This window comes from Streptomyces sp. NPDC029159 (assembly GCF_055564055.1).
In genome coordinates this window covers 1-55,643 of record NZ_JBVHWT010000014.1, presented here as the reverse complement: position 1 = coordinate 55,643, position 55,643 = coordinate 1, and the positions used below count along the sequence as shown (strand labels likewise).

General features: G+C 73.4%; 49 protein-coding genes, 3 tRNA genes and 1 pseudogene (1 of these 53 running past the window's edge). 27 read left to right on the top strand and 26 right to left on the bottom strand.

The features are described from left to right. On the bottom strand, nt 1-2,449 hold the 5' portion of the coding sequence (gene nirB / locus ACZ4U4_RS24365) for a nitrite reductase large subunit NirB (protein ID WP_467878051.1). Its footprint begins 179 nt before the window's first position; only the first 2,449 of its 2,628 coding nucleotides appear in the window; its start codon is at nt 2,447-2,449; its stop codon lies off the left edge, out of view. Between the two features lie 232 nt (nt 2,450-2,681). Between nirB and ACZ4U4_RS24360 the strand changes: the two genes are divergently transcribed. Then, nucleotides 2,682-3,470: a sulfite exporter TauE/SafE family protein gene (locus ACZ4U4_RS24360; protein WP_467878049.1), complete on the top strand. Its 789-nt coding sequence runs from the start codon at nt 2,682-2,684 to the stop codon at nt 3,468-3,470. A 103-nt stretch (nt 3,471-3,573) separates the two neighbouring features. On the opposite strand, the gene ACZ4U4_RS24355 is transcribed toward ACZ4U4_RS24360, so the two are convergent. Continuing rightward, complete coding sequence (locus ACZ4U4_RS24355) at nt 3,574-3,954, bottom strand: cupin domain-containing protein (protein ID WP_467878046.1); 381 nt, start codon at nt 3,952-3,954, stop codon at nt 3,574-3,576. A gap of 606 nt (nt 3,955-4,560) precedes the next feature. Here ACZ4U4_RS24355 and cutA point away from each other — a divergent pair. Both cutA and ACZ4U4_RS24345 read left to right on the top strand, forming a co-directional pair. Beyond that, nucleotides 4,561-4,854 carry a divalent-cation tolerance protein CutA gene (cutA, locus tag ACZ4U4_RS24350; RefSeq protein ID WP_467878341.1) on the top strand — a complete coding sequence of 98 codons (294 nt, stop codon included), beginning with the start codon at nt 4,561-4,563 and terminating at the stop codon, nt 4,852-4,854. A gap of 1 nt (nt 4,855) precedes the next feature. Then, nucleotides 4,856-5,896 (top strand): trypsin-like serine peptidase, encoded by a 1,041-nt coding sequence (locus tag ACZ4U4_RS24345; protein WP_467878044.1) that lies wholly within the window; start codon nt 4,856-4,858, stop codon nt 5,894-5,896. 91 nt (nt 5,897-5,987) lie between these two features. Here ACZ4U4_RS24345 and ACZ4U4_RS24340 read toward each other — a convergent pair whose 3' ends face one another. After that, nucleotides 5,988-6,668, bottom strand: coding sequence for a SanA/YdcF family protein (locus ACZ4U4_RS24340; protein ID WP_467878042.1), 681 nt, complete (start codon nt 6,666-6,668; stop codon nt 5,988-5,990). 196 nt (nt 6,669-6,864) lie between these two features. Here ACZ4U4_RS24340 and ACZ4U4_RS24335 point away from each other — a divergent pair, with 196 nt between their 5' ends. The 7 genes from ACZ4U4_RS24335 to ACZ4U4_RS24305 all read left to right on the top strand — a co-directional run bounded on the left by ACZ4U4_RS24335 (nt 6,865) and on the right by ACZ4U4_RS24305 (nt 16,353). Next, nucleotides 6,865-7,875, top strand: coding sequence for an adenosine deaminase (locus ACZ4U4_RS24335; protein WP_467878040.1), 1,011 nt, complete (start codon nt 6,865-6,867; stop codon nt 7,873-7,875). Nucleotides 7,876-8,017: 142 nt separating this feature from the next. Then, a complete protein-coding gene (locus tag ACZ4U4_RS24330; RefSeq protein WP_467878038.1) occupies nt 8,018-8,905 on the top strand; it encodes a sirohydrochlorin chelatase in 888 nt (295 codons plus the stop codon). Further along, nucleotides 8,902-10,278 (top strand): deoxyguanosinetriphosphate triphosphohydrolase, encoded by a 1,377-nt coding sequence (locus ACZ4U4_RS24325; RefSeq protein WP_467878035.1) that lies wholly within the window; start codon nt 8,902-8,904, stop codon nt 10,276-10,278. Before ACZ4U4_RS24330 ends, ACZ4U4_RS24325 begins: the two co-directional genes overlap by 4 nt. A gap of 262 nt (nt 10,279-10,540) precedes the next feature. After that, nucleotides 10,541-11,803 (top strand): NAD(P)/FAD-dependent oxidoreductase, encoded by a 1,263-nt coding sequence (locus ACZ4U4_RS24320; RefSeq protein WP_467878033.1) that lies wholly within the window; start codon nt 10,541-10,543, stop codon nt 11,801-11,803. 9 nt (nt 11,804-11,812) lie between these two features. After that, on the top strand, nt 11,813-12,835 hold the full coding sequence (locus ACZ4U4_RS24315) for a pyridoxal-phosphate dependent enzyme (RefSeq protein WP_467878030.1): 1,023 nt from the start codon (nt 11,813-11,815) through the stop codon (nt 12,833-12,835). 48 nt (nt 12,836-12,883) lie between these two features. Further along, nucleotides 12,884-14,785: a DNA primase gene (gene dnaG, locus ACZ4U4_RS24310; RefSeq protein WP_467878027.1), complete on the top strand. Its 1,902-nt coding sequence runs from the start codon at nt 12,884-12,886 to the stop codon at nt 14,783-14,785. A 248-nt stretch (nt 14,786-15,033) separates the two neighbouring features. Next, nucleotides 15,034-16,353 (top strand): RNA polymerase sigma factor, encoded by a 1,320-nt coding sequence (locus tag ACZ4U4_RS24305; protein ID WP_467878025.1) that lies wholly within the window; start codon nt 15,034-15,036, stop codon nt 16,351-16,353. Nucleotides 16,354-16,357: 4 nt separating this feature from the next. On the opposite strand, the gene ACZ4U4_RS24300 is transcribed toward ACZ4U4_RS24305, so the two are convergent. Further along, nucleotides 16,358-17,842, bottom strand: coding sequence for an FGGY family carbohydrate kinase (locus tag ACZ4U4_RS24300; RefSeq protein ID WP_467878023.1), 1,485 nt, complete (start codon nt 17,840-17,842; stop codon nt 16,358-16,360). An 81-nt stretch (nt 17,843-17,923) separates the two neighbouring features. Further along, a complete protein-coding gene (locus ACZ4U4_RS24295) occupies nt 17,924-18,223 on the bottom strand; it encodes a YtxH domain-containing protein (protein WP_467878021.1) in 300 nt (99 codons plus the stop codon). A 260-nt stretch (nt 18,224-18,483) separates the two neighbouring features. On the opposite strand from ACZ4U4_RS24295, the gene ACZ4U4_RS24290 reads away from it, so the two are divergent. The 3 genes from ACZ4U4_RS24290 (at nt 18,484) to ACZ4U4_RS24280 (ending at nt 18,887) form a co-directional block, all read left to right on the top strand. Then, a tRNA-Asn gene (locus tag ACZ4U4_RS24290) sits at nt 18,484-18,556 on the top strand. 5 nt (nt 18,557-18,561) lie between these two features. Beyond that, nucleotides 18,562-18,634 (top strand) — tRNA-Asn (locus tag ACZ4U4_RS24285). A 179-nt stretch (nt 18,635-18,813) separates the two neighbouring features. Next, a tRNA-Ile gene (locus ACZ4U4_RS24280) sits at nt 18,814-18,887 on the top strand. 94 nt (nt 18,888-18,981) lie between these two features. Here ACZ4U4_RS24280 and ACZ4U4_RS24275 read toward each other — a convergent pair. Continuing rightward, entirely contained in the window at nt 18,982-19,554 is a 573-nt protein-coding gene (locus ACZ4U4_RS24275) for a VOC family protein (RefSeq protein ID WP_467878019.1), read from the bottom strand. Nucleotides 19,555-19,862: 308 nt separating this feature from the next. Between ACZ4U4_RS24275 and trxA the strand changes: the two genes are divergently transcribed. Together trxA and ACZ4U4_RS24265 are read left to right on the top strand one after the other, a co-directional pair. Then, the gene (gene trxA / locus ACZ4U4_RS24270; RefSeq protein WP_467878338.1) at nt 19,863-20,288 is read left to right on the top strand and encodes a thioredoxin; all 426 of its coding nucleotides are present in this window, start codon (nt 19,863-19,865) and stop codon (nt 20,286-20,288) included. Next, entirely contained in the window at nt 20,285-20,875 is a 591-nt protein-coding gene (locus ACZ4U4_RS24265; RefSeq protein WP_467878017.1) for a histidine phosphatase family protein, read from the top strand. Before trxA ends, ACZ4U4_RS24265 begins: the two co-directional genes overlap by 4 nt. Nucleotides 20,876-20,904: 29 nt before the next feature. Here ACZ4U4_RS24265 and ACZ4U4_RS24260 read toward each other — a convergent pair whose 3' ends face one another. The 4 genes from ACZ4U4_RS24260 to ACZ4U4_RS24245 form a co-directional block, all read right to left on the bottom strand. Beyond that, complete coding sequence (locus ACZ4U4_RS24260; RefSeq protein WP_467878015.1) at nt 20,905-21,936, bottom strand: rod shape-determining protein; 1,032 nt, start codon at nt 21,934-21,936, stop codon at nt 20,905-20,907. A 148-nt stretch (nt 21,937-22,084) separates the two neighbouring features. Then, entirely contained in the window at nt 22,085-22,681 is a 597-nt protein-coding gene (locus ACZ4U4_RS24255) for a hypothetical protein (RefSeq protein ID WP_467878013.1), read from the bottom strand. Between the two features lie 107 nt (nt 22,682-22,788). Next, the gene (locus ACZ4U4_RS24250; protein ID WP_467878010.1) at nt 22,789-23,442 is read right to left on the bottom strand and encodes a mycothiol-dependent nitroreductase Rv2466c family protein; all 654 of its coding nucleotides are present in this window, start codon (nt 23,440-23,442) and stop codon (nt 22,789-22,791) included. Nucleotides 23,443-23,555: 113 nt separating this feature from the next. Beyond that, nucleotides 23,556-23,987 (bottom strand): MarR family winged helix-turn-helix transcriptional regulator, encoded by a 432-nt coding sequence (locus ACZ4U4_RS24245; protein WP_467878008.1) that lies wholly within the window; start codon nt 23,985-23,987, stop codon nt 23,556-23,558. An 87-nt stretch (nt 23,988-24,074) separates the two neighbouring features. Here ACZ4U4_RS24245 and ACZ4U4_RS24240 point away from each other — a divergent pair, with 87 nt between their 5' ends. From ACZ4U4_RS24240 to ACZ4U4_RS24215, 6 genes and pseudogenes are all read left to right on the top strand, one after another. Next, on the top strand, nt 24,075-25,094 hold the full coding sequence (locus tag ACZ4U4_RS24240) for an NADP-dependent oxidoreductase (RefSeq protein ID WP_467878005.1): 1,020 nt from the start codon (nt 24,075-24,077) through the stop codon (nt 25,092-25,094). A 272-nt stretch (nt 25,095-25,366) separates the two neighbouring features. Beyond that, entirely contained in the window at nt 25,367-25,795 is a 429-nt protein-coding gene (locus tag ACZ4U4_RS24235; RefSeq protein WP_467878002.1) for an organic hydroperoxide resistance protein, read from the top strand. 557 nt (nt 25,796-26,352) lie between these two features. After that, the gene (locus tag ACZ4U4_RS24230) at nt 26,353-27,387 is read left to right on the top strand and encodes a LacI family DNA-binding transcriptional regulator (RefSeq protein WP_467878000.1); all 1,035 of its coding nucleotides are present in this window, start codon (nt 26,353-26,355) and stop codon (nt 27,385-27,387) included. 261 nt (nt 27,388-27,648) lie between these two features. Further along, nucleotides 27,649-29,337: a sugar ABC transporter ATP-binding protein gene (locus ACZ4U4_RS24225; protein ID WP_467877998.1), complete on the top strand. Its 1,689-nt coding sequence runs from the start codon at nt 27,649-27,651 to the stop codon at nt 29,335-29,337. Next, a pseudogene (locus tag ACZ4U4_RS24220) lies at nt 29,330-31,323 on the top strand (ABC transporter permease/substrate-binding protein). Before ACZ4U4_RS24225 ends, ACZ4U4_RS24220 begins: the two are co-directional and overlap by 8 nt. A 136-nt stretch (nt 31,324-31,459) precedes the next feature. Further along, nucleotides 31,460-32,386, top strand: a complete 927-nt coding sequence (locus tag ACZ4U4_RS24215) for a ribokinase (protein WP_467877996.1) — start codon at nt 31,460-31,462, stop codon at nt 32,384-32,386. A 112-nt stretch (nt 32,387-32,498) separates the two neighbouring features. Here the strand turns inward: ACZ4U4_RS24215 and ACZ4U4_RS24210 are convergent, their stop codons facing one another. From ACZ4U4_RS24210 to ACZ4U4_RS24195, 4 genes are all read right to left on the bottom strand, one after another. Continuing rightward, nucleotides 32,499-33,443, bottom strand: coding sequence for an ornithine cyclodeaminase family protein (locus tag ACZ4U4_RS24210; protein ID WP_467877994.1), 945 nt, complete (start codon nt 33,441-33,443; stop codon nt 32,499-32,501). After that, nucleotides 33,436-34,833, bottom strand: coding sequence for a nitrilase-related carbon-nitrogen hydrolase (locus tag ACZ4U4_RS24205; protein WP_467877993.1), 1,398 nt, complete (start codon nt 34,831-34,833; stop codon nt 33,436-33,438). The genes ACZ4U4_RS24210 and ACZ4U4_RS24205 overlap by 8 nt, the downstream gene beginning before the upstream one ends. A gap of 124 nt (nt 34,834-34,957) precedes the next feature. Continuing rightward, on the bottom strand, nt 34,958-35,605 hold the full coding sequence (locus ACZ4U4_RS24200; RefSeq protein ID WP_467877992.1) for a DUF4097 family beta strand repeat-containing protein: 648 nt from the start codon (nt 35,603-35,605) through the stop codon (nt 34,958-34,960). 161 nt (nt 35,606-35,766) lie between these two features. Beyond that, a complete protein-coding gene (locus tag ACZ4U4_RS24195) occupies nt 35,767-36,699 on the bottom strand; it encodes an SGNH/GDSL hydrolase family protein (protein WP_467878335.1) in 933 nt (310 codons plus the stop codon). Nucleotides 36,700-37,086: 387 nt separating this feature from the next. Between ACZ4U4_RS24195 and ACZ4U4_RS24190 the strand changes: the two genes are divergently transcribed. Together ACZ4U4_RS24190 and ACZ4U4_RS24185 are read left to right on the top strand one after the other, a co-directional pair. Then, nucleotides 37,087-37,581, top strand: coding sequence for a DUF3145 domain-containing protein (locus tag ACZ4U4_RS24190; protein ID WP_391642730.1), 495 nt, complete (start codon nt 37,087-37,089; stop codon nt 37,579-37,581). A 52-nt stretch (nt 37,582-37,633) separates the two neighbouring features. Next, complete coding sequence (locus ACZ4U4_RS24185) at nt 37,634-38,509, top strand: NAD(P)-dependent oxidoreductase (RefSeq protein WP_467877990.1); 876 nt, start codon at nt 37,634-37,636, stop codon at nt 38,507-38,509. A 70-nt stretch (nt 38,510-38,579) separates the two neighbouring features. Here ACZ4U4_RS24185 and ACZ4U4_RS24180 read toward each other — a convergent pair whose 3' ends face one another. The 5 genes from ACZ4U4_RS24180 to ACZ4U4_RS24160 all read right to left on the bottom strand — a co-directional run bounded on the left by ACZ4U4_RS24180 (nt 38,580) and on the right by ACZ4U4_RS24160 (nt 43,557). Then, nucleotides 38,580-39,845, bottom strand: a complete 1,266-nt coding sequence (locus ACZ4U4_RS24180; protein ID WP_467877989.1) for a beta-ketoacyl-[acyl-carrier-protein] synthase family protein — start codon at nt 39,843-39,845, stop codon at nt 38,580-38,582. A 75-nt stretch (nt 39,846-39,920) separates the two neighbouring features. Beyond that, complete coding sequence (locus tag ACZ4U4_RS24175; protein WP_467877988.1) at nt 39,921-40,169, bottom strand: acyl carrier protein; 249 nt, start codon at nt 40,167-40,169, stop codon at nt 39,921-39,923. Nucleotides 40,170-40,268: 99 nt separating this feature from the next. Further along, nucleotides 40,269-41,315: a beta-ketoacyl-ACP synthase 3 gene (locus ACZ4U4_RS24170; RefSeq protein ID WP_467877986.1), complete on the bottom strand. Its 1,047-nt coding sequence runs from the start codon at nt 41,313-41,315 to the stop codon at nt 40,269-40,271. Beyond that, nucleotides 41,312-42,283: an ACP S-malonyltransferase gene (locus ACZ4U4_RS24165; RefSeq protein WP_467877983.1), complete on the bottom strand. Its 972-nt coding sequence runs from the start codon at nt 42,281-42,283 to the stop codon at nt 41,312-41,314. The genes ACZ4U4_RS24170 and ACZ4U4_RS24165 overlap by 4 nt, the downstream gene beginning before the upstream one ends. 89 nt (nt 42,284-42,372) lie before the next feature. Next, nucleotides 42,373-43,557, bottom strand: a complete 1,185-nt coding sequence (locus tag ACZ4U4_RS24160; protein WP_467877980.1) for a PucR family transcriptional regulator — start codon at nt 43,555-43,557, stop codon at nt 42,373-42,375. A 57-nt stretch (nt 43,558-43,614) separates the two neighbouring features. Between ACZ4U4_RS24160 and ACZ4U4_RS24155 the strand changes: the two genes are divergently transcribed. Then, entirely contained in the window at nt 43,615-44,286 is a 672-nt protein-coding gene (locus ACZ4U4_RS24155) for a pirin family protein (protein WP_467877978.1), read from the top strand. Nucleotides 44,287-44,423: 137 nt separating this feature from the next. Here ACZ4U4_RS24155 and ACZ4U4_RS24150 read toward each other — a convergent pair whose 3' ends face one another. Next, nucleotides 44,424-45,251 (bottom strand): serine hydrolase domain-containing protein, encoded by an 828-nt coding sequence (locus ACZ4U4_RS24150; RefSeq protein ID WP_467877976.1) that lies wholly within the window; start codon nt 45,249-45,251, stop codon nt 44,424-44,426. A 250-nt stretch (nt 45,252-45,501) separates the two neighbouring features. Between ACZ4U4_RS24150 and ACZ4U4_RS24145 the strand changes: the two genes are divergently transcribed. Both ACZ4U4_RS24145 and ACZ4U4_RS24140 read left to right on the top strand, forming a co-directional pair. Beyond that, on the top strand, nt 45,502-46,023 hold the full coding sequence (locus ACZ4U4_RS24145) for a MerR family transcriptional regulator (protein WP_467877973.1): 522 nt from the start codon (nt 45,502-45,504) through the stop codon (nt 46,021-46,023). A gap of 6 nt (nt 46,024-46,029) precedes the next feature. Further along, nucleotides 46,030-47,046, top strand: a complete 1,017-nt coding sequence (locus tag ACZ4U4_RS24140; protein ID WP_467877970.1) for an aldo/keto reductase — start codon at nt 46,030-46,032, stop codon at nt 47,044-47,046. 132 nt (nt 47,047-47,178) lie between these two features. Here ACZ4U4_RS24140 and ACZ4U4_RS24135 read toward each other — a convergent pair whose 3' ends face one another. The 6 genes from ACZ4U4_RS24135 to ACZ4U4_RS24110 all read right to left on the bottom strand — a co-directional run bounded on the left by ACZ4U4_RS24135 (nt 47,179) and on the right by ACZ4U4_RS24110 (nt 53,804). Continuing rightward, nucleotides 47,179-48,342, bottom strand: a complete 1,164-nt coding sequence (locus ACZ4U4_RS24135) for an alpha/beta hydrolase (protein WP_467877967.1) — start codon at nt 48,340-48,342, stop codon at nt 47,179-47,181. 230 nt (nt 48,343-48,572) lie between these two features. Further along, entirely contained in the window at nt 48,573-49,253 is a 681-nt protein-coding gene (locus ACZ4U4_RS24130) for a response regulator (RefSeq protein WP_467877964.1), read from the bottom strand. After that, on the bottom strand, nt 49,250-50,605 hold the full coding sequence (locus ACZ4U4_RS24125; RefSeq protein ID WP_467877962.1) for a sensor histidine kinase: 1,356 nt from the start codon (nt 50,603-50,605) through the stop codon (nt 49,250-49,252). Before ACZ4U4_RS24125 ends, ACZ4U4_RS24130 begins: the two co-directional genes overlap by 4 nt. A gap of 112 nt (nt 50,606-50,717) precedes the next feature. Continuing rightward, nucleotides 50,718-51,596 (bottom strand): DUF4429 domain-containing protein, encoded by an 879-nt coding sequence (locus ACZ4U4_RS24120; RefSeq protein WP_467877959.1) that lies wholly within the window; start codon nt 51,594-51,596, stop codon nt 50,718-50,720. Nucleotides 51,597-51,687: 91 nt separating this feature from the next. After that, the gene (locus tag ACZ4U4_RS24115) at nt 51,688-52,911 is read right to left on the bottom strand and encodes an alpha/beta hydrolase (RefSeq protein ID WP_467877957.1); all 1,224 of its coding nucleotides are present in this window, start codon (nt 52,909-52,911) and stop codon (nt 51,688-51,690) included. A gap of 233 nt (nt 52,912-53,144) precedes the next feature. Further along, a complete protein-coding gene (locus ACZ4U4_RS24110) occupies nt 53,145-53,804 on the bottom strand; it encodes a TetR family transcriptional regulator (protein ID WP_467877955.1) in 660 nt (219 codons plus the stop codon). A 117-nt stretch (nt 53,805-53,921) separates the two neighbouring features. On the opposite strand from ACZ4U4_RS24110, the gene ACZ4U4_RS24105 reads away from it, so the two are divergent. After that, complete coding sequence (locus tag ACZ4U4_RS24105) at nt 53,922-55,523, top strand: MFS transporter (RefSeq protein WP_467877953.1); 1,602 nt, start codon at nt 53,922-53,924, stop codon at nt 55,521-55,523. Nucleotides 55,524-55,643 lie beyond the last annotated feature (120 nt).

Genomic DNA, 55,643 nt, shown 5'->3' with positions numbered 1-55,643 from the left:
CCCACTCGTCCTGGTAGTGGGCGACATGCGCCGCCATCAGGGACTCCAGCTCCGCGCAGAGCCCCAGGGAGTCGTGCACCACCACGTCCCGTACGTGGTCGAGCCCGCCCTCGATCCGCTCCAGCCACGCCGCGGTGCGCTCCAGGCGGTCGGCGGTGCGGATGTAGAACATCAGGAACCGGTCGATGAGCCGCACCAGTTCGGCGTCGGACAGGTCCTGCGCCAGCAGATCGGCGTGGCGGGGCGTGGCGCCGCCGTTGCCGCCCACGTAGAGGTTCCAGCCGCCCGCGGTGGCGATGACGCCGAAGTCCTTGCCGCGCGCCTCGGCGCACTCGCGGGCGCACCCGGAGACCGCCGATTTCAGCTTGTGCGGCGCGCGCAGCCCCCGGTAGCGCAGCTCCAGCGCGATCGCCATCCGTACGGAGTCCTGCACGCCGTAGCGGCACCAGGTCCGCCCCACACAGGACTTCACCGTCCGCAGCGCCTTGCCGTACGCGTGCCCCGACTCGAAACCGGCGGCCACCAGCCGCGCCCAGATCCGCGGCAGCTGCTCGACGCGGGCGCCCAGCAGATCGATCCGCTGCCCGCCGGTGATCTTCGTGTAGAGCCCGAACTCGCGGGCCACCTCCCCGATGACGATCAGCTTCTCCGGGGTGATCTCGCCGCCGGGGATCCGCGGCACGACCGAGTACGAGCCGTTGCGCTGGAGGTTGGCCAGATGGTGGTCGTTGGTGTCCTGGAGCGCCGCCTGCTCGCCGTCGAGGACGTACCCGTCGGCGCCGACCGAGGGCGCCAGCGACGCGATGACCGAACCGATCACCGGCTTGCAGATCTCGCACCCCTCACCGCCCCGCGCCTCCGGTCGCCCGTACGACTCCAGCAGCGCGGCGTACGACGGCAGCCGCAGCGTCCGGACGATCTCGTACAGCTCCGCGCGGGTGTGCGGGAAGCAGCCGCAGAGACCGGGGTCGACGACGGTGCCGGTCGCGGCGAGTTCGTCGTGGACGACGGCGGTCAGGGTCCGCACACAACTGCCGCACCCGGTACCGGCCCTGGTGCAGCCCTTCACCTCGGGGACGGAGGTGCAGCCGTGCGTGGTGACGGCCGCGCGGACGGTGCCCTTGGTGACGTTGTGGCAGCTGCACAGCACCGCGTCGTCGGGCAGCGCCCCCGGGCCGAGCGTCGCGGCGCCCGTCCCGGTGGGCACCACCAGCTCCTCGGGCGCCACCGGGGGCACCGACCCGGTCAGCGGCCGCAGCGTGCCGTACGCCTCGGCGTCGCCGACCAGCACCCCGCCCAGCAACTCCCCGCCGGCGCCCACCACCAGCTTCTTGTAGATCCCGGCGCGGGCGTCCGCGTAGACGATGTCCAAGCTGCCCTCCGTGGTGCCGTGCGCATCGCCGAACGACGCCACGTCCACGCCGAGCAGCTTCAGCTTGGTGGACCGGTCCGCCCCGGTGAACTCCGGTGCGTCCCGCCCGGCTATCGCCGCCGCCGCGGTGCGGGCCATCTCGTACCCGGGCGCCACCAGGCCGTACACCAGACCGTCGGCGGTCTGCGCGCACTCGCCGATCGCGTAGACCGCCGGGTCGGCGGTGCGGCAGCGGGTGTCGACGACGATCCCGCCGCGCTCGCCCACGGGCAGCCCGCAGTCGCGCGCCAGTTGGTCGCGCGGCCGCACGCCCGCCGAGAACACCACGAGGTCCGCCGGTATCCGGCTGCCGTCCGACAGCTCCAGTGCGCCGACCGCCCCGGAGGCGTCGGCGACGATCTCCTTCCCGGCGACCCCGGTGTGGACGTGCAGCCCCTGCCCCTCGACGGTGCGGCGCAGCGCCCGCCCGCCGCCCTCGTCCACCTGGAGGGACATCAGCCGGGGCCCGAACTCCACGATGTGGGTGCGCAGCCCGAGCCCCTTGAGCGCACCGGCCGCCTCCAGGCCCAGCAGCCCGCCGCCGATCACCGCACCGGTGCGCGCACCGCCCGCGTGCTCCTCGATGGCGAGCAGATCCTCGACGGTGCGGTAGACGAAGCACCCGGCGCTCTCCCGCCCGGGGACCGGCGGGACGAACGGGTACGAGCCGGTGGCCAGCACCAGCGTGTCGTAGCGGACGGTGCGGCCGGAGCGGGTGGTGACGGTGCGGGCCCGGCGGTCGACGGCGGTCGCCGGGTCGTCCAGGTGCAGCTCGATGGCGTGCCGGGCGAGGAACTCCGGGTCGGTCAGGGTGAGGTCCTCGGCGCTGCGACCGGCGAAGTACGAGGTCAGCTGGACGCGGTCGTACGCGGGGCGGGGCTCCTCGGCCAGCACCACGACCCGGGTCCGCCCGGTGACGCCCCGCTCCGCCAACTCCTCCAGGAACCGCTGGCCGACCATGCCGTGCCCGATGAGCACGAGGGTCGGGCGGTGCGCCGGAGGCGCTGCGGCAGAAGGGCGGGCGGTGGCTGCGGCCATAGCGGTGCCTCCATCACGGGGGAGCGGGGAACGGGGAGTCGGGCGTCGGGCGACGGCGGAACGGAACGGGCGGCGTTCAGCGTCCGCCGCCGCTGTTACCCGCAGGGGTCCTGCCTGTTTCCCGGACGGAACGCTGCACTCAGCGGGTGGGGCACGGAGGTGTGAGGGGCGGCCCCCTACGGGCGGTGGCCGGGGCCGCGGGGGCAGGACCCGGCGTCCGTAAGATCACCCGGTGCCCGCTGACATATCCCTCACCGTCCTGTCCCTGCTCTGCCTGGCGGCGCTCGCCGCGGGCTGGATCGATGCCGTGGTGGGCGGCGGCGGGCTGCTGCTGCTCCCCGCGCTGCTGGTCGGCCTGCCGCACACACCCGTCGTCCAGGTCCTGGCCACCAACAAGTCCGCCGCCGTCGTCGGCACCACCGCCGCCGCCGTGACCTACGGCCGCAAGACCCCGGTCGACCTGCGGACGGCGCTGCGGATCGGGCTCGCCGCCCTCGCCGGATCGCTCGGCGGCGCCTTCTTCGCCGCCGGGATCAACAGCGCGGTACTCCGGCCGCTGATCATGGTGATCCTCCTCGGCGTGCTCGCCTTCGTCCTCCTCCGCCCGTCCTTCGGCACCGCGCCCGCCCCGTCCGGCCCGGTCACCCGGCGCCGGATGGCGGCGGCGATCCTCGTGGCGGGCCTCGGCATCGGCTTCTACGACGGGCTGATCGGGCCCGGCACCGGCGCGTTCCTGATCGTCGCGCTCTCCGCCGTGCTCCGCATGGACCTGGTGGCCGCCTCCGCCACCGCCAAGATCGTCAACGTCTGCACCAACGTGGGCGCGCTCGGCGTCTTCGCCTTCCAGGGCGCCATCCTGTGGCAACTCGGCGCGACCCTCGCCCTGTTCAACCTCGCCGGCGGCACGCTGGGCGCCCGGATGGCGCTCAAGCGGGGCACCGGATTCGTCCGCGGCGTCCTGGTGGTCGTGGTCGTCGCCCTCCTGTGCAAGCTGGCGTACGACCAGTGGTACGGGGCCTGAGCCGCCTAGGGCGTGTCCGTGAAGTCCCGCCGTCCGCCCGGAGGGCGTCGCAAGCCAGGCGGGACTGTGCGGACACGCCCTGGCCCCGGTCACCTCCGGCGCGTCACCCCTGGGCCGTGGCCGAGCCCGCCGGGGCGGTACGGGGCGTCTCCGGTACGGCGGTGACGGCGGTGAGCAGCACCGCGGAGTCCTCGACGGCGTGCAGCGCATGGCGTTCCTGGGGGATGCGGACGATCTGCCCGGCGACCAGTTCGCGGTTGCCGCCCGGGGCGGTGAGCCGGACCCGGCCGTGCAGCACCTCCAGGCTGGCCGCGGGCGGTGCGTTGTGCTCCTCCAGCGCGCAGCCGGCCAGCAGCGCGATCACGGTCTGCCGCAGCGGCCCGTCGTGCAGGAACAGATGGGCGCTGCGGCCGTGCGCCGAGGCGCGGGCGTCGTCGAGCCGATCGCGGACGAGGGCCTTGAGGTCGTTGACGTCGCTGTCCATGCCGTGCCCTGCCCTTTCCGCCGCCCGCCGGCCTGCCGACCACCGGTGCGCCCGGCCGTCCCGCCGCTCGCTCCGCCGGGCCGCCTGCCGGATGCACCGGGCTCTGTCGCGCCCCGCGGGGCGGGCCGTGTGCCGTCCCTCCCGTTCCATCGTGGCCGCTGGTACGCCGTGCGCAAGCCGGGCCGGAGGATGACGCAGGCGGGCCGGGCGGGGGAGCCGCGACCGGGTCGGGCCCAGCTGCGACCGGACCCGTACGGGGCGCCCCGGAGGGGCCCGGACGCGCCCCGGCGCCCGGCCCGGCCTCACGCGCTCCCGGGCGGCGCCCGCACCGGGCCGCACGCCCCGCGCCCTCCCGCGACGGCCGGGGCAGGCGGGCACGGCCACCCGCCTCGCCCGTGCCCCCGTTCCGTCCCCGGTGATCGTCCGCGTCCGTACCATGCCGTCCGGAGATCAACTGGGCCTCCCCGCCCGGGGATCGTCCCGCCCTGAACCGTTCCGACCGGGAATCACCCCGGCCCGCCCGACCCGCAAAGGTGCGCACCCGTGACCGACCCGTACGAGACCCCGGCACCCGCCGAGGGGCCGGCCCGCTGTCTGACCGTGCTGATGACCACCGACGACGAGGCGAAGGCGCAGGAGCTGGCGCGCGGGGCGATCGAGGCGCGGGTGGCGGCGTGCGCGCAGGTCAGCGCCCCGGTGACCGCCGTCTACCGCTGGGCGGGCGCCGTGGAGACCAGCCGCGAGGTGCAGGTGCTCTTCAAGACCACCGAGGACCGCTACGACGCGCTGGGGGCCCACATCCGGGCGGTGCACGACTACGACACCCCCGAGATCATCGCGACGCCCGTGGTGCGCGGCGCGGCGGACTATCTGGACTGGATCGCTGAGGAGACCCGCTGACATGCGACGACACGGCAGGAAGCACCGCGGGAAGGCCGTGGCGGCCGCCCTCGGCGCCGGCCTCGGCCTGACCGCCTGGCTGACCACCGCCACCGTCAGCCAGGCCGGAACCGCCCCCGACGACCGCCCCCGGGGCCACGCGGCACCCGGCGCCCCCGGGGCCGCCACCCCCACCCCGTCCGCCACCGGCGACGGCCCGAAGCCCAAGATCAGCATCACCTCCGCCGCCGCCTCCTGGACGGCCGAGGCGGCCGCCGACTTCTGGACGCCCGCCAAGATGGCCGCGGCGATGCCCCACGGCGATGCGCCGGGCCGCCCGACGGCGCTGACCTCGACCACCACCCCGGCCGCGGCGTCCGTGCCCACCGCCCGGCACTTCAACGGCATCCCGTCCGTCGGCGTCCTCTTCTCCGTCGACAAGGACGCCCACGCCCACTACTGCACCGCGAGCGTCGTCAGCAGCCCGCGCCGCAACCTCCTGCTCACCGCGGGCCACTGCAACCCCGGTACGCGCGCCGCGTTCGTCCCCAGGTACCGCTCCGGGGCGACCACCCAGCCGTACGGGGTGTGGGCGATCACCAAGTCGTTCCTGTACCCCGGGCACGGCACCACCGGCTCCGCCTCCGACCTGGACTTCGCGTTCGCCACCGTCGCCCCCGACCGGCGCGGCCGTCCCATCGAATCGCTCACCGGGGGCAACACCCTCACCCCGACCCCCGGTTACACCAACGACGTCACCGTCATCGGCTACCCCAGCGTCCGCAACGACCCCAAGGACCGCGCCATCCGCTGCGAGACCGGCACCAAGCGGCTCGACGGATACCGCCAACTGCAGATGCAGTGCAACGGGTTCCACGGCGGCACCTCGGGCAGCCCCTGGCTGACCCACTTCGACGAGCGCACCAGGACCGGCCGCGTCATCGGCAACATCGGCGGCCTCAACGGCGGCGGCCCCGACGGCCCCCACGCCGACCGCACCTCCTACAGCCCCTACTACGGCGCGGAGATCCTCGGCCTCTACCTCCGGGCGATCAGCGGCTGACCCCGCGGCCCCGGGGCACCCGGCTGCGTGTCCGCCCCCGGGGCGGCCGCCCGGCCGCGTGCCCCGGGGCGCTCCGGGCCCGCCCCGGCGCTTACTTCAACGCCGCCGTCAGCCCCGGCTCGTGCGGCCCCAGGAACCGCGGATCGGGCCGCAGGGCCGCGTCGGCCGCCGCCTTGCCCGCCGCGGCGATCTCCCGTACCCCGCCGTACACCCAGGTCACATCGTGCGGGGCGGCCACGCCCACGCCGTACGCGTCGATCCCGGCGGCGGTGCACAGCGCCAGCGCCCGCCGGATGTGGAAGCCCTGGCTCACCAGGACGGCCCGCCGTACGCCGAAGATCCGGTGCGCCCGGCTGCACGAGTCCCAGGTGTCGAACCCGGCGTGGTCCCCGACGATCCGCCGCCCCGGAACGCCGCGCTGCACCAGATAGCGGCGCATCGCGTCCGGCTCGTCGTAGTCGGTCCGCCCGTGGTCACCGGTGACCAGGACCGCCCGGACGGTGCCGCGCCGGTAGAGCCGGACGGCCGCGTCCAGCCGGTCCGCCAGATAGGGCGACGGTTCGCCGTCCCACAGGCCCGCCCCGAACACCACCGCCACGGGGGCGCGCGGCACCTCGTCGAGCGCCCGCACCCGCGGCCCCGCCGAGACGTTCAGCCAGGTCGCCGGAGCGAGCGCCAGGACCGTCAGCGCCACCACGACCTGGTAGCCGCGCCGTTGCCCCCGCCGGGTCCGCGGCAACCGCCACGCCCTCCACCCACTCGGCCCCCGCATCCCGACTCCTCCGCTCCCCGGGGCCGGCACCGGCCCACGTCACCGGCAGCGACGCACCCCGCCCCGGCACGGTTGCAGCGGCCCCGCCCGGAGACGACGGCCGCCCCGGCCCACCGCTCACCACGTCCCGCCCCGCGGTTAACCTGGGCCGATCCGCCGACCGACCACCGATCCGTACCGCAGAACAGGTGTGACCGTGCCCTCCTCCTCGCCCACCGCCCCCGCCCCGCTCCCCAAGGCCGAACTGCATCTGCACATCGAGGGCACCCTGGAGCCCGAACTGGCCTTCACCCTCGCCGAGCGGAACGGCGTCACCCTGCCGTACGCCACCCGCGAGGAGCTGCGCAGCGCCTACTCCTTCAGCGACCTCCAGTCGTTCCTGAACCTCTACTACGCGCTGATGGCCGTGCTGCGCACCGAGGACGACTTCCACGACCTCGCCGACGACTACCTCACCCGCGCCCGCGCGCAGGGCGTCCGGCACGCCGAGATCTTCTTCGACCCGCAGGCCCACACCGCCCGCGGCGTCTCCCTCGCCACCGTGATCAACGGCCTGGCCCGCGCGCTCGACGCCGCTCCCGAGCGCCACGGCATCACCACCCGCCTGATCATGTGCTTCCTCCGTGACGAGAGCGCCGAATCGGCCCTCACCACCTTCGAGGCGGCCCGCCCGCACCTCGACCGCATCACCGCCGTGGGCCTCGACTCCGCCGAGGTCGGCCACCCGCCGTCGAAGTTCCGCGAGGTCTACGAACTGGCCCGCGAGGCCGGGCTCAAGTGCGTCGCGCACGCCGGTGAGGAGGGCCCGCCCGCGTACGTCTGGGAGGCGCTGGACATCCTCGGCGTGGACCGCGTCGACCACGGTGTGCGCAGCATGGAGGACGAGCGGCTGGTGGCCCGTCTCGCCGCCGAGCAGATGCCGCTGACGGTCTGCCCGCTCTCCAACGTCCGGCTGCGCGTCATCGACGACCTCGCCGACCACCCGCTGCCCGCCATGCTCGACGCCGGACTGCTGGTGACCGTCAACTCCGACGACCCTGCCTACTTCGGCGGCTACGCCGACGACAACTTCACCGCCGTCCGCGACGCCCTCCACCTGGACGACGCGACCCTGCGCACCCTGGCCCGCAACTCCTTCCGCGCCGCCTTCCTGGACGAGGCGACCCGGGAGAAGTACCTCCAGGAGGTCGACGCGCACCAGGGGTAGCGTCCCGGGCCCGGCCGCCGACCCGCGGACCGGGCCCGCGGCCCCGCCCTCTCACGCCCCCTCCCGGCCCGCGGCGCTCCCGGTTACCGCGCGTTCCCCACCGGGAAACACCCCGGAAACGCCCGCTCGGGACCCTCGCCCCATGACGGCGTCCCGCTCCCGCACCCCGCTCCGCCCGCCCGGCCCCGCCCCGTACGGGGCGGGCCCCGGCGGCGGGCGGCCGGGCCGGGGCGGGCCCGCGCTCGTCGCCGTCGCCCACGGGAGCCGCGATCCGCGCGCCCTGCCCGCCGTCCGCGCGCTGCTGGCGCGGGTGCGGGCGCTCCGCCCCGGGCTGCCGGTCCGCCTGGGCCACCTCGGGCTCGACCGGCCGCTGCTCGCCGACACCCTCACCGGGCTGCACGGCGGCGCCGTCCTCGTCCCGCTGCTCTTCGGCCACGGCCACCACGTCACCCACGACCTGCCCGCGGCCCTCGCCGCCGCCCCGCACCTGGACGGCCGGATCGCCGCGCCCCTGGGCCCGCACCCGCTGCTCGCCGAGGCGCTCCACGGCCGCCTGACCGAAGCCGGCTTCACCCGGTACGCCGTGCCCGGGCGCCCCGCCCACACCGCCGTCGTCCTCGCCGCCGCCGGCTCCCGCGCCCCGCGCTCCGCCGCCGACACCGAGGCCGTCGCCGCGCTCCTGTCGGCCCGGCTCGGCGGCCTCCCCGTCGTCCCCGGGTACGCCTCCGCCGCCGCCCCCACCGTCACCGCGGCGGTCCGGGACCTCGCCGCCCGGGGGCACCGCCGGATCGCCGTCGCCGGGTGCTTCACCGCCCCGGGACGGTTCGCCGCCCGGTGCGCCGCCGACGCCCCGGACACCGCCGCCGCCCCCTTGGGCGACCACCCGGCCCTGGCCCGCCTCCTGCTGCACCGCTACGACGAAGCGGTGCGGCACCCGCCATCGGAGACGGAGCCCCTCACCAGCCGGAATGCCGTCCTGGGCGACGGTTTCGCACATGGTTCCGCCGGGGCGGCTACCGTCGCCGTATGACGGGCATTCCTGCACACACCGGCCGTAACGGCACCGGCGACGCGGAGACCACCGGGGCGCACCCGGGCGGCCACGCGCCGTCCGCCACCGACGGCTACGCCCCGGCCGACGCCGAACGCTGGGTCGCCGAGCCGGACAAACGCCCCGGCCGCACCGCCTTCCAGCGGGACCGGGCGCGGGTCCTGCACTCCGCCGCCCTGCGCCGTCTCGCCGGAAAGACGCAGGTCGTCACGCCCGGCACCCGCACCCACCTCTGGGACGCCAGCCCCCGCACCCGCCTCACCCACTCCCTGGAGTGCGCCCAGGTCGGCCGCGAACTGGGCGCCGCCCTCGGCTGCGACCCCGACCTCGTCGAGACCGCCTGTCTGGCGCACGACCTCGGCCACCCGCCCTTCGGCCACAACGGCGAACAGGCGCTCAACGAGGTCGCGGCCGGGTGCGGCGGCTTCGAGGGCAACGCCCAGTCGCTCCGCCTCCTCGCCCGCCTGGAGCCCAAACGCTTCCGCACCACCACCGACGGCACCCCCGTCAGCGTCGGCCTCAACCTCACCCGCGCCGCCCTGGACGCCGCCACCAAATACCCCTGGCCCCGCGGCGGCCACCCCACCGACCCTGCCTCGCCCAAGTTCGGCGTCTACGAGGACGACCTGCCGGTCTTCGCATGGTTCCGCCAGGGCGCCCCGGCCACCGCCCGCAGCTTCGAGACGCAGGTCATGGACTGGTCCGACGACGTCGCCTACTCCGTCCACGACGTCGAGGACGGTCTGCACGCCGGTCACCTCGACCCCAACCTCCTGCTCGCCGACGCCGAACGCGCCGAGATCTTCACCGTCGCCGCCCTCCGCTACGCCCCCGGCGCCGACCCCGCCGAACTGGCCGCCGCCCTCGACCGCCTCCTCGACCAGGAGTGGTGGCCGCACGGCTACGACGGCTCCGCCCTCGCCCAGGCCCGCCTCAAGGACGCCACCAGCCAGCTCATCGGCCGCTTCTGCACCGCCGCCGAGACCGCCACCCGCGCCGCGTACGGCACCGGCCGCCTCACCCGGTACGGCGCCTCGCTGGTCGTCCCGGAGGAGACCCGGCTGGAGTGCGCCGTCCTCAAGGCCGTCGCCGACCGCTACGTCATGCAGCGCCCCGACCAGGAGGCGCTCCGCGCCGACCAGCGCGTCGTCCTCACCGAACTCGCCGAGGCCCTGCTGCGCCGCGCCCCCGACGGCCTCGACCCGCAATTCCGGTCACTTTTCGAGACCGCCGAGGCCACGGGCGACGACACCGCCCGGATGCGCGTCGTCATCGACCAGATCGCCGCCCTCACCGACGCCTCGGCCCGCAATCTCCACGCCCGCCTCACCCGCGCGCCAGGAATGTCCTGACCGCGCCTCCGGGACGCGCCGCACCGGACCGTACCCTTCCGTCCGTCCCCGCCGTGCGGGAGGCTCGGACCGCGCGGACGGCGCGCGGACACCACGTGGGTGTCGCCCGGCGCGACACCCGCACCGGCACCCGGCCGCGAAACACGGTAACGAGGACGGAGAACGGGGGAGCGTAAGCGGGGGACCGAACAGCGGGGGAACGATCGGCGACGTGCACGGCCGCGGCAGCGGACGGACGGCACCGACAACGAGGAGGAAGCAAGTGGTCGAAGCACACCAGACGTTCGTCATCGTCGGGGGTGGCCTGGCCGGCGCGAAAGCCGCCGAGACCCTCCGCGCGGAGGGCTTCACCGGACGGGTGATCCTCATCTGCGACGAGCGCGACCACCCGTACGAACGCCCGCCGCTGTCCAAGGGATACCTGCTCGGCAAGGAGGAGCGCGACAGCGTCTTCGTCCACGAGCCCGCCTGGTACGCGGGCGCCGACATCGAACTCCACCTCGGCCAGCCCGCCGTCCGCCTGGACCCGCAGGCCCGGACCGTACGCCTGGGCGACGGCACCCTCATCGTCTACGACAAGCTGCTGCTGGCCACCGGCGCCGAGCCGCGCCGCCTCGACATCCCCGGCACCGGCCTCGCCGGCGTCCACCACCTGCGCCGCCTCGCCCACGCCGAGCGGCTGCGCGGCGTCCTCGCCTCCCTGGGCCGCGACAACGGCCACCTCGTCATCGCCGGCGCCGGCTGGATCGGCCTCGAAGTCGCCGCCGCGGCCCGCTCGTACGGCGCCGAGGTGACCGTCGTCGAGACCGCGCCCACGCCGCTGCACGCCGCCCTCGGCCCCGAACTGGGCGACCTCTTCGGCGACCTCCACCGCGAACACGGCGTCCGCTTCCACTTCGGCGCCCGCCTCACCGAGATCGTCGGCCAGGACGGCATGGTCCTCGCCGTCCGCACCGACGACGGCGAGGAGCACCCCGCCCACGCCGTCCTCGCCGCCATCGGCGCCGCCCCCCGCGCCTCCCTCGCCGAGCAGGCCGGACTGGCCCTCGTCGACCGCTACGACGGCGGCGGCATCGCCGTCGACGCGACGCTGCGCACCTCCGACCCGCACATCTACGCCGCGGGCGACGTCGCCGCCGCCGACCACCCGGCCCTCGGCACCCGCATCCGCGTCGAGCACTGGGCCAACGCCCTCAACGGCGGCCCCGCCGCCGCCCGCGCCATGCTCGGCCAGGAGGTCTCCTACGACCGCGTCCCGTACTTCTTCTCCGACCAGTACGACGTCGGCATGGAGTACTCCGGCTACGCCCCGCCCGGCTCGTACGACCAGGTCGTCTGCCGCGGTGACGTCGCCAAGCGCGAGTTCATCGCGTTCTGGCTGCGCGAGGGACGGCTGCTCGCCGGGATGAACGTCAACGTCTGGGACGTCACCGGGCCGATCCAGCAACTCATCCGCTCCGGCCACCCGTTGGACCCCACCGCTCTGGCCGATCCGGAGGTACCGCTGGAGAGCCTGCTCCCGTAGCGTGCCGCCATGAGCGCACGCCCCTCGGGCCCCAGCGGCCCCACCCCGCCCGCCGGCCCCGCGGCCGTCACCCTCGACTCCGTCCGGGAGGCCGCGGCCCGGCTGGCGGGCGTCGCCCACCGCACCCCGGTGCTGCGCTCGCGCACCCTGGACGCGCTGGTGGGCGCCGAGGTCCACCTCAAGTGCGAGTCCTTCCAGCGCATCGGCGCGTTCAAGTTCCGCGGCGCCTACAACGCCGTCGCCCGCCTCACCCCCGAGCAGCGCCGCCGCGGCGTCGCCGCCTACTCCTCCGGCAACCACGCCCAGGCCGTCGCCCTCGCCGCCCGCGAACGGGGCACCACCGCCGTCATCCTCATGCCCGAGGACGCCCCGCGCTCCAAGCGCGAGGCCACCGAGGGCTACGGCGCCGAGGTCGTCACCTACGACCGCTACACCGGCGACCGCACCGCCCTGGGCCGCGCACTGGCCGAGGAGCGCGGCCTCGCCCTCATCCCGCCCTACGACCACCCGGACGTCATCGCGGGTCAGGGCACCGCCGCCCTGGAGCTGATCGAGGAGACCGGGCCGCTGGGCGCGCTGCTCACGCCGCTCGGCGGGGGCGGCCTGATGGCGGGCTGCGCCACCGCCGCCACCGCCCTCGTCCCCGGCATCCGCATGATCGGCGTGGAGCCGGCGGCGGGCGACGACACCGCGCGCTCGCTGGCCGCCGGGGAGCGCGTCGCGATCCCCGTGCCGCACACCATCGCCGACGGCCAGGCCGTCGAGATCCCCGGCGAGCTGACCTTCGCGGTCAACCGGCGGCTCCTCGACTCCGTTGCGCTCGTCACGGACGACGAGATCCGCGCCGCCATGCGGTTCGCCTTCGAACGCCTCAAGATCGTCACCGAGCCCAGCGGCGCCTGCGCCCTCGCCGCCCTGCTCAGCGGCCGCGTCGAGGCGCTCCCGCCCCGCGTCGGCGTCGTCGTCTCGGGCGGCAACATCGCCCTCGACCGCTTCCTGGAAGTGCTGGGCGGCGCTCCCGACGCCCCCTGACCCGGCGGCCCGGACGGGACTGTCGGTGCCCGGCCGTAGAATTCATGCGTGGCAGGCAGGATCAACGATGACGACGTGAAGGCGGTGCGGGACGCGGTCCCGATCGACGCCGTCGTGTCCGAATACCTCCAGCTCCGCAACGCCGGAGGCGGCAACCTCAAGGGCCTGTGCCCGTTCCACGACGAGAAGTCCCCGTCCTTCCACGTCAGCACCGCCAAGGGGCTCTACCACTGCTTCGGCTGTCAGGAGGGCGGGGACACCGTCGACTTCATCATGAAGATCGACCACCTCTCCTTCGCCGAGACCATCGAGCGCCTCGCAGCTCAAGCAGGCATCACCCTGCGCTACGAGGAGGGCGGCTACGCCCCCGGCCGCCAGCAGGGCGAGCGCACCCGCCTGGTCGAGGCCCACAAGGCCGCCGCCGCCTACTACATCGAGCAGCTGGACTCGCCCGAGGCCGAGATCGGCCGCCGCTTCCTCGCCGAGCGCGGTTTCGACCAGGCCGCCGCCCAGCACTTCGGCGTCGGCTACAGCCCCGCCGGCTGGGACCACCTCACCCGCTTCCTGCGCGGCCGCGGCTTCACCGACAAGGAGCTGATCCTCTCCGGACTCTCCCAGGACGGCCGCCGCGGCCCCATCGACCGCTTCCGCGGCCGTCTGATGTGGCCGATCCGCGACATCTCCGGCGAGGTCGTCGGCTTCGGCGCCCGCAAGCTCCGCGACGACGACAACGGCCCCAAGTACCTCAACACCCCCGAGACCCCGATCTACAAGAAGGGCCAGGTCCTCTACGGCATCGACCTGGCCAAGAAGGAGATCGCCAAGACCTCCCGCGCGGTCGTCGTCGAGGGGTACACCGACGTCATGGCCTGCCACCTCGCCGGCATCACCACCGCCATCGCCACCTCCGGCACGGCCTTCGGCGAGGGCCACATCAAGATCCTCCGCAGACTCCTGATGGACAACGGATCGGCCCGGGTGATCTTCACCTTCGACGGCGACGCGGCAGGCCAGAAGGCCGCCCTGCGCGCCTTCGAGGACGACCAGAAGTTCGCCGCCGAGACCTACATCGCCATCGCCCCCGACGGTATGGACCCCTGCGAGCTGCGCCTCGCCAAGGGCGACGCCGCCGTCGCCGACCTGGTCGAACCCCGCACCCCGCTCTTCGAGTTCGCCCTCCGCCAGATCGTGAGCCGCTACGCCCTGGAGACCCCCGCGGGCCGCGCCGCCGCCCTCGACGAGGCGGCCCCCGTCGTGGCCCGGATCAAGAACAGCGGCGCCCAGCACGAGGTCGCCGTCCAGTTGGCCGGGCTGCTCGGCATCCTCGACACCCAGTTCGTCGTCCGCCGCGTCGCCCAGCTCGCCCGCTGGGCCCGCGAGCGCGGCCGCGACGGCGGTGACCAGCCCCGCCGGGCCCCCCGCGGCCAGGCCCCGGCCCCCGAGGCGCCCGCCCCCGGCCTGCGCGGCCCCGCGCTCAACCTCCGCAGCCCCGCCCACCGCGTCGAGCGCGAACTCCTCAAGCTCGCCCTCCAACGCCCCGACCTGGTCTCCCCGGCCTTCGACGCCTACGGCACCGACGAGTTCACCGCCCCGCCCTACGCCGTCGTCCGCCGCTGCATCGAGGACGCCGGGGGCGCCGCCGCGCACGACGACGGCTATGTCCAGCGGGTCCGCGAGGCCGCGCCGGACGACACCGTCCGCGCCCTGGTCACCGAGTTGATCGTCGAGCCGCTGCACACCCGCCGCGATCCGGACGAGGCATACGCGGGCGTCCAGCTCGTCGCCGTCCGCCTCGCCGCGGTCAATCAGCGCATCACCGAGATCCGCGGCACCCTCCAACGCCTCGGCCCCCGCGCCGACCCGGAACACCTCGCCGCCGTCCAGAACGAACTCTGGGTCCTCCAGCAGTACGGCCAGTCCCTGCGCGACCGGGGGTACGCGGCGCTGTAGGCGGGGGGCTCGCCCCTGGCGCGGCACCGGCCACTCGGGCCCCGTACGCCCGCCCGACCGCGTGCCCCCTCCGGCCGTTTCCGCCCCCGGACCCGCCCCGCCAACCCCAGAGACCTCCGGCACCCCGCACAGCCACCCGCCGCGCTCCGCCCGACGCCCCGGCGTAGCCGGACGGTAACGGAACGAACTCAGAAAGTGCTCGCACGCCCCTCGTGGCAGCCCTGTGTCGTACTCCACACTGAGAAGCGGTGCGCGAGCCAGCCGCGCCCCATCAGCTCCCGCGCACCCGCTTCCCGCCCGCGGCCACTCGCGGTACGACGGCCGGCCCGCCGCCGCTCCCGGACTCTGCCGCCCGCGCAGCGAATCCCCTGGAGGTCGCCCCCGTGCAGAGCCAGATCCTCCCCGGGGCGTCCGGCGCCCCGCAGGCCGCGACCGGGACGACCCTGCCGCAGGGGGAGGAGGCCCCGGCCCGCGGCCCCGCCGGCCGGGACAGCCCCCGCCCGGCCCCCGGCACGTTCCGCGTCCCCGCCCAGCCCACCGGCCCCGCCCGCACCACCCCGCCGGACACCGGACACCTCCCGGACGACCCGGAGGCGGGCGTCCCCGAGGACGAGCCGGAGGACGCCCCCGGCCCGCCGCTGCGCCCCGAGACCGCGGGCCCGTCCGCCGACCTCTTCCGCCAGTACCTCCGCGAGATCGGCCGCATCCCGCTGCTCACCGCCGCCGACGAGGTCGACCTCGCGCGCTGCGTCGAGGCCGGTCTCTTCGCCGAGGAGAAGCTGGCCCGCACCCCGGACCTCGACTCCCAACTCGCCGGTGACCTCGACGCGTTGGTGGTCCGCGGCCGGATGGCCAAACGCCGTCTGATCGAGGCCAACCTCCGCCTCGTCGTCTCCGTCGCCAAGCGCTACCTCGGCCGCGGCCTGACCATGCTCGACCTCGTCCAGGAGGGCAATCTGGGGCTGATCCGCGCCGTCGAGAAGTTCGACTACGCCCGCGGCTTCAAGTTCTCCACCTACGCCACCTGGTGGATCCGCCAGGCGATGTCCCGCGCCCTCGCCGACCAGGCGCGCACCATCCGCGTCCCGGTGCACGTCGTCGAGCTGATCAACCGCGTGGTCCGCACCCAGCGCCGCCTCCTCCAGGAGACCGGCCACGAACCGTCCCACGGCGAGATCGCCGCCCAGCTGGGCCTGACCACCGAACGTGTCGCCGAGGTGCTGCGCCTCGCCCAGGAACCGGTCTCGCTGCACGCCCCCGTGGGCGAGGAGGACGACGTCTCCTTCGGCGACCTCATCGAGGACGGCGACGCCCCCTCACCCGCCGAATCCGCCGCCTTCCTCCTGCTCCGCGAACATCTCGACGCCGTCCTGTCCACCCTCGGCGAACGCGAACGCCGCGTCGTCCAGCTCCGCTACGGACTCGCCGACGGCCGCCCCCGCACCCTGGAGGAGATCGGCCGCCTCTTCGGCGTCACCCGCGAACGCATACGCCAGATCGAGTCCAAGACCCTCGGCAAGCTCCGCGACCACGCCTACGCCGACCAGCTCCGCGGCTACCTCGACTGACGCCTCACCCCTCCGGTACGAACGCCTCCGCGGGCGCCGCGGTGGCGAACGCCCCCGGATACGCCTCGTCCCGCACCGCCCCGTACTGCTGACGCACCGCCTGGCCCACCGGCAGCTCCTCGCCCGGCTCGAAGACCTGGCTCGCCGCCGCCGGCCACTGCGGCGGCTCCGCGGGACCGCCCGGCTCGGCGGTGGGCAGCGAGCCGTGCGCCGCACCGAGCGCCCACGCCGCCTGCCGCGCCGCACCCAGCGCCGCGTACTCGGCCGGCTGCGGCACCACGACCTGCACCCCGAAGAGCGCCGGCGCCACCGCCTGCACCGCGGTCAGCTCCGCCGCCGCGCCCAGCAGGAAGACCCGGCGCACCGTCACGCCCCGGCCGCGCAGCACGTCCAGCGCGTCCGCGAGCCCGCAGAGCATCCCCTCGACCGCGGCGCGCGCCAGATGCTCCGGCTTCATGCTCTCCCGGCGCATCCCGTGCAACGACCCCGCGGTGTGCGGCAGATGCGGCGTCCGCTCACCCTCCAGATACGGCAGCAGCACCATGCCGTACGCACCGGGCGTCGACTGCAGTGCCAGCTCCGACAGCCCCTCCAGGTCCGTCCCGAGCATCTCGGCGGTGCCGCGCAGCACCCGCACCGCGTTGCTGGTGTGCACCACCGGCAGATGGCGGCCGGTCGCGTCGGCGAACGAGGTGATGGTGCCCTCGGCGTCGACCAGCGCCTCGTGGTGGATGCTGAAGACCGAACCGGACGCGCCCAGCGAGATCACCGCGTCGCCGACGCCCACCCCGAGCCCGAACGCCGCCGCCATCGTCTCGCCCGTACCGGCGGAGATCAGCAGCCCCTCCGGGGTGAAGCCCGCGGTCCCCCAGGGGCGGAGCACCTCCGGCAGCCGCACCTGGTGCCCGAGCGCCAGCTCCACCAGGTCCGGCCGGTACGCCTCGGCGGCGGCCGACCAGAATCCGGTGGTCGAGGCGCCGCCCCGGTCCGTCGTCCGCCGTGCCGGGCGGCCCAGCAGCTGCCAGGCCAGCCAGTCGTGCGGCTGCATGACCTCGGCGATCCGGGCGGCGTTCGCCGGTTCGCTCCGCGCCAGCCAGCGCAGCTTCGTCACCGGGTGCGCCGCCTGCGGCACCGCCCCGATGGCCTGCGCCCACGCCGCCCGGCCGCCGAGCGAGTCCGCCAGATCGGCCGCGGCGCTCTGCGCACGTTTGTCGTTGCCCACCAGCGCCGGCCGGACGAGCCCGCCCTCGGCGTCCAGCGGGACCAACCCGTGCTGCTGCGCCGAGACCCCGATCGCCTGGACGCCTTCGAGCAGGCCGTTCCCGGCGGCCTCACCCAGTGACATCAGCCACGCCTGAGGGTCGACCTCGGGCCCCTTCTCGGCGGGGTGCGGCGCGTACCCCCGCCTGATGACGGCACCGGTATCGGTATCGCAGACCACGATCCGTGTGCACTCGGAAGAACTGTCCAACCCGGCGACTTTCCCCATGGCCCCAGATGATGCCCCATCCGGCGGGCCCGGGGCGCCTCAGGGTTTACGACGGCCGCCACGGGGAAAGAACGCGCGCCCTCAGGTGTTGCTCGTACCCCAGTCGTCCGGGTCGGTGTCGCGCTGCTCACGCAGGGACCGGACCCGGTCGGTGACCGCCTGCGGCATCCGGTCCCCGACCTTGGCCGAAACCTTGTCGAACGCCTTGGTCGCCGCCTGCCGGCCGCCCAGCGCGGCGGTTTCGGCGGTGTTGCGGACCGCGGGGTTCTCCGCGACCCGCCGGGCCGCCTTGCGCAGCTGCTCGTACCGCTCCCGTCCGGCCCGCGTGCCGAGCACATATCCGACGGCCAGTCCCGCGATGAACGTGAGCCGGTAGCGCATCGCTCCACCCTTTCCTGTCGTCGGCGGGGCGCCCGCCGGGAGGGCTCCCGCGGCGCCGCCCGCCGATGGCGTCCGGTCGCGTCCGGTGCCGGTGCACCGGACCTGTGGGCTGTGCCGCGCGCCTGCCCTGCGGGGCCGGTGATCGCCGCTGGCGATACCGATTGGCGGAGCACCCCCCTGCTTGCGCTAATGTATGTGTCGCAGCGAGCGCACGCCGTCCGGAGTTCCGGCCGACGGAGCATTCGAGGCACACGCAGCATTCCCCTGTAGCTCAATTGGCAGAGCAGCCGGCTGTTAACCGGCAGGTTACTGGTTCGAGTCCAGTCGGGGGAGCGCGATCCCCTGTAGCTCAATTGGCAGAGCATTCGGCTGTTAACCGGAGGGTTACTGGTTCGAGTCCAGTCGGGGGAGCAACACCGAAGAGGACCCCGAAAGGGGTCCTTTTCCGTATGCCGGGAACCGAAAGCCCCATGGGTGAAGTCCTGTTGACCGTGCACAGTCGCCGGACGGCAGCCCACACGGGCAACAGATCGTATGAGCGGCTATGCTGCGGCAGACGGCGCGCACAAATGTGCGCGGCGCGCCGTGTGGGGGCGGTAGCTCAGCCGGTCAGAGCAGCGGACTCATAATCCGTCGGTCGTGGGTTCGAGCCCCACCCGCCCCACCGCGCGGCAGGGACGTCACACCGTTCCTACCTGCGGAAACGTAAGAGCGCGGGTCGCCACTCCGTAGTGGCGGCCCGCGCTCACCCGCTTAGGTCAAGATTCGGCGGACGCGGGCGACGCCCCCGTGAGGGGCGTGTGGGTGACATTCTCCGGTTCGCCCGCGGGGCGGCGGAGCCAGCAGGCGAACTCCAGCAGGATCCCGTCGGGATCCTGGAAGTAGAAGGAGCGCACGAACACGCCCTCGTGCAGGGCGGGTGCGACGCCCATGGGGCTGTCGTCGTGGTTGAGCACCCGGCTGACCCGTACGCCCTTGGCGGCGAGCTTGGCGTGGTAGGCGTCGAACAGTTCCGGCGGTACGTGGAAGGCCACGTGGTTCATCGAGCCGACCGCGCTGACGATCTCGCCCTCGCCGGGCAGATGGACAGGGGCGGAGACGCCGGGCACCGGAGCGGGGGCGTCCGGGAAGTAGAAGAAGGCCACACTGTCCCCGCCTCCGCAGTCGAAGAAGAAGTGCTGCCCCCTGCCGTCGGGGAGTTCGATGGTCTTGATCAGCGGCATGCCGAGGACTCCGGAGTAGAAGTCCACGGTGCGCTGCATGTCGGAGCAGACGAGTGCGAGGTGGTTGACCCCGCCGAGCTGGAACTCGGAGTGGGAGACGGGCGCCATGTGCGTACTTCCTCAGGACGTTGGGGTGTTTCCGGTGGCATCCCCCTTGCGGAGGCGGCCACGCCTCCACGCTGGGTCCCGCCGGTCAAGGGCGGCTCAGCGTCCGATCAACGCCCCGTACGCCGTGACCTCCGGCAACGCCCGGATCGATCCTGTCCGGGCCGCCCGCCAAGTGTGCTGCGTGCCACGTCAACCGGGTGCTGTCGGGATGTCTAGGACGCCGCGCCCTGGGCAGGGGAGCGGGACGGTCCGACGTGCGGAATACGGTGCGGGGTGATCTCGTTGCCGCAGCTGGATACGGACCGGACATACAGGTACAGAGTCGCAAGCAGGGAGACCCCATGAGCACCGTAGAGCTGACCAAGGAAAACTTCGACGAGATCGTCTCCGGCAACGACTTCGTCCTCATCGACTTCTGGGCCGAGTGGTGCGGCCCGTGCAAGCAGTTCGGTCCGGTCTTCGAGCGGTCCTCCGACAAGCACGACGACCTGGTCTTCGCCAAGGTCGACACCGAGGCGCAGCCCGAGCTGGCCCAGGCGTTCCAGATCCAGTCGATCCCCACGCTGATGATCGTCCGCGACAACATCGCCGTGTTCGCCCAGCCCGGGGCGCTGCCGGAGGCCGCCCTGGAGGACGTCATCGGGCAGGCCCGCGGTCTGGACATGGACGAGGTCCGCGCCTCGGTCGCCGAGGCGCAGCAGGCCGAGCAGGCCGAGCAGGCGCAGGAGAAGTGAGTGAGCTGCTGCTGATCCGGCACGGCGAGACCGAGTGGAGCAGGGACGGCCGGCACACCAGCTGGACGGATCTGCCGCTCACCGCCGAGGGCGAGGAGCAGGCCCGCGCCCTGCGGCCGTTCCTCGCCCGTCGGCGGATCGCCGCCGTCCGCGTCAGCCCGATGGCGCGGGCCCGCCGTACCGCGGAGCTGGCGGGGCTGGACGGCGCGCGGACCGACGACGGTCTGCGCGAATGGGACTACGGCGGCTACGAGGGCGTCTCGACGCCGGACATCCAGCGGGAGCGGCCGGACTGGTTCCTCTTCACCGACGGCGCCGTTCCGGGGCCCGACGGGCATCCCGGGGAGTCGCCCGAGGAGGTCGGGGCGCGCGCGGACGCGGTGCTGGCGCGGGTGCTGCCGCTGCTGGAGCAGGGCGACGGGGATGTCGCCCTCGTCGCGCACGCACATTTTCTGCGGGTGCTCACCGCCCGCCGGCTCGGTCTGCCGCCGTCCGCGGGGGCGCTGTTCACGTTCGGGACCGGCGCCGTCGGCGTCCTCGGCACGGAGCACGACCGGCCCGCCGTGGTGGCCTGGAACGCCCGGTAGCCCTGCCGCGTCCGGCCCGGGGCGCGGGGTCAGGGCGCCATCGGGTCGAGGTGCATCGGCTCGACCTTGCCCTCGATCATCGCGCCGAGCCCCTGGACGGCGCAGGTGTCGGGCCGGTCGGCGATGTGCACCGGCACCGTGGTCGCCTCCCGGATCATCGACTCCAGGCCCGGGATCAGCGCGCTGCCGCCGGCCAGCATGATGCCGCGTTCGCCGAGGTCGGCGACGAGGTCGGGCGGGCAGCGGCGCAGCACCGCCCCGATGCCGTCCAGGATCGCCGTCAGCGGAGTCGCGATGGCGTGCCGGACCCGGTCGGTGTCCACCTGTACGCACCGCGTCGTCCCGCTGACCACATCGCGGCCGTGCACCTCGGTCGACCCGGAGGTGAGGCCGCCGGTGCTGGAGAGCATCAGGTGCAGCGGCCGGACCGCGCGGCTGGCCAGGTGCACCTCGTGGTGCTGGCGCAGATGCTGGACGACCGCGTGGTCGATGGCGTTGCCGCCCACGGCCACGGTCTCCGCCGCCACGATCGACCCCAGGGAGAGCACCGCGATCTGGGTGGTGCCCGCCCCGCACACCACGATCATGGTCGCCTCGGGCTGTTCGACCGGCAGTCCGCAGCCGACCGCCGCGGCCACCAGCGTGTCGACCAGCTCCACGCGCCGCGCCCCCAGCCCGCTCAGCGTCTCCACCGCGGCGCGCTGCGCCAGCGGTTCACTGCCGAACGGCTGGCAGACCGCGGCCCGCATCGTGGGGCGCCGCCGCCAGGTCCGGCGCAGCTTGTTGCCGACGAGATGCCGCAGCAGCCGCTGGGCCATGTCGATGTCGACCACCGTGCCGTTGGCGACCGGCCGGACGACCCGGATGTACTCCGGCGTCCGGCCGTCCATCACCGCGGCGTCGCTGCCGACGGCCAGCAGCGCGCCGGTACGGACGTTCACGGCGGCCACCGTCGGTTCGTCGACGATCAGCCCCTGGTTCTTGAGGTAGACGCGGGTCCGGGACGCCCCGATGTCGACGGCGACCGAGCAACGGCGCAGCTGGGCGAGGCTGATGGTCATGGAAGATTCCTCCCCTGTGGGCCGGTACGGACGGAGCGTCGCGAGGAGCACTCCCGGCCATCCTGTGGCGGCCGTCCGTCCGCTGCGCGTTGGGGAGGGCCGGTCGGGGGACGTACCGGTGCCTGCCGGAACGGGCCCCGCGGCGGCGTCAGCTCAGCCGGCGCTGGAAGAGGCCCCAGGTGAACTCCAGGACCGCGGGGCGGAGTTCGCCCGCCGGGTCGGGGACGGTGGCCCGCAGGTTCCAGCGGTTCGGGGCGTCGCCCTCCATGGGGCGGGCCGGGGCGAAGGCGCGGGCGGCCTCGTCGACGGTGCAGGACCAGGGGGTGAGGTCGTCGGCGGTGCGCAGCCGCGGGGCGGGGGCGCCGGGCGCGCGGACCAGCCAGGCGTTCCAGACGGCGCCGCCCGGGGCGGTCAGCACCTCGAACCGCAGCTCGGGCCAGAGCGGCACCGGCCAGCGCAGCGCCTCGCAGGTCAGATCGCCGATCCGCCGGGTCGTGACGGTCTCCGGCGTCCCGAGCAGCGCGCGGTAGGGCCGTGTCCCGGTGCGCGCCCCGGGTGCGTGCAGCCGGGCCTGCCACCGTTTGTTGGCCTCGCGCTGCCCGGCGCGGTCCACCCCCAGCTCCCGCAGCGCCGCCTCGACGAGCCCGGGCTGGTGGTCGGCCATCCGCCGCAACAGCACCAGCTGGAACGCGAGCGGCCCGGGCAGCGGGTCGGGGGAGCCGGAGTTCGGGTTCATGGGGCCCATCGTTGCGCAGGGTGGGGTGGGGGGCGCGCCACCGTGGCGGTGCGGTACGGGAGTTGGGAAGCGGGCGGCGGGCGGCGCGGCGACCGGTGGAGTGCCGCCCGCGGCCGTCAGCTGAAGTCGAACTCCCCGGTGCGGGTCCGCTTCAGCTCGAAGAACCGGTCGTAGCCCGCGAGCAGCCGGGCGCCGTCGAAGACCCGTACCGCGTCCTCGCCGCGCGGGATCGACATCAGCACCGGCCCGAAGAACGCGACCCCGTCGATGTGGATCGTCGGGGTGCCGACGTCCTCACCCACCGGGTCCATGCCCTCGTGGTGGCTCTGCCGCAGCAGTTCGTCGTAGCGGTCGGTCTCGGCCGCGCCGGCCAGCGCGGCGGGCAGCCCGACCTCGGCCAGCGCCTCCCGGATCACGTTCGCGGTGTCCTCGCGGGCCTCGTTGTGCAGCCGGGTGCCGAGCGCGGTGTAGAGATCGCGCAGCACCGCCTCGCCGTGCCCGGCCGCCGCGGCGATGCAGACCCGGACCGGGCCCCATCCCTCGTCCAGCAGCGCCCGGTACTTCTCCGGCAGGCCCTCGCGCCCCTCGTTCAGCACGGACAGGCTCATGACCCGGAACCGCAGATCCAGGTCGCGGTGGCGCTCGACCTCCAGGATCCACCGGGAGGAGATCCAGGCGAACGGGCAGATGGGGTCGAAGTAGAAGTCGACGGTGTGGCGGTCGCCCCCGGGCTGCGGGGCGCGGTCTTCCGGGGCGGTGATCTCGGTCATGGGCTCAGGCTATGCCGCGGCGCGGCGGGGCGCCCGGGCCACTTTCCGTCCGTGGCGGTGGGCCACCGGTCGCCGCCGGGCCGGGGCGGGGCGGGCCCGGCGCCGTGGGCCGCTCACTCCGGGGCGGTGCCGAGCATCCGCTGGAGCAGCTCCTTGAGCAGCGTCCGTTCGGTGACCGTCAGACGGCTCAGCGGCTCGCGCGCGAAGTGCAGCGAACCGCGCAGCGCCTCGGCGGTGCGTCTGCCCTCCTCCGTCGGTGCGGCCAGCTTCACCCGGCGGTCGGCGGGATCGGGCCGCCGCTCGACCAGCCCGCGGGACTCCAGCCGGTCGACGATGCCGGTGATGTTCGACGGCTCGCACTTCAGGCGCTGCGCTATCCGCCGCATGGGGAGCGGCTCGGTGCTCAGCAGGCCGAGCACCCGGGCCTGCGCACCGGTGAGGGAGTGCTGCGACGCCGCGTGCTCGTACTCCTCGTGGTAACGGGCGACGACGGTGCCGATGAGATCGACGACCTCGACGGTCAGGTGGTCTGCGCGCGGAGTCATACCCACAGGATACCCAATTGCTTGACAGCATGAAATATTCAGAGGCATGGTTGTTTCAGTTACTGAAGCATCAGGAAGGATCGCGTCATGTCCGCACTGCCCACGACCGGCCGTGAATGGCACCTCGTCGCCCGCCCGCACGGCTGGCCCACGCCGGACGACTTCGCGCTGCGCGAGGCGGCGGTGCCCGAGCTCGGCGAGGGCCAGATCCTCGTCCGCACCCGGCATTTCTCCGTCGACCCGTACATGCGCGGCCGGATGAACGACGTGAAGTCCTACGTCCCCCCGTTCCAGCTGGACCAGCCCATGGACGGCGGCGCGGTCGGCGAGGTCATCGCCTCGCGCTCCGACGACGTGGCCGTCGGTGACCATGTGCTGCACGGCAGCGGCTGGCGGGAGTACGCGGTCCTCGACGGGAAGCGCGCCGCGAAGGTCGACCCTGCGCTGGCCCCGCTGAGCGCCTACCTCGGCGTGCTGGGCATGCCCGGCCTGACCGCCTACGCGGGTCTGCTGGAGGTGGCCTCCTTCAAGGCGGGGGACGCGGTCTTCGTCTCCGGCGCGGCCGGTGCGGTGGGCAGCCAGGTCGGCCAGATCGCCAAGCTCAAGGGCGCGTCCCGGGTGATCGGCTCGGCCGGCTCCGACGAGAAGGTCGAGCTCCTCGTCGAGGAGTACGGCTTCGACGCGGCGTTCAACTACAAGAACGGCCCGGTCTCCGAGCAGCTCAAGAAGGCCGCACCCGACGGCATCGACGTCTACTTCGACAACGTCGGCGGCGACCACCTCGAAGCGGCCATCAGCTCCTTCAACGTCCATGGCCGGGCGGCGATCTGCGGCATGATCTCGATGTACAACGCCACCGAGCCCACCCCCGCCCCGCGCAACCTCGCGCTGGTCATCGGCAAGCGGCTCCGCCTCCAGGGGCTGCTCGTCGCCGACCACGGTGCGCTGCAGCCGCAGTTCGTCGAGGAGGTCTCCGGCTGGATCCGGTCCGGTGAGCTGAAGTACCGCGAGACCGAGGTCGTCGGCATCGAGAACGGCGTCGAGGCGTTCCTCGGCCTCCTCCGCGGCGAGAACACCGGCAAGATGATCGTGACCGTGGCCGACTGACCGTCCGGAGCCGACCGACCGCCTCCGGCTCCCGTCGTGGGCGTCGCCGGGCCGTGCGCCGAAGTGACCGGCGTACGGCCTCGGGCCTGCGGACTCGGCGGGCTTCGGCCGGTGGTCGGCCCGGTCCCGGCCGGGCCGGCGGCATCAGCCGACGCCACCGGGTGGGTTCGGCTTCACAGCTCGTCATGCCGTGCCCACGGGCGGACCGTTAGGCTCGGGGCAAGCCGTCGCGATCGTGGGCGCGAGTCGCGGCGAACCACAGGAGGATTCCTATGTCCATCCAGCCGGTCGAGGTCGTCTACACCGCCGTCGCCACTGCCGAGAACGGCCGCGACGGCCGCGTCTCCAGCGACGACGGCAAGCTCGACGTCATCGTCAACCCGCCCAAGGAGCAGGGCGGCAGCGGCGCGGGCACCAACCCGGAGCAGCTGTTCGCCGCGGGCTACAGCGCCTGCTTCCAGGGTGCGCTCAGCGTCGTCGCCCGCCGGGAGAACGCCGACGTCTCGGGCTCCCGCGTCACCGCCCATGTCGGCATCGGCAAGACCCCGGCCGGCGGCTTCGGCCTCAAGGTCGAGATCTCCGCCTCGATCCCCCGTGTCGACGCCGCCACCGCCAAGGACCTCATCGAGAAGGCCCACCAGGTCTGCCCGTACTCGAACGCCACCCGCGGCAACATCGAGGTCACGCTGACGGTCGCCTGATCTGGGACGCCGCCGAGCGGGCCGGGTAGCCGCAACTCGCCGACGCTGCCGAGTGTCAGGGCAGCGGGGCACAGCTGGGCAGCAGGGTCGCAAGCAAGCCTGAAGGCCGCTTCCGTATCCGTACGGGGGCGGCCTTCGGGTTTTCCTGGGTGGGCGATGTGGCTTCAGGAGCTCTGCTTCCCATGGGAGTTGATGGTCGGCGCCTCAAGTTGCCACTTTCTCCGTGACATTGACCGGCCGTCATCGGCGCGCGCCTTCGGAGCGGCAGCGGCAGGTGGTCCTGGCCGGCCTGTTCCCGCTTCCTCGGCCGCAGCATCGGCGCCCGTGATCACCCAGCCGCACGACCGGCTGGTCGAGCCCTCCCGGACCCACCCTCCCCGGTGCACCTCGCCGCCCTCGCCCGGCTGCGAAGGGGCGCCCGCGCGGCCCGAAGTGCCCTCCCTCACGTGATGCAGGCCACGCCGCAACCGTCTTGACGGAGCCCTTGTGTAATCGATTTCGTATCCCCCGAGAAATCGATTACACGTCGATCGCACGCAGAGGATGGCAACGGCGCCATGGCGAACATCAAGGACGTGGCGGAACGGGCAGGGGTCTCGGTCGCCACCGTGTCACGGGTGCTCAACGGGAACAGTCCCGTGGCCGAGACCCGGGAGCGGGTGCTCGCCGCCGTGCGGGAGCTGGGGTATCGCCCCAACAACGTCGCCCGGGCCCTGCGCACCGCGCGGACCGGCACGCTGGGGCTGATCATCGGCGACCTCACCAACCCGTTCTTCACCGAACTGGCCGACGCCGTCGAGGACGAGGCCCGCAGCCTCGGCTACAGCCTGGTCATCGGCAACGCCGGTGAACGCCCCGAGCAGCAGGACGACTACATCCGCACGCTCCTCGACCGGCAGATCGACGGGCTGCTGGTCAGCTCGGCGGGCACCGGCTCCGCGATGCTCGGCGAGGTCGTCACCTCCGGCACGCCGCTGGTGCTGCTGGACCGGATCGTGCCCGGCATCGACGCCCCGTGCGTACGCGCCGACGGCCGGGAGGCCCTCACCGACCTCGCCGCACACCTCGCCGCCCTCGGACGCCGCCGCCCCGCGATCATCGTGGCACCCGCCGGTACGCCCACCGGCGACGAACGGCTGCGGCTGTTCCGTACCGCACTCGCCGCACACGGCATCGCGCTCCCCGACGCATGCGTCGGCGCCACCCCGGACCTCCAGCCCACCGGCGGCCGCGCCGTGATGCGTACCTTCCTCGCGCTTCCCGAGCCGCCGGACGCGGTGCTGGCCACCGACAACCTCATGGCGCTCGGCGCGATGGACGAACTGCGCGCACGGGGGCTGCGCATCCCCGAGGACATGGCGCTGGTGGTCTACGACGAGGTCCCGTGGTTCCGCCACGCCGACCCGCCGCTGACCGCCATCGCCCAGCCCACCCGCGAGCTGGGACGGGCCGCCGTGCACACGCTGCTCGCCCGTATCGAGGGCCGGGAGGCCGAATCGGTGCTGCTCCCGGCGCGATTGGTGGCCCGCAGCTCGTGCGGCGAACCGACCGGGAGCCGGGTGCCCGTGCCCAGCCCCGCCGATGCCGTATGAGCCGGCCGTCCCGCGCACTTCCGGGCTGACCGCCCGGGCGACCGTCGGCCGCCGCCGGGCCGACGGCGGACCGGAGCGTTCTCGCCGCCTGCCGCGTCCCCGGGCCCCGTTCCGGTAAGGCGCCGGGCGGGCGTCCGGCGAAAGCCCGGCGGCATCACCCGGATCCGGCGCCCCGAGTGCGCCACCCGTCCACCCGTATCCCACCCCACCACCCGAGCACGAGAAACCCGAGCACCACACCCGAGGAAGAGAGGGCAGCGCATGACCGGCGTCAAAGACGACGTACCGGGCGGCCGCGAACTGCTGCGCGTCGAGGGGGTGACGAAATCGTTCCCCGGCGTGCGCGCGCTGGACGGCGTGGACCTGAGCCTGCGCTCCGGTGAGGTGCACGTCCTGCTCGGCGAGAACGGTGCGGGCAAGAGCACCCTGATCAAGATGCTCTCCGGCGCCCACCGCCCCGACCAGGGACGCATCCTCGCCGCCGGAGGCGCGGACGGCAGCGCCGACGGACTCCACGAGGTGCACATCCGCTCCGCCCAGGACGCGGAACGGATCGGGATCGCCACCATCTACCAGGAGTTCAACCTCGTCCCCGGCCTGACCGTCGCCGAGAACATCTTCCTGGGACGGCAGCCGCGCACCGCGCTCGGACTCGTCGACCGGAAGACCATGCGGGCGCGCGCCGCCGAGCTGCTGCGCCGGGTCCGCCTGGACATCTCCCCGTCCACCCCGGTCGCCGAACTGGGCATCGCCCGGCTCCAGATGGTGGAGATCGCCAAGGCGCTCAGCCTCGACGCCCGCGTCCTGATCATGGACGAGCCGACCGCGGTCCTCACCTCCGAGGAGGTCGACACCCTCTTCGGCATCGTGCGGGAGCTGCGCGCGGACGGCGTGGGCATCATCTTCATCACCCACCACCTGGAGGAGATCGGCGCCCTCGGCGACCGGGTCACCGTCCTGCGCGACGGCCGCTCCGTCGCCGAGGTCCCGGCCACCACCGACGAGGACGAGCTGATCCGGCTGATGGTCGGCCGCGACATCTCCGAGCAGTACCCGCGTCTGCGGCCCGGAGCCCCGGGCGCACCGCTGCTGCGCGTACGCGGTCTGACCAGGCACGGAGTGCGCAGCAGCAAGGGCGCACCGGCCCGTCCCGTCTTCGAGGGCATCGACTTCGAGGTGCGGGCGGGCGAGGTGGTCGGCCTCGCCGGACTCGTCGGCGCGGGCCGTACGGAGGTCGCGCGGGCGCTCTTCGGGGTGGACCGCTATGACGCCGGCACCGTCGAGGTCGACGGCAAGGCGCTGGCCCCCGGCGACGTACGGGCGGCGATGCGCGCCGGGCTCGGCCTGGTGCCGGAGGACCGCAAGGGCCAGGGCCTGGTCCTCGATGCCTCGTTGCAGGACAACCTGGTGCTGGCCCGGCTGGACCGGGACACCCGCGGCGGGTTGGTCGACCGGCGGGGGCAGCGGCGGGAGGCGGCCGCGGTCGCCGCGCAGCTGAAGGTCCGGATGAGCGGTCTGGGGCAGAGCGCCCGCACCCTCTCCGGCGGCAACCAGCAGAAGATCGTGATCGGTAAGTGGCTGCTGACCGAGACCCGGCTGCTGATCCTCGACGAGCCGACGCGCGGTATCGACGTCGGCGCCAAGGTCGAGATCTACCAGCTGATCAACGAGCTGACCGCGGCCGGCTGCGCGGTCCTGATGATCTCCAGCGATCTGCCCGAGGTGCTCGGCATGAGCGACCGGGTGCTGGTCATGGCCCAGGGACGGATCGCCGGTGAGCTCCCCGCCGGAGCGGCCACCCAGGACGCCGTCATGGAACTGGCCGTCGGGAGCCAAGCCCCCACCGAGGCGGCATCGGCGGCCGGTCCGGCGGGCACCGTCCCGTCCGCCACCCCGCAGAACCCCATGAAAACCCCTGGTCAGAGCGCGATGGAGGGCTCCGATGACTGAGTTGCTGAAGACGCCGGAGGAGACACCTCCGGCCCTGGAGGCGAGCCGCGGTGCCGCGCTCGGCGGATGGTTCACCCGGGCGGTCCTGAAGAACGGTCCGCTGGGCGGTCTGATCGCGCTCGTCGTGGTGATGGCCGTGCTCTCCAAGGACTTCCTCAACGGCCAGAACCTCCTCAACGTCGGCGTCCAGGCGTCCGTCACCGCGATCCTCGCCTTCGGTGTCACCTTCGTCATCGTCTCCGCGGGCATCGACCTGTCCGTCGGCTCGGTCGCCGCGCTGTCCGCGACCGTCGTCGCCTGGGCGGCGAGCAACGAGGGACTGCCGGTGTGGTGCGCGGTCCTCCTCGGCCTGGCGGTCGGCGTGGCCGCGGGTCTCGTCTCCGGCGCGCTCGTGGCGTACGGCAGGCTGCCCGCGTTCATCGCGACGCTGGCGATGCTGTCGGTCGGCCGCGGTCTGGCGCTGGTCGTCTCCGGCGGTACGCCCATTCCGTTCCCCTCCTCGGTCAGTGCGCTCGGTGACACCCTCGGCGGCTGGCTGCCGGTCCCCGTCCTCGTGATGATCGCGATGGGGCTGATCGCCGCGGTGGTCCTGGCCCGTACGTACACGGGCCGGGCGATGTTCGCGATCGGCGGCAACGAGGAGGCGGCCCGCCTCTCCGGCATCCACGTCAAGCGCCGCAAGCTCGTCATCTACGCGCTCTCCGGCCTGTTCGCGGCGGTCGCCGGTATCGTGCTGGCCGCCCGGCTCACCTCCGCGCAGCCGCAGGCCGCGTCCGGGTACGAACTCGACGCCATCGCCGCCGTCGTCATCGGCGGCGCCAGCCTCTCCGGCGGCTCCGGCAAGGCGTCCGGCACCCTCATCGGCGCCCTGATCCTCGCGGTGCTCCGCAACGGCCTCAACCTGCTGAGCGTCTCGGCGTTCTGGCAGCAGGTCGCCACCGGCCTGGTCATCGCCGTCGCCGTCCTCCTGGACACGCTGCGCCGCCGGAGCGCCCGGTGAGCGCCCGGAACGCGGCGACCGGAGGCCGCGAGGCGCAGCCCCGTACGGGACGGGCCGGAGCGGGCCGCCGGTGGGGCGTACGGTGTGCGGCGGTCGCTGCGGCGGCCGGGCTGGCGCTGGGGCTGGCGGGCTGCGACCGCGGTGGCGACACCGATCTGGGCCTGGCGCTCTCCACGCTCAACAACCCGTTCTTCGTCGGCGTCAAGGAAGGCGCCCAGGCGGAGGCGGACGCCCGGGGGCTGCACATCAACATCACCGATGCGCAGAACGACCCCACCCAGCAGATCAACCAGATGGAGACGTTCACCAGCCAGGACGTCAGGGCCGCCATCATCAACCCGGTCGATTCGGACGCGGCGGTACCCGCCGTCGGTGTCGCCAACCGGGCGGACGTCCCGGTCATCTCCATCGACCGCGGTGTCAACGGCGGCAAGGTCGGCTCGACGATCGCCTCCGACAACGTCGCGGGCGGCCGCCTCGCCGCGAAGACGCTCGCCGAATCGCTGGGCGGCAAGGGCAAGGTGGCCTTCCTGGAGGGCCAGCCCGGGACGTCCGCGGCCCGCGAGCGCGGTCAGGGCTTCGAGGAGGGCATCAAGAAGTACCCCGGCATCCAGGTCGTGGCCCGCCAGCCCGCCGACTTCGACCGGACCAAGGGCATGGACGTGATGGCGAACATGCTCCAGGCCCACCGCGACATCGGCGGGGTCTTCGCCGCCAACGACGAGATGGCGCTCGGCGCGTCCAAGGCGCTCGGGGCCCGCTCCGGCAAGGACGTCAAGGTCGTCGCGTTCGACGGAACCCCCGACGGCGTGACAGCCGTGCGCCGGGGCACGCTGACCGCCACCGTCGCCCAGCAGCCCAAACTGCTCGGCAAGAAGGCGGTGGACTGGGCGCTCAAGGCCGCCCGCGGTGAGCAGTTGCCGGCCTCCGTGAAGGTGCCGGTCGTCCTGGTGTCGGCGGACAACGCGGCATCGTTCGACGGCTGACCGGACCGCGCCCGGCCCCGCCTGCGCCGCCCGGGCGGTACGCGCCACGGGTGCCCGGTGGCCCGCGAACCGCCACCGGGCCACGCGGCGGGCAAAATTTTCCCGACAGACACGAGAGAGCGGAGCGGTGAAGGTGATGAGCGGAGCGGGGCGAAGGTACGACGTCCTGGTGGTCGGTTCGGCCAACGCGGATCTGACGGTACGGGTGGACCGGCGGCCCGGCGCGGGGGAGACGGTGCTCGGCACCGACCTGGTGGAATCGGCCGGCGGCAAGGGCGCCAACCAGGCCGCGGCGGCGGCCCGGATCGGCGGCCGGACCGCGCTGCTGGCCCGGGTCGGCAAGGACGCGTACGGTGACCTGCTGCTCGCCGCGCAGCGTGCGGCCGGGACCGATGTGACGCCGGTCGTGGTCGACGCGGCGGCCCGCACCGGCACCGCGATGATCATCGTCGGCCCGGACGGCGACAACAGCATCGTCGTCTCGCCCGGTGCCAACGCCGCGCTCACCCCGGAGGACGTCGCCGCCGCCCGGCAGACCGTCGCCGCTGCCACCGTTCTCTCCCTTCAGCTGGAAATTCCGATCGAAACCGTCCGGGCGGCCGCCGGGACTGCCGAGGAGTGCGGCACCCGCGTCGTCCTCAACCCCTCCCCGGCGCCGGAGCGACTGGACCCCGAACTCCTGGCGGTGGCCGACCCGCTGGTGGTCAACGAGCACGAGGCCCGCCGCCTCTCCGGTGCCGTCGACGGCACCCCGCAGGACTGGGCGTACGCTCTGCGGGAGCTGGGTGCCCGCTCCGTCGTCGTCACCCTCGGCGGCGACGGCGCCCTGCTGCTGGACGGGGCGGGCCTGCACGAGGTGCCCGGGGTCAGGGTCGACGTGGTCGACACGACGGGTGCCGGCGACGCCTTCACCGGCGCCCTCGCCACCCGCTTGGCCCGCGGCGATGGCCTGCCCGACGCCGCCCGCTTCGCCGTACGCGTCGGCGCCGCCGCCGTCACCAGGCCCGGCGCCCAGCCCTCCTACCCGACCCTCGCCGACCTGGACGCCCTGCCGCACAGCTGAACGGTGGACGGGGCGCGCGGCGGACGCGGCCGTACGACGCGCACCTCGCAGGGGCACCAGGGGCGGGCCCGGGCGGGGGCTCCCGCCGGGAACGCCCCGCCCGGCGGCCCCGTCAGCTCCGCCCCCGGCACCTCCCCACCAGCTCCGCCGCCACCGCGACCTCCGTTCCCGCCAGGCCGACCGACGAGAACAGGGTGATCGCATCGGCGTCGGTCCGGCCCGGTGCGGAGCCCGCCAGGACCGCGCCGAGCGCCGTCATCGGGGCCGGGCCCAGCAGATGATCGGTGCCGTACGCCCCGGCCTGAGCAGGGGAATCGGTGGCGATCACCGCTGCCCGCGCCGCCAGCTCCGGCGGTATCTCGTGGCGGGCGGGGGACTTGGGGCCGAGGGTGCTCAGATGGGTGCCCGGCGACACCCACTCCGCCTCCAGCACCGGCCGCGGGCTGTTCGTCGCCACGATGACCACGTCCTGTCCGGACACCGCCTCCCGTACCTCCCGTGCCACCCGGACCGGCAACCCCCACTCCGCCCGGGCACGGGCGGCGAACCGTTCGGCGCGCTCCGCCCGGCGCCCGCAGACCGTGACCGCCTCGGGCCGCAGCGGGCCCGCCGCCAGCGCCCAGAGCTGGGCCCAGGACTGCGGACCCGTGCCGATCAGCCCGCAACGGACCGCATCCGGCCGGGCCAGGGCCTCGACCGCCACCGCCCCGATCGCGCCCGTCCGCCGTGGCCCCAGCTCCGCGCCGTGCACCACCGCCAGCAGCGCACCGCTCGCGGTGTCCCAGACCGCCACCAGCTGATCGCCGCCGCCGGTGCCGTACGCGCGAAAGCCGTGCAGCCCCTCGCCGGTCAGCTGCCCGGCGGTGAACACCAGCTCCTGCCCGCCCAGTCCGGCCCGGAGGCGGGGCGGTGCGGCCAGCCCTCCGGCGTGGTGCTCCAGCAGCGCACGCCGCACCGCCCGTACCGCACTCGGTGCGTCCAGCAACTCCCGCACCTCGGCGTCCCCCAGCAGCACCGGACCGGTCAAGGCCGCTCCGCCGCCGCGGTCTTCACTCATGCTTCAGCTCCTTCGGTCCGTACAGCGCGGCGTCCGCGCCCGTCTCCAGCGCCCAGTAGCGGTCGCCGTACGACCAGTGCCACCACTCCGTCGGGTAGTTGACCAGCCCTGCTGCCGTCAGTGCGGCGCCCAGCGTCCGGCGGGCCCGACGCGCCGCCGCGGGTATGCCGGGCGCGGCGGTGTAGCAGGCGCCGTCGCTCTCCTCCGGCGAGGCGTTCAGGCGGGTGCCCATGTCGACCGGGGTGCCGTCGGCGGTGGTCAGGATCAGGTCCGCGGCGCCGCCCGCACTGTGTGGGGCGATCTCCGGCGGGGAGACGTACCGGGACGCCGCGGAGTGCACCCGCTCCGCCGCCCAGTCGGGGTGCTCCTTGCGCAGCGTGTCGGCGTACTCCTCGAAGTAGCGACGCTGGAGGGCCGGTGGGCGGTACCCCTCGGCCAGCCGTATCCGCAGACCGTCCGGGAGCGCCCGCGCTGCGGTGAGCAGCCGCTCCAGCACCCCGGAGCGCAGGTACGCCGCGGCGCCGTCCGCCGTCAGCTTCCCCGCCTCGGGCGCCAGCAGGCCCGGCGCCGCCTCCCGCACATCCACCAGCGGCTCCCCGCACTCGCGGACCGGCACCGCGGCCACCGCCGGATCCGCCATCAGCACGACGGCATCGCGTACATCGGTCAGCACCAGCTCGCCCTCCTCCGGGCAGCCCGCCCCCGGACCGGCCGACGCCACCTGGCGCCCGTCCGGCAGCCAGGCGCCGCTGAGCCCGCAGCCCGGACCGGAGGTGCCGCTGCCCATGCCCACACCGTTGGCGAGCAGGACATGGAGGCCGTGGTCCCGCGCCCGCTCCGGATACTTCGTCAGGCTCTCCGGTGAACTGTGGAACGAACTGGCCAGATACACCCGGCAGCCGTCCGCCGCGGCGTGCCCGGCGAGCTCCGGGAAGGAGTTGTCGTAGCAGGTGGTGAGGGAGAAGTGGACGCCACCGAGACGGAATCGGCCCTCGGCGCGGCCCGGGGCGAAGAGGTCGGCCTCCCGTCCGGACAGATGCAGCTTCGTGTAGCGCGTCAGCAGCGCCCCGTCCGGACCGAAGACGAACGAGGTGATGCCCCGTATGCCCGCCGGGGCGCCGGGCTCGCGCGCGGGGAGATTGACCACCGCCCCGACACCGTGGGCCCGGCACGCCTCCCGGACCGGCGCCAGCCGTGCGTCGTCCGGCGCGAGGGCGAGGCCCGGATCGGCTGCGAAGGCGTCGAGGTCGTACTGCGTGAGAGCCAGCTCGGCGAAGACGACCAGCGCCACGCCCAGATCGGCGGCGCGGGCGAGGAGGGCGGCCATCCGCGCGGCGTTGGCCGCGATGTCGTGGCGGCGGGAGGGGAATTGGGCTGCGGCGATCAACATGCCGCCATCATGCATCCGCGCAACCCACCCGCGCAGAGCCTGTGGACAACTCCCGTCCGGCGGGCGGATCCGCAGGTCGGGAGGCCGACCGGCGGATCATCGGCCGCCCGGCCCCCGCCCGTTCTCAGGAAGCCGCCAGCACCGACACGTCCCCGCCGCTGGTGCGCGCCTCCACCCGGCGACGGGCGTCCGGGGCCGTGGGCACCGTGACCTTCCGGCCCCCGCCACTGGTCGTGGCCTCCACGTCGTACGTGCTCTTCGGCAGCCGGATCGTGACGTCGCCGCCGCTGGTGGTGCCCGACACGCTGTCGGGCACGGTGGTGAACGTGGCGCTCACATCGCCGCCGCTGGTCTTCGCCCGCGCCTCGTGTGCGGCGACGGCGTCCAGGGTGACGCCCCCGCCGCTGGTCTCCGCGGTGACGGAACCCGCCGTACCGCGCACGGTGACGTCCCCACCGCTGGTGTGCAGATCGACCGCCGTCGCCCGCGGCACCTGCACCCGGTAGCTCACCGAGCAGTTGTCGCCCAGGCCCCGGCAGACCGAGGCGTCCAGCGTCAGCCCGCCGTCCTCGACGTCATGGGTCGGCGTGGGACGGCTGTTGTGGTACGTGTACTTCTCCGTGACGCGGACCGGACCGCTGCCGTCCGTCGCCACCACCTCGATGGAGCCGCCCGACGTCCTGGCCGTCACCGACCGGACGCCCCCGGAGACCGAGTACGTCCGCTCCCCGGACTTCGACGGCCCGAGCACGCCCGAGCAGCCGGTCAGCAAGGCGGCCGCTCCTGCGCAGGTCAGGGCGAGAGCGCGGTTCGGAGACGGGTCATGGCGAGGTTCCCCCAGAAGGCGACGGCGATACACCGAAGATCTTCCGGCAAGGCGCACCGGGGCACCTCATGCCACAGGACGACAGGACCCGGAGAACGCGGCCAGGGTCACGTCACCGGTTCCCTACGGGTGATCGTCCGGAACGCCATCTCCGCCAGCTCCCCCTGGCCGCGGACGCCGGGGTGGAACCAGTCCCAGCTGCTCAACTGCCGCTCCGTGAAGCGGTAGTCGAAGACCCCCGGGTCGAAGCGGCAGAGGGAGTCCTCGGCGCAGACCTCCTCCAGCGCCTTGTTGTACTCCTTGACGCGGTCGCGCACCTCTTCGCGGCGCTCGGTCGCCGTGTCCGTCAGATCGTCCGGATCGCGCAGCATCGAGCCGCAGATCCCCAGCTGCCACACCTGCTTGCCGAGCGGGTTCTTGCGCCCCTCCGACCACAGGCGCAGCAGGTCGGGCACGGCCGCGACATACACCTGCGTCCGGGGCAGTGACTTCCGCAGCTTCTTCATCGCCCGGGTGAAGTCGGCGCGGAAGGCGGCGGCCGGGGTCATCGCGCGGACCTCGCTGCGGCAGGCGTCGTTGGCGCCGATCAGTACCGTCACCAGCTCGGGCCGGTGCACCTTGGCCGCGTCGACCTGATCCGGCAGATCGCTCATCAGCGCACCGGTGCGGGCGAGGTTCCAGCTGTGCCCCGCCGGGCGCTCCAGCAGCCGCCTCGCGAGGCTGTCGACCTTGGGGGAGGTGCCCGTCGACCAGGAGACCTCCGGGCAGTCGGAGAGCACCGTGCAGGCGTCGAAGCCGACGGTGATGGAGTCGCCGAGCGCCGCGATCGACGCCGGGGCGGTGCGCCACGCGGGGGCGGGCCTGGCGGACGGCGTGGAAGCCTTCGGGCTCGGCCGCGCCGCCGGTGCCTTGGAGCCGTCCTCGCTGCACGCGGTCGCGGAGAGCAGCAGCGCACCGGCGACGAGGGCGGCGCCCGCGCGGCGCCGCACGCCCCCTGCCGATCCGTTCCGCCCGGGGAGCGCCACCTCGGCGGAGCGCATCCGGAAGAAAGCCGTACGCCGAGAGGAGAACGACCGGTCGATCTCTGTCATCCCCTGTCCCCTCCGGCCCGTGGGTGATATCTCTTCGAAGTACCGACGGTACGTCACCCCCGGGCCGGCACCGCGGGACAGCCCCGGTCCGGGGCGGCCGCGCCATGGCCCGAACGGGTACGCACCGTCGGCGTAAACCTCTGGCAACCCGTCATTTCCTGTCCTTTTTATGGCAGATTGCGGCATATTGGGTCCAATGGTGTTTACTGTAGGTCACCTGGCAGGCCGGTGCCGCAACGCTCACCGGAGCGGACCGTCGGCACTCGTCCCGGCCGCCGACGGCGCGGGCACGAGGCCGCCGGGGAAGGCGAACCTCGAACCGCACTGGAGGTCCCGGTGACGACCCGTGGAGTTCTGTACGTCCACTCCGCACCCCGCGCACTCTGTCCCCATGTCGAATGGGCCGTCGCGGGCGTCCTCGGCGTACGCGTCACCCTCGACTGGATCGCCCAGCCCGCCGCCCCCGGCACCTGGAGAGCCGAATTCTCCTGGCAGGGCGCCGTCGGCACCGCCTCCAAGCTCGCCTCCGCGCTGCGCGGCTGGCATCTGCTGCGCTTCGAGGTCACCGCCGAACCCTGCGCCACGGCCGAGGGCGAGCGCTACAGCTCCACGCCCGACCTGGGCATCTTCCACGCCGTCACCGGAATACACGGCGACATCCTCATCCCCGAGGACCGGTTGCGCGCCGCCGTCGTCCGTGCCGAGGGCGGCGAGAGCGACCTCACCGCCGAGGTCGCCCGCCTCCTCGGCAAGCCCTGGGACGACGAACTGGAGCCCTTCCGGCACGCCGGCGAGGGCGCCCCCGTCCGCTGGCTGCATCAAGTCGTCTGACCCCACCGTCGCGCCTTGCCCTCGTCCGCACCCGAAGTCTTAGCGTGCGGACATGGCTGATCACATCTCTGTGGCGGTGCTCGGCACCGGCATCATGGGCACGGCGATGGCCCGCAACCTCGCCCGCGCCGGATACGACGTCCGCGCCTGGAACCGCACCCGCGCCCGGGCCGAACCCCTCACCGCCGACGGCGTCCGCGTCACCGACACCCCGGCCGAGGCCGTCGACGGCGCGGACACCGTCCTCACCATGCTCCTCGACGGCCCCGCCGTCCTCCACGCGATGACGGCGGCGGCCCCGCACCTCGCCCGCGGCACCCTCTGGCTCCAGATGAGCACCGTCGGCATCGAGGGCACCGCCCCGCTCGCGGACGTCGCCGCCGCCCACGGCCTCCGCTACGTCGACGCCCCCGTCCTGGGCACCAAGGCCCCCGCGGAACAGGGCCAACTGACCGTCCTGGCCGCCGGACCCACCGACGTCCGCGAGCAGGCCGCCGCCGTCTTCGACGTCATCGGACGCACCACCCGCTGGGTCGGCGACGACGGCAGCGACGGCCGCGCCAGCCGCCTCAAACTCGTCCTCAACAGCTGGGTGCTGACCGTCATCAACGGCGTCGGCGAGGCCGTCGCGCTCGCCGAAGGGCTCGGCGTCGACCCGCGCGACTTCCTCGCCGCCGTCGACGGCGGCCCGCTCGACCTGCCCTATCTGCGGATGAAGGCCGAGGCGATCCTCTCCGGCGACCTCCGGCCCAGCTTCACCGTCTCCGCGGCCCGCAAGGACGCCCGGCTCATCGCCGAGGCGGCCGCGGCCTCCGGCGTCCGCACCGACCTCGCCGCGGCCGCCGCCGAACGGCTGCGCCGGGCGGAGGAACAGGGCCACGGCGACGAGGACGCGGCCGCCGCCTACCACGCCTCGTTCGGCGACTGACCGGGCCGCACACGCCGAAGGCCCGCCCGGTCGTGGTGACCGGGCGGGCCCTCGTACGTCAGGGGTGCGTTCAGACGGTGCGGAACGCCAGCACGACGTTGTGACCGCCGAAGCCGAACGAGTCGTTCAGCGCCGCGATGCGGCCCTCGGCGGGCAGCTTGCGGGGCTCGTCGCGGATGATGTCGACGTCGATCTCGGGGTCGAGGTTCTCGACGTTGATCGTCGGCGGGGCCACCCGGTGGTACACCGACAGGATCGACGCGACCGACTCGATGCCGCCGGCGCCACCCAGGAGGTGACCGGTCATCGACTTGGTGCTGGCGACGGCGATGTGGTCGGTGTCGTCACCGAAGACCTTGCGCAGCGCCTTCAGCTCGGCGAGGTCACCCTGCGGCGTCGAGGTCGCGTGCGCGTTGACGTGCACGACCTCGGACGGATCCAGGTCGCTGTTGTCGAGCAGGCTCTGCAGCGCGTGCGCGATGCCGTTGCCGGACGGCTCGGGCTGCACGATGTCGTGGCTGTCGGCGGAGATGCCCTGGCCGACGGCCTCGGCGTAGACCCGCGCACCGCGCTTGGCGGCGTGCTCCGCGGACTCCAGCACGATCACACCGGCGCCCTCACCGAGGACGAAACCGTTGCGCGCGGAGTCGAAGGGGCGGGAGGCGCCCTGCGGGTCGTCGTTCGACTTGGACATCGCCATCATGTTGCCGAACGCGGCGATCGGCAGCGGGTGGATCGCCGCCTCCGTACCGCCCGCGACCACGATGTCCGCACGGCCGGTGCGGATCATCTCGATGGCGTAGCCGATCGCCTCGGAGCCGGACGCGCAGGCGCTGACGGGGGTGTGCACACCCGCGCGGGCGTTGACGTCCAGGCCGACGTTGGCGGACGGGCCGTTCGGCATCAGCATCGGCACGGTGTGCGGGGAGACGCGGCGAACGCCCTTCTCCTTCAGTACGTCGTACTGACCGAGCAGGGTCGTCACGCCGCCGATGCCGGAGGCGATGACGGTGCCGAGCCGGTCGGGGTCGACCGAGGTGTCCTCCCCCGCCTTACCGGTGAAACCGGCGTCGGCCCACGCCTCACGGGCCGCGATCAGCGCGAACTGCGCCGAGCGGTCCAGCTTGCGGGCCTGCGGCTTGGGGATGACCTCACCGGGGTCCACCGCCGCACGGGCGGCGATACGGACCGGGAGGTCGGCCGCCCAGTCCTCGTCCAGGGTGCCCACACCGGACCGGCCGGCGAGCAGGGCCTCCCAGGTCGAAGCGCTGTCGCCACCCAGCGGTGTGGTTGCGCCGATACCGGTGACGACCACGGTGCGATTGGTCGCGTTCACGGGAATTCTTACTCCACGGGTAGAGGGGTCTGAATACGGCGCCACCGCGGGGTGGCGACATGCGCAGAAGCTGGATCAGCTCTGGTGCTTGAGGATGTAATCGGTCGCGTCGCCGACGGTCTTGAGGTTCTTGACGTCGTCGTCGGGGATCTTCACGTCGAAGCGCTCTTCAGCGGCGACGACGACCTCGACCATGGACAGCGAGTCGACATCGAGGTCGTCGGTGAAGGACTTTTCCACCTTGACGTCCTCGGTGGGGATCCCGGCGATCTCGTTCACGATGTCGGCGAGACCGGCGACGATCTCTTCCTGGGTGGCAGCCACGGTGGCGCTCCTTGATGTTCTAGTGGTAACTGACGGGGTGAAGCTGGGCGCGCAGCGGCCGGCACATCGGGGGGACGGACGGCGCTGCGCAGATCTTGCTTAGGGGAGGGTAACGACCGTAGCGGCGTAAACGAGACCCGCCCCGAAGCCGATGACCAGCGCGGTGTCGCCGCTCTTGGCCTGACCGGTCGCCAACAGCCGCTCCATGGCGAGCGGGATGGAGGCGGCGGAGGTGTTGCCGGTGGTCTCCACGTCACGGGCGACCGTGACGCTCTCCGGCAGCTTCAGCGTCTTCACCATCGAGTCGATGATCCGCATATTCGCCTGGTGCGGAATGAAGACATCCAGGTCGTCCGGGCTGACTCCGGCCGCATCCAGCGCCTGCTGGGCGACCTTCGCCATCTCGAACACCGCCCACCGGAAGACCGCCTGGCCCTCCTGGGTGATGGCGGGGTAGCGGATGGCCTCGGGGGCCGTCCGCTCCTCGGGGCCGTCGCCACCGGGCACCGGCGTGGTGCGGTACGCGTCCCAGGCGATGGTCTGCTTGATCGTTTCCGCTTTGTCGCCCTCGGAGCCCCAGACGGTCGGGCCGATCGCGGGCTCCTTGCCGGGGCCGACGATGACCGCGCCCGCACCGTCACCGAACAGGAAGGCCGTCGCACGGTCCTCCAGGTCGGTGAGGTCCGACAGCCGCTCCACGCCGATGACCAGCACATACTCGGCGGAACCCTCGGTGACCATGCCCTTGGCGAGGGTCAGGCCGTAGCCGAAGCCCGCGCAGCCGGCCGAGATGTCGAACGCCGCGGGACGGCCCGCGCCGATACGGTGCGCGATCTCCGTCGCGATGGCCGGGGTCTGCTTGAAGTGCGAGACGGTGGAGACGATGACCGCGCCGATCTGCTCGGGCGTGATGCCCGCGTCGGCGATGGCCTTGCCCGCCGCCTCGATCGACATGACGGCGACGGTCTCCTCCGGGCTCGCCCAGTGCCGGGTGGCGATGCCCGACCGCGAGCGGATCCACTCGTCGGAGGAGTCGATGTGCTTGAGGATTTCCTCGTTCGGTACGACACGGGTCGGGCGGTAGCCGCCGACACCCATGATCCGGGCGTACTCGGCGCCCTTCGAGGGCTTGATCTTCGAGGTCATGCGCGGGCTCCTTCTTCGGCCGACGGGTCGGCGACCGGAGAGCTGTGCTCCGCGATCAGGGTGCGGGCCGCGTCGAGGTCGTCGGGGGTCTTGAGAGCGAGCGTCTTCACACCGGGCAGGGCGCGCTTGGCCAGGCCGACGAGCGTGCCGCCCGGCGCCGCCTCGATGAGCGCGGTGACGCCCAGCTCCTTGAACGTCTCCATGCACAGGTCCCAGCGCACCGGGTTCGCCACCTGGCCCACCAGACGCTGCACCAGCTCATCGCCGGTGGCGACGGCCCGGCCGTCCTTGTTGGAGACGTAGCGGGTGTGCGGGTCGGTGACGTCCAGCTCGCCGACCGCGGACTCCAGCGCCGCCACGGCGGGCGCCATGTGGTGGGTGTGGAACGCGCCGGCCACCTTCAGCGGGACGACCCGCCGGGTGCCCTCCGGCTTGTCCGCGACGAGGGCCGCGATCTGCTCGGCGGTGCCCGCCGCAACGATCTGACCGGCGCCGTTGACGTTCGCCGGGGTCAGCCCCAGCTTCTCCAGATGCGGCACGACGACGGACTCCTCGCCGCCGAGCAGTGCCGCCATGCCGGTCTCGGTGACGGCGGCGGCCTCGGCCATCGCCAGGCCACGCCGCCGGACCAGCTGCATCGCGGAGGTGTCGGTGAGCGTGCCGGTCAGCGCGGCGGCCGCCAGCTCGCCGACGCTGTGGCCGGCCGCGGCGCCGACGCGCGCGGTGAACTCCTCGGGCGTCGCGAACAGCTGCCGGGAGGAGATCAGTGCGGACGCCACCAGCAGCGGCTGCGCCACGGCGGTGTCGCGGATCTCGTCCGCGTCGGCGTTCGTGCCGTAGTGGATCAGGTCCAGGTCGATGGCGGCGGACCACTCACGGAGCCGGTCTTCGACACCGGGGAGGTCGAGCCAGGGGGTCAGGAAGCCGGGCGTCTGAGCGCCTTGGCCGGGAGCGACGAGTACGAGCACCCTCACACTCTCTCTTGTGGGAGGTCCCGCCCGCCCGTGGGGACAGGGACGAAGAACCATCGGGGGAATTGTTGGTGTCCGACAAAAGTCTAGAGCTGCGATTCTCCGCCAGCCAGACGCCCCAGGATCAGTGCGATACGCAGGGTGAAGGCCGAGCGGACATCGGACGGGGACCATCCGGTGACGTCCGTCACGCGTCGGAGCCGATAGCGCACGGTGTTCGGGTGCACGAACAGCATCCGCGCCGCACCCTCCAGGCTGCTGGCCTGCTCCAGATAGACGCTCAGTGTTTCCAGGAGCGCGGAGCCCGCCTCCTCCAGCGGCCTGTAGATCTCCTCCACCAACTGATCGCGCGCCACCGGGTCCGACGCCATCGCGCGCTCCGGCAGCAGATCGTCGGCGAGCACCGGCCGCGGTGCGTCGGGCCAGGCGGCGCAGGCCCGCAGACCGGCGGCGGCGGCCTGCGCCGAGCGCGTCGCGGCGAGCAGGTCGGCGACGACCGGACCGGCCACCACCGGGCCCGCGGCGTACGGCCCGATCAGCGCCTTCGCCGCCTTGAGCGGGTTGTCGGAGCCGCCGGCGATCACCACCAGGCGGCTGCCCAGGACGCCGGTCAGCACCTGGAGCTTGGCGTGCCGGGCGGCCCGGCGGATCGCCTCCACGGTCAGTTCGCTGTCGCCGTCGGGGGCGGTGCCCAGGACGACGCAGACGTGCTCGGGGGAGTTCCAGCCCAGGGCCGCGGCCCGGGAGATCGCGCCCTCGTCGGCCTCACCGGAGAGCACCGCGTTGACGACCAGCGACTCCAGCCGGGCGTCCCAGGCGCCACGCGCCTCGGCGGCCTGGGCGTAGACCTGCGCGGTGGCGAAGGCGATCTCGCGGGCGTAGACGAGCAGCGCCTCCCGCAGGACCGATTCGTCGCCGGGTGCCGCGACCTCGTCGATCGCCGACTCCATGACCTCGATGGTCGTCCGGACCATCTCCACGGTCTGGCGCAGCGTGATGGCCCGGGTCAGCTCGCGCGGTGCGGTGCCGAAGACGTCGGTGCTGATCGCCTGGGGGGTCTCGGGGTGCCGGAACCACTCGGTGAACGCGGCGATACCGGCCTGTGCCACCAGGCCGATCCAGGAGCGGTTCTCCGGTGGCATCGCGCGGTACCACGGCAACTGCGCGTCCATGCGCGCGATGGCTGCCGCGGCGAGTTTGCCGGACGACTGCTCCAGCCTGCGGAGGGTCGCCTGGTGCGGATGAGGGGCGCGCGATGCGGGTTCAGACACGGGACAAGACTGCCTTATCGGGTCGGGCGCGTGGCGCGGCGGGGCTACGGTGACTGCATGATTCAGGTGCATGCGGGCGCGGAACGCTATCGGGGCGGCGATCCGGAAGCCGGCATCGAGACGCTCCACGCGTTCTCCTTCGGCCCCCATTACGACCCCGCCAACCTGCGGTTCGGCGCACTGATCGCCTGCAACGAGGAGCGGCTCGCACCGGGCGCCGGATTCGACGAGCACCCGCACCGCGACACCGAGATCGTCACCTGGGTCGTCGAGGGCGAACTGACCCACCGCGACTCCACGGGACACGAGACGACGGTACGGCCGGGTGACCTGGCCCGGCTCACCGCCGCCGACGGCGTCCGGCACATCGAACGCAACGACGGCCCCGAACCGCTGCGCTTCGTCCAGATGTGGCTGGCCCCGACGGAGTTCGGCGGCACCCCCGCGTATGACGTGGTGCGCGGCCTCGCCGACCACGCCCCGTACGCCGTCCCGCGCGCGGGCGCGACGCTGCACATCCGCCGCCTCGCCCCGGGCGAAAGCGCCGGACTCCCGGCAGCGCCGCGGGTGTATGTGCAGGTGGTACGCGGTGAGATCCGGCTGGGCGAGGCCGTGCTGGCGGCCGGTGACGCCGCGCGGCTCACCGAGGAGAGCGACGCACGGCTGCGGGCGGCGGGGCCCGCGGAGTGCCTGATCTGGGAGATGGGGACGGAGCCGCGGTACGCGTGAGCCGCGGGGCGGGGGCGTTGCGGTGTGCATGAAGGGGCGGCGGTGTGCCACGGGCGCCCCTCGGCGCGGGGTGCGGCCCGGTCGGTGACGGGCTGGGCGATGGGCGGCCGGGACCTGCGGGGCCCGGCCGCCGGGTGTCAGGCGGAGTGCAGCTCGGCCAGGACCGCGTCGGTCAGCGGCGGCCAGACGTCGACGGCCCAGGGGCCGAAGGCACGGTCGGTGAGCGCGATACAGGCGGCGCCGGAGCCGCCCGCCTCCGGGTCCACCCACAGGAACGTCCCGGACTGACCGAAGTGGCCGAACGTCCGCGCCGACGACGAAGCACCCGTCCAGTGCGGCGACTTCCCGTCGCGGATCTCGAAGCCCAGCCCCCAGTCGTTGGGCTTCTGGTGACCGTAGCCGGGCAGTACGCCGGTGAGCCCGGGGAAGACCACGGAGGTCGCGGCGGCGACGGTCTCCGGCGCGAGCAGCCGCGGCGCCTGCAATTCGGCGGCGAAGCGGATCAGGTCGGCGACGGTCGAGACACCGTCCTTGGCAGGCGAACCGGCCAGCTCCGTCGCGTCCATCCCGAGCGGCTCCAGCACCGCCTCCCGCAGGTACTGGGGGAAGGGGATGTCGGTGGCCTTGGCGATGTGGTCGCCCAGCGCCTCGAAACCGGCGTTGGAGTAGATCCGCCGGGTTCCCGGGGCGGCCATGGTGCGCTGCTCGTCGAAGGCGAGACCGGAGGTGTGGGCGAGGAGGTGGCGCACGGTGGAGCCCTCGGGCCCGGCCGGTTCGTCCAGCTCGACCGCGCCCTCCTCGATCGCCACCAGCGCGGCATAGGCGGCCAGTGGCTTGGTCACCGAGGCCAGCGGGAAGCGGTGCTGCTGGGGCCCGCACGTCCCGGCGACACTGCCATCGGCTCGTACGACGGCGGCCGCAGCGGTCGGCACCGGCCAGTTCTCGATCATCCGCAGGCTCTGCATGGGACGAGCCTAAAGGCCGCCCGCCGGGTGGCCACAGGCCGGTCGGTACAAGGCTTCCGCCGCTCCGATGTCCTGGCTGGAGACGGACCGGGGGACCGGTCCCGCGCCCGGGAGCCGGGCCGGGGAACGCCCGGCCGGCTTCGGGGGCTTGCCAAATCCCGGTCAAGATCGGGCTTGCCTGGAGTGCACTCCAACTCTCTAGCGTTGAACGAGGTCGATGGGGGCGACAGTCGAACAGGGGAGACGCGGCATGACGGTGACGCAGAGCGAGCCGGTGATCGAGGAAACGGCGGCGGACGGCGGAGCGGTGTCCGTACAGCGGACGCCCGGCAGCCCGCAGTGGGCGGCACGCAGCTGCGCGCAGGAGGTGTTCCACCCGCGCCCGACCGGCCGGGACCGCTACTCGATCAGCGAGGTGGCGTCGTACACCGGGCTCAGCGCCCACACCCTGCGCTGGTACGAGCGGATCGGCCTGATGCCGCACGTCGACCGCAGCCACACCGGACAGCGGCGCTTCACCAACCGCGACCTGGACTGGCTGGGGCTGGTCGCCAAACTGCGGCTCACCGGGATGCCGGTAGCCGACATGGTGCGCTACGCCGAACTCGCCAAGGGCGGCGACGCGACCTTCGCCGAGCGGGAAGAGCTGCTGACCGCACACCGCGAGGACGTACGGCACCGCATCGCGGAGCTGCAGGACACGCTCGCCGTACTCGACTACAAGATCGATATCTATGCCGACGCCCGACGCCGGGCGTCCGAGAGGGGCTGACCCGACATGGGGAGCGAGAAGATCGACACCGTGGAGCTGGGCACCGGCGGACCCCGCGTCGGAGTCCAGGGCCTGGGCTGCATGGGCATGAGCTTCGCCTACGGCCCGACCGACGCCGACGCCGCACGGGAGACGTTGGAGCGCGCCCTGGAACTGGGCGTGACCCTCTACGACACCGCCGACTTCTACGGCAGCGGTGAGAACGAGGAGTTCATCGGGCCCTTCATCCGCAACCACCGCGACGAGGTCGTGATCGCCACCAAGTTCGCGCTCTCCTTCGACCCCGCCGATCCGCACAAGCGCGCCATCCGCAACGACCGCCCGTACATACGGCAGGCCGTCGAGGGCAGCCTGCGGCGCCTCGGTGTGGACACGATCGACCTTTACTACATGCACCGCCGTGACACCGCCGTTCCGATCGAGGAATCCGTCGGCGCGATGGCCGAGTTGGTTGCCGAGGGCAAGGTCAAGCACCTGGGGCTCAGCGAGGTGACCGCCTCCGAACTGCGGGCCGCCCAGGACGTGCACCCGATCTCCGCGATCCAGTCCGAGTGGTCGCTCTTCAGCCGTGACGTGGAGAACGGCGTGGTCGCTGCCGCCGCTGAGCTGGGCGTGGGCTTCGTGCCGTACTCGCCGCTCGGCCGGGGGTTCCTGACCGGCTCCTTCGTCAGCGCGGAGAAGGAGCTGGGCCAGGACGACTTCCGCCGCCAGCAGCCGCGCTTCACCGGCGACAACGCCGCGGCCAACGCCGCACTGCTGGAGCCCGTCCGCTCCCTCGCCGCCGCGCATGGTGCGACGCTCGGACAGATCGCGCTGGCCTGGGTCCAGCAGCGGGCCGAGGCGCACGGCCTCAGCGTGGTGCCGATCCCCGGCACCCGCAGGCCCTCCCGTATCGAGGAGAACACCGCCGCCACCCGCATCCGGCTCACGGCGGAGGAGCTGGCGCTGCTGGAGCCCATCGCGGGCAAGGTCGCGGGAGACCGGTACGCGGACATGACATTCACCTCTGCCGGACGGGAGTGACGGACGGGAACGGGGGAGGGGAGCCTCCGCCGTAGGGACGGGGCCCCTCGCCCGGTGGGGCGTCGCCGAGCGGGCCACCGGGCCGGGACGGCCGGTGGCCCGCACCCGAACCGGCCGTTGACCGGCGCCGGTTCAGGTGACGACCGAGTAGTGGCCGAGCGTGATGGCGGCGAAGTTGCGCAGAGAGTCGGTGCCCGGGGCGAGATAGCCGGTGTGGCCTTCGGCCCGTATCGCGGAGACCCGCCGCGCGCCGAACGCCGGATCGGTGGGGTCCTCTCCGTGCCCCAGCCCCAGGACGTCGACGTGCGGGACGTTGCCTATCCAGTCCGTGGCGTCCCGCGCGGCCCACACCCGGGCGTAGCCGTCCACCTCGGCGGCGGAGGGGCGGCGCATACCGGGGGAGCCGAAGACGATCAGATCCCTCGCGGTGTGGCCCAGGACCGGCCCGGCCAGACCGCAGACGACCGAGCCGTAGCTGTGGCACAGCAGCGCCGGTGCAGGGGCGCCCACCGCGGCCAGCCCGGACAGGAGGCGCACCAGCCGGGGCGCACCGGCCTCGGCGAGCCGCCCGGTCGCGGCATCCGGCCCCAGACCGACCGGGGTGGTGTACCCCGTCCAGGCGATCACGGCCGTCCGGACCCCGGGGGCGTCGGCGGCCATCCGGGCGCGCAGGGATATCGCCATCCCGGTCGGCGTGCCGTACGGGTCGCGGCCGCGGTCGAAGGTGGCCAGGTCGATGTCGGAGCCGGGCACGACCACGGCGGTGCGCTCCGCTCGCGTCAGATCGCCGTGCACCTCCGCTATCTGACCGCGACCGCGCGGGTCGAAGGCGAGGACCTGCCGTCCGGGCGCGAGCAGTTCGGCGTAACGGTCGGCCGCCCGGCGTGCCGCCCGATGGTCCTCCAGGGTGCCGCCGGGATCGGTGGACAGTGCCAGCTGCCGGTCCCGCTCGGCCTTCAGCGCAAGGGAGTTGGCCTGGTACCGCAGGGGGATCGGGGCGCCGTCGAGGTTGCCGGCGGTCAACGGGTGCCGCACCGTGAGGAGGTGCCGCTGAGTGGCGGTCAGCCCATGGAAGAAGCGGGCCACCTCGGCCGGGGAGGCCGTCGCCGGGTCCGGCAGACGGATGCCCAGGGAGTGGTCCGCGCGCCAGGCGGCGGCGCCCGGTGCGGGGCCGGTCACGGCGGTCTCCGCGGAGCCCGCGGCCCAGCCGCCCGTGCCTGCGGCGACGAGCGCGACGAGCGCCGCGGTGATCAGCGCGCGTCGGCCGCGTCGGCCGGCGGCTCGGAACAGTGCCATGGTGTCTCCTTCGTGCGGTGGTGCGACGGAAGGAAACGTAGAAAGACGTCGGGTGGTACGGCGTCACCCCTCGGAGCCAACTCCCGCGTGATACCGCAGTAGGGGGTAGGGCGCCGGGTCCCACCTGAGTACCACTCGTGCACTCTGCGGCGAGGGAACGGCGGTTGACCTGCGGCATGGCAGGGCGGCGGCCGGCCGGGCGGGGCCTCCCGAGCCGCGCATCGCCCGCCTCAGCGTTCGCCCGGCGTGACCAGCCCCGACTCGTACGCGAAGATGACCGCCTGTGCCCGGTCACGCAGCTCCAACTTGGCCAGTACGCGCCCGATATGGGTCTTCACGGTCTGTTCGGCGAGGACCAGTGCGTCCGCGATCTCCTGGTTGGAGAGGCCCCGGGCGATCAGCTTCAGCACCTCCGTCTCCCGTGGGGTGAGGCCGTTGAGCCGCAGTGCGGTGGCGTCCTTGCGGGGGGCCGGGCCCTGGCGTGCGAAGTCCGCGATCAGCCGACGGGTCACGGACGGGGCGAGCAGGGCCTCACCTGCGGCGACGATCCGGACCGCGGCGATGAGATCGGCGGGCGGGGCGTCCTTGAGGAGGAACCCCGAGGCGCCGGCGCGCAGCGCCTCGTAGACGTAGTCGTCGACGTCGAAGGTGGTCAGCATCAGCACCTTCGGGCGGTGGGTGACGCCGGGTGGTGGGGCGAGCAGCTGCCGCGCCGCCTCCAGGCCGTCCATCTGCGGCATCCGCACATCCATCAGCACCACATCCGGGTGTGTCCGGCGGCTCAGCTCGACGCCCTGGGCGCCGTCCGGGGCATCGCCGACCACGTCGATGTCGCTCTGCGCGGCGAGCAGCGCGGCGAAGCCTGCCCGCACCATGGCCTGGTCATCGACGATGATCACTCGTGTGGTCATGGGGAGTCGGTGTCCTTGTCGATCAGAAAGGGCAGGGGCAGGGGGAGCTGGGCGGCGATCATGAAGCCGCCGTCCGGCAGTGGCCCGGTGGACAGGCGGCCCTTCACCAGCCGCACCCGCTCGCGCATCCCCACGAGGCCGTGCCCGGTGCCCGAGGTCTCCCACGCGGTGGACGGGGTCGGCGGCGGGCCGTTGAGGACCAGCACCGTCAGCACGGTGCCGTCCATGGAGCGCACCACCGACACCCGGGTGCGGGCCCCGGGGGCGTGCCGCACCACGTTGGCCAGGGCTTCCTGGACGATGCGGTAGGCCGAGAGGGCCACCGCGGGCTCCGGTGCCACCGGCTCGTCGGGAAGCGTCAACTCGACCGGCACACCTGCCCGTATGGTGGCCTCGACCAGACGCGGCAGCTCGTCCAGACCCGGCTGCGGGGCCTTCTCCGGACCTGTGTCCCGCTCCGCCTCCGCGCTGCGCAACACCCCCAGCAGCCGCCGCATCTCCGTCAGCGACTCCCGGGCCGTCGTCGCGATGGCGGCGAACTCCTCCTGAGCCTGCGGGGGTATGCCCTCGATGCGGTAGGGCGCGCTGTCGGCCTGGACGGTGATCACCGACATGTGGTGGGCGACCACGTCGTGCAGTTCGCGGGCGATCCGGGCCCGCTCCTCCAGCAGGGTGCGGCGGGCCCGCTCCGCCTCGCTGATCGTCTCCTGCTCCCGCAACTTCCGCCGGGCGTCGCCGCGTTCCCGCACCACGAGGCCGACCAGCAGCAACACGCCCGCCAGGACGAACATCAGCATCCAGGTGTTGTCGCTGCGGCGGGGCGTCAGCGGCTCCAGGAGGACGCCCACCACACCCGTCGTCGCCCAGACCGTGGCCAGGGTCCGGCGGCTCTCCCGCTGGGACAGCGGCACCATCAGCGCCAGATAGCCGATGATCGCCGTCGGCGGCCACGGCCAGGCTTGCGTCTGCGGGGACAGGGAGAGCAGCACCGCGCACAGCACATCGGCGCCGAAGATCACCCACCATGCCGACAGCGGCCGGACCACCGCCATCAGCAACGGCAGTGTCTGCGCCGCCCCGAAGAGCGCCGCCAGGGAGGCGTTCATGCCGTAGTTCTCGCCCAGATTGTGCCCGCCGACCGGCAACAGCACGGTGGTGAGGAGGACGGCGAGAACGTACGGGAGGCGGCGGACCCAGACGCTGCGGGCGGTGCCGAGCAGCGGTGTGCCGGGCCGGTCCCCCAGGCCGAGGAGCGCGGCCAGGCCCCGGCGGGCCGCGCGCAGGGTGGGCCCCCGGGCCGGTGCGCGCGCCGCGCCGGTGCCGGTCGGGGAAGGGGAAGCATCTCGGATCATCGCGCAGTCAATGTAAGCGGAGGGCGATGACCCGAACGTCATACCGGGGTGCGGAGCTGCACCCCTACCACGGTATGACCCGCGGAGTTCCGGTAGCCGTCCCGAGCAGCCGCTACAGCTCGGCGAGGAGTTCGGCCTTCTTCGCGCTGAACTCGCCGTCCGTCAGCAGCCCGGCACCGTGCAACTCGCCGAGCTGGCGGATCCGGTCGGCGATGTCGGCCGGATTCCGCCCGGTGTCCCCGACCCGGCGCACCGGCGCGCACGCCGCCGGCTCCGGGCCGGTCTGCGCCGTCCGGACCGCCGCCAGCACCGCCGCGGCGAACGGCAGCGACTCGTGGACGGGCCCGTACCCGAGGCCGAAGATCACGGCGGCCGGATCCTGGTCGGCCTCGCCGGGCGTCCCGTCCCGGGCGGTGCGCTCCAGGAGCCGCAGATGGCCGGTGACCAGCTCCGGAGAGCGCCACTCCACCCCGCTCAACTCGCCGACGCCGAAGCTCTGGTCGCCGCTCATCCACTTCGCGGACGACGCCCCCGTCCAGAACCAGCGGAACGTGACCGCGCTCCCGTCGAACGACGCCTTCCCGTCGTACGCCTTGAAGTGCAGCGGGCCCTCGGGCGGCGCGACCAGATGACGGTCGGCGGGCTCCCCGGCGCCCGGCCCCAGCAGGCGGCGCAGCGCGTCGGCGAAGTGCGCCGCCGGGGCCTCCTGCTCGGCGGGCAGCACCAGGCGGTAGGGGTCGGCGTCCTCCTTGAGCTGCCCGGCGGCCGCCTCCATCAGGGGGTCGGCGCCCGGCCTGGGCACGGCGTGGAGCACGACGGTGCCGCGTCTGCCCTCGGACAGCTCGACGGCGCTCAGCGCCTCGTACGGAATGCGTCGCTCGCCGAGCGCCTGGAACAGCTTCGGCCTGCGGATCCCCCGTTCGAAGCGGATGAGTACGGAGTCCGGGCCGAACTCCCAGACGGCGTGAAAACCGGCCAGCACATCACCCATGCGGCTCATCGTATGCGGCGGTTGCCCGCCCGTCCCCCTTATGGACACCTTGTACCTTCCGCGGCCGACGGCTCCCGGCCGCCGCGGCGGATCAGGCGAGCCCGGCGTCGCAGCGGACGTCGTCGGTCGCGCAGCGTACGTCCGAGAGCGCGCCCACACCGATCTTCGCGAAGTTGCGCAGACTCTCGGTGCCGGGCGTGAAGTACCCGGCGTGGCCGTCGGCGCCGGCTGCCGACAGCAGGCGGCTGCCGAACGCCGGGTCGACCGGGTCGGGGCCGTGGCCCAGCCCGCCGACCTCCAGGTACGGCACGTCCTGGATCCAGTCGTCGGAGTCCCGCATGGCCCACAGACGGGCCCGGGTGTCGAGCGCCGTTTTGTTGGCCGCGCGCATACCGGGGCTGCCCGCCACCGCGATGTCCCGCACGTTCGACGGCAGATCGCGCGCGGCCAGACCGCAGACCACCGAGCCGTAGCTGTGGCAGAACAGCGCGACGCTGTCGGCCGGGGGCAGCGCCCGGGCCAGCGCCCGCAGCCGGACGGCGCCCGCCTGGGCGAGCTGCCCGGTGGCGGCCTCCACCCCGAGACCGGCCGGGGCGGTGTAGTCGGCCCAGGCGATCACCGCGGTCCGGGTGCCCGGCCGGGCGGCACGTTCGGCGCCGTAGAGCGCATCGGCCATGCCCACGGGGGCGCTGGTGGCGCGGTTGGTGCGTTCGAAATTCGTCAGGTTGGTGTCCACCCCGGGGACGACCACGGAGACCCGGCGGGCCGTGTCGAGGTCGCCGAAGACCTCCGCGGCGCGGCCGCCGCCCGCCGGGTCGAACGCCAGGATCTGGCGGCCCTTGGCGGCCATCGACTCGAAGCGGTGCATCAGACGGCCCGCGTCCTGACGGCCCAGAGGCGTGAGGCGGCGGTCGGTGGAGCGCCGCTCCTCGATGGCGCGCGCCTGGTCGAGCGCGGTGTGGTTGGCGCGGTAGCGCAGGTCCACCGGCGCACCGTTCATATTGCCGACGACCAGCGGATACCGGTCGGCGAGCTCACGGCGACCGGCGCGGTCCAGGGAGGCGAAGAAGGCGCGGAGCCGGTTCGGTGCGGCGTCCGGGTCGGGCAGCCGGTCGCCGCGGAAGGTGGCGTGCCGCCAGTCGGCCTCCGCGGTGGCCAGCGGGTTGGCGTCGTCCTGGTGACCTCTGATCGCGGTCCACCCCGTGAGGGTGAGCATGACGAACACCACCGCCAGGGCGAGTGCCGCACGCCAGGCGGTGGACTGCAGGAATCCGAAGGAACCGAAGGAGGGGCCGAGCCCAGAGAAAGAAGTCACCGCGGGCCACCCTAGGAGACGCGGCAGCATGCCTGCTTCACGGGTGAGTCATGTCACGTTTCACGGCGGGTAATTCGAACAATCTGGACGCCCGGAGCTGCGCGTTCGCGCTCAGCGGTGCGGCGCCGGACTCATCCGGAACCACGGCGTCACGCCCTGCCGATACCGGGTGACGCCGTGTCCCGGAGCGGCGCCGCCCGGCGCGCGGGAGCGCCGTACGCGCCGGGGGCGCGTCACCGCACCGCGCGCCAGTTGTCGGCGAGGACGGGCCCGAGGTGATCGAGGTACGAGTGGGTCAGCTCGCGGAGCGACGTCACGGTGAAGTCGTCGCCCTCGCTCCACGCCTTCCCGGCGGCGCGCATCACCCCGTTGAACGCCCCGACGAGCACCCGGGGGCGTGGGTCCCGGTCCGCGTCGAGCTCCTCCCGCCGGGCGATGAGCCGGGCGATCCCCTCCTCCAGGTCGCAGGAGCGCCGCAGGTGGGCGGCGATCAGCGCGGGGGTCGACTCGATCATCCGGTAGGTGCGCATGTACAGCTCCACCGGGACCATCGGCTCGATCGAGGCGGCGATGTCGTCCCAGGCGGCCATCAGCGAACTGCGCAGCGCGGTCAGCGGTGCCTCGTCGGCGGGCCGGTGGCTCAGCTCCTCCAGGAAGCGCGCCTCGACCATCTCCTGGACGGCGAAGGTGACCTCTTCCTTGTTGCTGAAGTACCGGAAGAAGGTGCGCTGCGAGACGTCGACGGCGGCGGCGATCTCGTCGACGGTCGTCGCCTCGTACCCCTGGGCCGTGAACAGCTCCAGTGCGGCGCGTATCAGGGCGTCCCGGGTGCGTTGCTTCTTGCGGGCGCGCAGCCCGCACAGAGCCGATTCGCGCGGCGTCGAGAGGGTCATGCTGCGCCGCCTTTCCAAGGTGTTCTCGCTGCTCAGGATAGCTGTGAGCGAAATGACAGTTACCGACTCATGAATTGCTTTGTCAACTGTCAGTGGCTGACATTAGTGTCTCCGAATATGAGTTCCCAGACCCCGGTTGCCCAGAGCGCGCCGGAACTTCCCGTACCGGAGCCCCGTAAGGGATTGCGCGGCCATCCGTGGCTGACCCTCTTCTCCGTCGCGATCGGCGTCATGATGGTCGCCCTCGACGGCACGATCGTGGCGATCGCCAACCCGGCCATCAAGCAGGATCTGAACGCCTCGCTGGCCGATGTGCAGTGGATCACCAACGGCTACATGCTCGCGCTGGCCATCGCGCTGATCACCGCCGGAAAGCTCGGTGACCGCTTCGGCCACCGTCAGACGTTCCTGATAGGCATCGTCGGCTTCGCCGCCGCCTCCGGGGCCATCGGCTTCTCCAAGGAAGTCGCCTTCGTCATCGTCTTCCGCGTGCTCCAGGGCCTGTTCGGCGCACTGCTGATGCCCGCGGCGCTCGGTCTGCTGCGTGCGACCTTCCCCGCCGAGAAGCTCAACATGGCGATCGGCATCTGGGGCATGGTCATCGGCGCCTCCACCGCCGGTGGCCCGATCGTCGGCGGTCTGCTCGTCGAGCACGTCAGCTGGCAGTCGGTGTTCTTCATCAACGTCCCGGTGGGCGTGCTGGCGCTCGTCCTGGGCCTGGTGATCCTCAAGGACCACCGTGCGGCCAACGCCCCGCGGTCGTTCGACATACCCGGCATCGCGCTGCTCTCCGGCGCGATGTTCTGCCTCATATGGCCGCTGATCAAGGCGTCCGAGTGGGGCTGGGGCTCGATGCAGACCTGGGGCTTCCTGATCGGCTCCCTGGTGCTCTTCGCCCTCTTCGCGCTCCTGGAGACGAAGGTGCGCGAGCCGCTCATCCCGCTGCGGATGTTCCGCTCCGTGCCGCTCACCGCGGGCACGGTCCTGATGGTCCTGATGGCCTTCGCGTTCATGGGCGGCCTCTTCTTTGTGACGTTCTACCTCCAGAACGTCCATGGCATGAGCCCGGTCGACAGCGGTCTGCACCTCCTGCCGCTCACCGGCATGATGATCGTCGGCTCGCCGCTGGCCGGCGCCCTGATCACCAAGCTCGGCCCGCGCATCCCGCTGGTCGGCGGCATGGTGCTGACCGCCGTCGCGATGTACGGCATGTCCGGCCTGGACACCGGGACCGGCACGGTGACGATGTCGGTCTGGTTCGCCCTGCTCGGTCTGGGCCTCGCCCCGGTCATGGTCGGCGCCACCGAGGTCATCGTCGGCAACGCCCCGCTGGAGCTGTCCGGCGTGGCCGGCGGTCTCCAGCAGGCCGCGATGCAGGTCGGCGGCAGCCTCGGCACCGCCGTCCTGGGCGCGGTGATGGCGTCCCGCGTCGAGAACGACCTGCCGGGCAACTGGAAGGACGCGGGGCTGCCCCCGGTCGGCTCCCAGCAGCTGTCGCAGGCGTCCGACGCGGTCTCGGCGGGCTTCGCGCCGGTGCCGCCGAACACCCCGCCGGCGATCGGCCAGAAGATCGTCGCGGTCGCCCACGACACCTTCATCTCCGGCATGGGCCTCGCCTTCACCGTGGCCTGCGGTGTCGCCGTGGTCGCCGCCGTGGTCGCGCTCTTCACCAAGCGCGGTGCGAACGCGGAGGCGGGCGCGGGCGTCGGCCACATCTGAGCCACCCGCATCCCTGACGGCGGGGGGGGGGGGGGGGGGGGGGGGGGGGGGGGGGGGGGGGGGGGGGGGGGGGGGGGGGGGGGGGGGGGGGGGGGGGGGTGCAGGATTTGTGTTATCCCC

What these genes read in the sequence shown, in the direction of transcription:
- ACZ4U4_RS24235 (WP_467878002.1), top strand. Translation starts at nt 25,367, where the DNA reads ATGTCCATCCAGCCGGTCGAGGTCGTCTACACCGCCGTCGCCACTGCC.
- ACZ4U4_RS24325 (WP_467878035.1), top strand. Translation starts at nt 8,902, where the DNA reads ATGACGGGCATTCCTGCACACACCGGCCGTAACGGCACCGGCGACGCG.
- ACZ4U4_RS24340 (WP_467878042.1), bottom strand. Translation starts at nt 6,668, where the DNA reads ATGCGGGGGCCGAGTGGGTGGAGGGCGTGGCGGTTGCCGCGGACCCGG.
- ACZ4U4_RS24330 (WP_467878038.1), top strand. Translation starts at nt 8,018, where the DNA reads ATGACGGCGTCCCGCTCCCGCACCCCGCTCCGCCCGCCCGGCCCCGCC.
- ACZ4U4_RS24225 (WP_467877998.1), top strand. Translation starts at nt 27,649, where the DNA reads ATGACCGGCGTCAAAGACGACGTACCGGGCGGCCGCGAACTGCTGCGC.
- ACZ4U4_RS24185 (WP_467877990.1), top strand. Translation starts at nt 37,634, where the DNA reads ATGGCTGATCACATCTCTGTGGCGGTGCTCGGCACCGGCATCATGGGC.
- ACZ4U4_RS24195 (WP_467878335.1), bottom strand. Translation starts at nt 36,699, where the DNA reads ATGCGCTCCGCCGAGGTGGCGCTCCCCGGGCGGAACGGATCGGCAGGG.
- cutA (WP_467878341.1), top strand. Translation starts at nt 4,561, where the DNA reads ATGACCACCGACGACGAGGCGAAGGCGCAGGAGCTGGCGCGCGGGGCG.
- ACZ4U4_RS24230 (WP_467878000.1), top strand. Translation starts at nt 26,353, where the DNA reads ATGGCGAACATCAAGGACGTGGCGGAACGGGCAGGGGTCTCGGTCGCC.
- ACZ4U4_RS24105 (WP_467877953.1), top strand. Translation starts at nt 53,922, where the DNA reads ATGAGTTCCCAGACCCCGGTTGCCCAGAGCGCGCCGGAACTTCCCGTA.
- ACZ4U4_RS24240 (WP_467878005.1), top strand. Translation starts at nt 24,075, where the DNA reads ATGTCCGCACTGCCCACGACCGGCCGTGAATGGCACCTCGTCGCCCGC.
- ACZ4U4_RS24260 (WP_467878015.1), bottom strand. Translation starts at nt 21,936, where the DNA reads ATGACCATCAGCCTCGCCCAGCTGCGCCGTTGCTCGGTCGCCGTCGAC.
- ACZ4U4_RS24355 (WP_467878046.1), bottom strand. Translation starts at nt 3,954, where the DNA reads ATGGACAGCGACGTCAACGACCTCAAGGCCCTCGTCCGCGATCGGCTC.
- ACZ4U4_RS24295 (WP_467878021.1), bottom strand. Translation starts at nt 18,223, where the DNA reads ATGCGCTACCGGCTCACGTTCATCGCGGGACTGGCCGTCGGATATGTG.
- ACZ4U4_RS24275 (WP_467878019.1), bottom strand. Translation starts at nt 19,554, where the DNA reads ATGGCGCCCGTCTCCCACTCCGAGTTCCAGCTCGGCGGGGTCAACCAC.
- ACZ4U4_RS24205 (WP_467877993.1), bottom strand. Translation starts at nt 34,833, where the DNA reads ATGTTGATCGCCGCAGCCCAATTCCCCTCCCGCCGCCACGACATCGCG.
- ACZ4U4_RS24155 (WP_467877978.1), top strand. Translation starts at nt 43,615, where the DNA reads ATGATTCAGGTGCATGCGGGCGCGGAACGCTATCGGGGCGGCGATCCG.
- ACZ4U4_RS24135 (WP_467877967.1), bottom strand. Translation starts at nt 48,342, where the DNA reads ATGGCACTGTTCCGAGCCGCCGGCCGACGCGGCCGACGCGCGCTGATC.
- ACZ4U4_RS24110 (WP_467877955.1), bottom strand. Translation starts at nt 53,804, where the DNA reads ATGACCCTCTCGACGCCGCGCGAATCGGCTCTGTGCGGGCTGCGCGCC.
- ACZ4U4_RS24140 (WP_467877970.1), top strand. Translation starts at nt 46,030, where the DNA reads ATGGGGAGCGAGAAGATCGACACCGTGGAGCTGGGCACCGGCGGACCC.
- ACZ4U4_RS24250 (WP_467878010.1), bottom strand. Translation starts at nt 23,442, where the DNA reads ATGACCGAGATCACCGCCCCGGAAGACCGCGCCCCGCAGCCCGGGGGC.
- ACZ4U4_RS24125 (WP_467877962.1), bottom strand. Translation starts at nt 50,605, where the DNA reads ATGATCCGAGATGCTTCCCCTTCCCCGACCGGCACCGGCGCGGCGCGC.
- ACZ4U4_RS24345 (WP_467878044.1), top strand. Translation starts at nt 4,856, where the DNA reads ATGCGACGACACGGCAGGAAGCACCGCGGGAAGGCCGTGGCGGCCGCC.
- ACZ4U4_RS24245 (WP_467878008.1), bottom strand. Translation starts at nt 23,987, where the DNA reads ATGACTCCGCGCGCAGACCACCTGACCGTCGAGGTCGTCGATCTCATC.
- ACZ4U4_RS24210 (WP_467877994.1), bottom strand. Translation starts at nt 33,443, where the DNA reads ATGAGTGAAGACCGCGGCGGCGGAGCGGCCTTGACCGGTCCGGTGCTG.
- ACZ4U4_RS24145 (WP_467877973.1), top strand. Translation starts at nt 45,502, where the DNA reads ATGACGGTGACGCAGAGCGAGCCGGTGATCGAGGAAACGGCGGCGGAC.
- ACZ4U4_RS24315 (WP_467878030.1), top strand. Translation starts at nt 11,813, where the DNA reads ATGAGCGCACGCCCCTCGGGCCCCAGCGGCCCCACCCCGCCCGCCGGC.
- ACZ4U4_RS24130 (WP_467877964.1), bottom strand. Translation starts at nt 49,253, where the DNA reads ATGACCACACGAGTGATCATCGTCGATGACCAGGCCATGGTGCGGGCA.
- ACZ4U4_RS24170 (WP_467877986.1), bottom strand. Translation starts at nt 41,315, where the DNA reads ATGACCTCGAAGATCAAGCCCTCGAAGGGCGCCGAGTACGCCCGGATC.
- ACZ4U4_RS24150 (WP_467877976.1), bottom strand. Translation starts at nt 45,251, where the DNA reads ATGCAGAGCCTGCGGATGATCGAGAACTGGCCGGTGCCGACCGCTGCG.
- ACZ4U4_RS24255 (WP_467878013.1), bottom strand. Translation starts at nt 22,681, where the DNA reads ATGGGCCCCATGAACCCGAACTCCGGCTCCCCCGACCCGCTGCCCGGG.
- ACZ4U4_RS24215 (WP_467877996.1), top strand. Translation starts at nt 31,460, where the DNA reads ATGAGCGGAGCGGGGCGAAGGTACGACGTCCTGGTGGTCGGTTCGGCC.
- ACZ4U4_RS24120 (WP_467877959.1), bottom strand. Translation starts at nt 51,596, where the DNA reads ATGGGTGATGTGCTGGCCGGTTTTCACGCCGTCTGGGAGTTCGGCCCG.
- ACZ4U4_RS24300 (WP_467878023.1), bottom strand. Translation starts at nt 17,842, where the DNA reads ATGGGGAAAGTCGCCGGGTTGGACAGTTCTTCCGAGTGCACACGGATC.